Genomic DNA, 57,671 nt, shown 5'->3' with positions numbered 1-57,671 from the left:
CGGTTGCCTCACTGCGAGAATGCGCATCTGTGCCATACACTGGAGTAATGTGCCCGGATGATCACTATTTCAACTGAAATCAACCTTATTTCATGAGAAGTATTGCTGCTTAGGTGTTGTGAAAGATGTATCGATGTATTTGATATTGCGACTACATTAACCGTTCATATGCGGAGCACGCTTTACAACATTTGTGTGGTAACCCCATGAAGACACCTATACCCCACCTTCGTGCGATATAGCAGCGAGCGATGCCATGACGATGCGATACCCTTCGGAAAACAACATCTTGTTGCCAGCACGACATTATCAGTTATTCAAGAAGAACTGAATGTGCAGACTATCTCAATGGTAACTGGTGCAGCGCCCTTGGTTCATTCGATCTGGATGAAAGTGAAGTCCTCGCTAATAAGAGAACGATGTATGAAGAAGCTAGTGTCCGCTGTATCGAGTGAGCACTGACTACATTGTGACGATGACGCCTGAATTCACCGCGACTCAATGTGCTGTTACCCCGGTATCCCATCGCATGATTCAAAATCAAAGATTTATGTGTGATTCGAAAGACCAAGGCGCTGCATTGCGATTGGAGCAATGTGTGTTTTCAGCAGATTTTCAGTTGCTGTATCCGTGTGTGCATTGGTCGCTTGTAGTGTGATAGCAGAGGTCGCTGCGTGGCGTTTCTGCTGCGCAGCGTGGAGGTGAAGAGGTGTTGCACATCGGAGACGCTTTCCTTGCTTGGTCAGTGTGTTGTTATCGGTGTCCGTCATGTTGATTTATGTGACTCTGTAGCGCCTCATCACTGGTGGTCTGTCGCGGGTCATCCCGTTAAGCGCGCAGCTGGTGCTGGCTTGCCGTTCTTATCCAAATTGTAAATTGCACGTGTGTTCTTGGTCTTGGGGCTGTCCCTGGTGTCACTGTTCAATATTTCGACTGTGCTACTGAGTTTAATGTGAGGATTCGCTTGCTTAGGCGGATGCCTGATTGCGAACAGCAATTCCAGGCTGTCGTTTGTGACGTGTCAGGGTTGCACCACACTCCCCGGTCATGGAGATCCGGAGGTCCGCAGGGCCAGTCAGACAGATGTTTTCCAGAAGCTGGATAGCGCACTTTGTAATGTTGCGTGATAGTGCTGTATCCGCTCAGCCTCAGATGGTGTGGTGCCCTGTTCGCCCCAGCCGAGCAGGAGGCTGATGATATGGTTCAGCACAATGTGGCGAGCTAGGGCGATGCTCGCAGTAGCAATTGGTATGGTTGAGGCAGCCACCGGGCCTATTTCAAAATTCGGCGCTGCCGGGCGCACGTGGATAGGGGATTGCATCGCGGATGTTGCTCAGCCCGCATACGTAGACCACCAAACGTTCAAACCCCAGGCCGAAGCCAGCATGCGGCACCGAGCCGTAGCGGCGGAAATCGCGATACCACTGGTAATGTACTGGGTCAAGACCGAATTGCGCCATGCGCATATCGAGCATGTCCAAGCGTTCCTCCCGTTGGCTGCCGCCGATGATTTCGCCGATGCCCGGGGCCAGCACGTCCATGGCTGCGACAGTTTTACCGTCGTCGTTCAGTCGCATGTAAAACGCTTTGATGTGCTCGGGATAGTTCGTCACTACGACCGGGCGACCGATGTGTTCCTCAGTCAGCCAGCGTTCGTGCTCGGTTTGCAGGTCCAGGCCCCATTCAACTGGAAAATCAAACTTTTTGCCGGACTTTTCCAACAGCATGATGGCGTCTGCGTACTCAATCCGCTCGAACGGTGCGTTGATAAAAGCTTCCAGCTTGCTGATCGTGGTTTTCTCCACGCGTTCGGTGATGAACGCCAAGTCGTCGGCACGCTCTTCTAATACCGTTTTGAACAGAAACTTGAGGAACTGTTCGGCCACGTGTGCATCCTCAGCCAAATCGGCGAAGGCGATCTCTGGCTCAATCATCCAGAATTCTGCAAGATGACGGGGCGTGTGGCTATTCTCGGCGCGGAACGTCGGGCCGAAGGTGTAGACCTTGCTCAGCGCCAGTGCGTAGGCTTCGACGTTGAGCTGACCGGAGACGGTCAAGAAAGTTTCTTTGCCAAAGAAGTCATTTGAAAAGTCGATTTCACCGCTATCCGTGCGCGGCAGATTGACTAAGTCCAGTGTAGATACGCGGAACATTTGTCCGGCACCTTCCGCGTCGGAAGTGGTGATGATCGGTGTGGTAATCCAGCAGTACCCATTCTCGTGAAAAAAGCGGTGCACCGCTTGCGATAGGCAGTGGCGGATGCGGGTGACTGCACCAAACAGATTGGTGCGCGGACGCAGATGCGCCACCTCCCGCAAGAATTCCAGTGAATGTGGCTTGGGCTGGATCGGGTATGTTTCCGGATCTTCGACCCAACCGACGACCTCAATCCTCTGGGCCTGGATTTCGAACCGCTGACCCTGGCCAAGTGAGAGCACCATGGTGCCGATGACGATGATGGCGCAACCTGCAGTGAGTTTGCGTACTTCTGCTTCGTAATTGGCCAGGTGGGCTGGAATGATGACTTGGATTGCAGCGAAGCAGGAACCGTCGCTGACACTGACGAAACTGAGGCCAGCTTTGGAATCGCGCCGGGTACGCACCCAGCCACGGACTGTCACCTCACTGCCCACCGGAATTGTCCCAGAGAACATTTGCTCAACGCTGGCCACCGTCATGACACTCCACCTTAAAGTCGTAGTGAATCTTTATTTTTGAACGCGCGAGTGTATCGTGATGGCCTTGGTGCGGCGATGCGGTTGAATATGCGTTTTGGCTGAATGATCCGACCACCACGCCCTCAATATTTCGCAAGGTCTTCCGGGAAGTGCCGCCGCACTGCCGCTATACTGTGCAATTCACCTTAGAATGGCAGCAGAGTGTTTGGAGTGTCCTAATGACTGTCACCTTGACCCCCGTTGCTTTGAATCGTGTCCGTCGTTTTATCCAGCAGACTCCTGGTACGTTGGGACTGCGTTTCGGCGTCACCCGTACCGGCTGTTCCGGCTGGGGTCATTTTACTGACTTGGCGCGCGAACAGCGCGAAGGCGACAGTGTCTTCGAGCAGGACGGAGTACGGATCTTTGTTGATGCACACAGCTTGCCGTTGGTTGACGGTACCTGTATCGACTTCAGTAAACGCGGGTTGAGCGAAACATTTACCTTCGTTAATCCCAACGCCATCGTTGAATGTGGTTGTGGCGAGAGCTTCACCACGGAGATCGATAAGGCTTGATCGTTCTCTCACCGGGCCCGAATTGACCTATTTCTGCTGCGCCTGATCTGGATGTGAACCGATCAGTGTTGTATTGAGGAGCAATGCGCCTTCTTGCGGTGAGAGCAAGGAACCGCCATACTCGCGCGCCCTATGCCTGATTCCTGGCGGGGAGCCCTTGCTCCACCGGCGTTGCCGGGGAGCTGTCTGCCCTAATCAGGGCCACATCCGAAAGGTCACTAAAAAATGAGCCGTCATTACGAAATTGTGCTATTGGTCCATCCGGACCAGAGCGAACAGGTTCAGGCCATGCTCGAGCGCTATAAGTCGCTGATCGAGAACGGCCAAGGCAAGATTCATCGCTTGGAAGACTGGGGGCGCCGCCAGTTGGCCTATCCCATTCAGAACCTAGTCAAGGCGCACTATCTCATGATGAACATTGAGGTTGGTCAGCCTGTCTTGAATGAGCTGACCGATTTATTCCGTTTTAACGATGCGATTTTGCGTCACTTGGTGATTAAACGCAGTGGCCCGGATACCGAGCAGTCGCTGATCATGAAGAGCAAGGACGACAAAGGCGACAAGCCTGAGCGCCGCCGCCGTGACGACGATGAAAGTGGTGAGGTCGCCATATCCAATGACAATGATAACGATGGCGGCAACGCCGAAGCTGCTTAAGGAGCGCCCGTCATGTCCAAGTTCTTCCGCCGCCGCAAATTCTGCAAATTCACTGCCGAGGGCGTGAAAGAGATCGACTATAAAGATCTCAATACGTTGCGCCAGTATTTGACTGAAAATGGCAGAATCGTGCCAAGTCGTGTGACCGGTACAAAGTCGAAATACCAGCGTCAATTGACGACCGCAGTGAAACGTGCGCGTTTCCTTGCGTTGATTCCGTATACCGATAACCATGATATTTAGATGATGAGGGGTGTCTGAGCGTGGGACGCTGGTCCTCCCTGGCCGTGCTTCCGACGTGAAACACCCTGAAATATCGATATCTTTCCCGTCCTATTCGGACAGCATACGTTGCGTCGTTTCAGCTCCTGGCGCTAACGAATAACGGAACACGATGATGGAACTGATTTTGCTACAAAAAGTGGCCAACTTAGGTAGCTTGGGTGACAAAGTCACTGTCAAGTCAGGTTATGGCCGCAACTTCTTGATCCCACAAGGTAAGGCTGTCCCTGCGACGGAAGCCAATGTGGCTGCCTTTCAGGCGAAGCGTGCTGAGTATGAAGCCAAAGCCAAGTCTCAGCTGGATCAGGCTCAGGCGCGTGCCGCCAAGTTTGAGGGGGCCAGCGTGACTATTTCTGCCCATGCCTCTACCGAGGGCAAGTTGTATGGTTCGGTGGGGCCTCGCGACATCGCCGAAGCGTTCACTTCCGCGGGCTTACCGCTTGAAAAGAACGAGGTCATTCTTGGCGATGGTGCTTTCCGTTTGATCGGCGAGTACGAGGTGCTGCTACACCTGCACGCTGATGTTGAAAGTACTGTCAAGGTGATTGTTCAGGCTGGGACCTGATTAGGGTTGCCTCCATCGTGTCTGACGGGCGCTTCAAAGCGCCCGTCGCATTTTTCGTTGTTGTCCCCGTGTTCTATCTGCGGCGGCTATACTCCGCTCACTTTTATCGGTGTGGTGGTCGTGCAGCTGCGGCGCATGATCCCCTGGGAACCCATTTCCCCCGGAACTCCTTACGTTTGGGCGCTGTCAACCCGTTGCGCCTGGAACCTTCAGCCTATGCGCCTGTCCACGATCAAGCTGTCCGGTTTCAAATCGTTTGTCGATCCCACCACGCTTCATCTGCCTACCAACATGACTGGTATCGTTGGTCCGAATGGCTGCGGCAAGTCCAACATTATCGACGCCGTGCGTTGGGTGATGGGCGAAAGCTCGGCAAGCCGGTTGCGCGGAGATTCGCTGACCGACGTGATTTTTTCCGGGTCTTCGGCGCGTAAACCGGTAGCACAGGCCACAGTCGAGCTGATCTTCGACAACAGCGACCACACGATCAGTGGGGAATTCGCGGCGTTCAACGAAATTTCGGTCAAACGTACCGTCAGCCGTGATGGCTCCAGTGCCTACTCCCTTAACGGCACCAAGTGCCGCCGCCGCGATATTACCGACTTGTTCCTGGGGACTGGTTTGGGGCCGCGCAGCTACTCCATCATTGAGCAGGGCATGATCAGCCAGATCATTGAAGCGCGCCCTGAAGATCTGCGTATCTATCTTGAGGAAGCCGCAGGTATCTCCAAATACAAAGAACGGCGCAAAGAGACCGAGAGCCGGATCCGTCATACCCGAGAGAATCTGGATCGCCTTAACGATTTGCGTGAGGAGATCGGTAAGCAGCTCGAACACCTCAAGCGCCAGGCCCGTCAGGCTGAGCAGTATCAGGCACTGCAAGAAGAGCGACGTGGCAAAGATGCACAGTGGAAGGCATTGGAGTTTCGTGATTTGGACAGACGTCTGCATGTCTTGCGTCAGACATCACTCCAGGAGGAGACCCGGTTGCAGCAGTTGCTCGCTGAGCAACGCGAGGCTGAGATGCGGATCGAGACCTCGCGTGTGCGTCGAGAAGAGTCTGCGGAAGCGTTGGCGACTGCACAGGCCGATGTCTATCAAGTGGGTGCCACACTGGCCCGCATTGAACAACAGATTCAGCATCAGCGCGAGATGTCACAGCGTTTGCATAAAGCACGCGATGAAGCACAGCACCAACTCATCGAGCTGACGCGCCACATGGGGGACGATGTCGCCAGATTGGCCGTGTTACGTGAGGCGGTCGCAAGCAACGAGCCCCAGTTACAGGTGTTGCACGAGCAAAACGAATTCAAACAGGACGCCCTGCGCGAGGCTGAGACTGCACTGACAGATTGGCAGCAGCGTTGGGACATGCACAACCGGGATACCAGTGAGGCATCGCGTGCCGGTGAGGTCGAGCGCACCCGTGTCGATTATCTTGACCGTCAGGCCTTGGATGCTGAGCGGCGGCGTGAGGTACTGTTCGCGGAACGTGCTGGGCTCGATCTGGACGCATTGGCCGAAGCGTTTGAGCAGATCGAAGTGCATTACGAGACCCAGAAAGCAGCACTGGACGGGCTTAACGACCAAGTCGAACAGCGTAAACAGACAGTGGCTGAGGTACAGCACCAGCAGCGCACCGCTCAGACTGAACTAGCCGATGTTCGCAAACAAGCCCAAACTGCGCGAGGCCGCTTGTCTTCATTGGAGACACTACAACAGGCCGCGCTTGGCCAGGAACAGGGGGCGGCCATGACGTGGTTGCAGGCGCATGGATTGGATGCAGCCGCGCGCGTGGGAGAGCGTATTCGTGTCGAGAGCGGCTGGGAGAACGCCCTTGAAAGCGCCCTTGGTCCGTTGATCGAAGGCGTCCTTGTTGACGATCCGGGGACTTTGATTGAGGCATTGCACGCACTGCGTGAAGGTCACATCGCCTTGGTGGCTGACACGGATACAGCTATGCATGTCGCCCCGACATCGCTGGCGGCTAAAGTCAAGGGACCTATGGCGATCCGCCGTTTGCTCACGCATCTGCACGGTGCTGAGGATTTGGCGGCTGCGCGGGCCCTGCAAGCACACCTGGGTGAGGGCGATTGGGTGATCACCCGCAACGGTGAATGCTTGGGTAAAGGTTGGGTCCGGGTGTCGCGTTCGGGGGCGACTGAGCAAGGCGCATTGCTGCGGGAGCGCGAGATCCAAGCGCTGCGCGTGCAGATCGAGACGCTGCAAGAGCGCGAAGCCGAGTTAGAACATCGTCTGGCAGGTTTCCGCGACCACTTGTTGATGGCGGAGCAGCACCGCGAAGATGCACAGCGGCAACTGTACATTGCGCATCGTGGTGTCTCCGAATTGGCCGGTCAGCGACAGGCCCAACGCGGCAAACTGGAGGCGGCGCGAGGCCGTATCCAGCACATTGAAGCCGAAATCGCCCAATTGTTTGAGACGTTGGACGCCAGCTGTGACCAAGCGCGTGCTGCGCGCGCCAAACTTGATGACGCAGTGACCCGCATGTGTGATTTGGAGGGGCGGCGTCAGGCTCTGGATGCTGAGCGCCACCAGCTCAACGAGACCCGTGACCAGGCGCGTGAAGCGGCACGCAACGTGCGTGATGCGATGCATGCGTTGGCGTTGACCTTAGAGTCCCAACGTACCCAAATGGTGTCATTGAGCCAGACATTGGAGCGTATGGATAGCCAGCGAGGCCAGCTCGACGCACGCTTGGAGGAACTGATGACCCAACTCAGTGAAGGTGACTCGCCAGTAGAGGTGCTGGAGCAGCAACATCAGGCGGCCCTGAGCGAGCGGATACGCACCGAGCGCCTTTTGATCGAGGCACGCACCCGGCTTGATGGCATTGACACCGAATTGCGCCAGTTCGAGCAAACCCGCCAGCAACGCGATGAGCAGGCCCTGGCACAGCGCGAGCGTATGTCTCAATGTCGGCTCGATCAACAGGCGCTGGCATTCAGCGCTGAGCAGCGCCAGGCGGCGGTGGAGAAAGCCGGTTTCGTGTTACAGGACGTCGTCGATGGACTCCCTGAGGCAGCTAACCCGGCGGAGTGGGAGGTGGCGATAGACCAACTGGATATAAGCATACGCCGTTTGGAGCCGGTCAATCTGGCGGCGATTCACGAGTACAACGAGGCCGCGCAGCGCGTGGAGTACCTGGAAGCGCAGCATGCCGACCTGACGGTTGCACTGCAAACACTGGAGGAGGCCATCTCCAAAATCGACCGAGAAACCCGTGGCCGCTTTAAGGAGACTTTCGATCGTGTCAATGCCGGTTTGCAGGCACTGTATCCCCGTTTGTTCGGTGGTGGTCATGCTTATCTGGAGTTAACCAGTGAAGATCTGCTCGACACCGGTGTGGCGATCATGGCACGGCCCCCAGGCAAGCGCGTCTCCAACATTTCGTTACTGTCCGGCGGCGAAAAGGCGATGACAGCAGTCGCACTCGTGTTTGCCATCTTCCAGCTCAACCCGGCGCCGTTCTGCCTGCTCGATGAGGTGGATGCCCCCCTAGACGAAGCCAATGTGGGGCGCCTGGCCAGCATGGTGAAGGAGATGAGTGAGAAAGTGCAGTTCCTTTTCGTCAGTCACAACAAGGCGACGATGGAAGCTGCGCAGCAACTCTCCGGCGTTACGATGCGTGAACCCGGTGTGAGCCGCCTGGTCAGCGTCGACTTGGCCGAAGCTGCCCGTTTGGTGGACGGACGCTGACGTGCCATGCTTGTGCCGATAAGATGCTGGGTAAGCGCATCGCTGGAGGGATACTGAATGTCTGACATCACCCTGTTGCGCATTGGGATCGCGATTGTAGGAATGCTGTTCGTTGCGGCTATCTTCCTGTTCAGTAGGCCCAAGACATCGGCTCAGGGAGCTCGGATGAAACCAGAGGAGCCGCTACGCGAACGGCGTGAGCCAATGATATCTACCGAGGCGGACACCTCCTCGCCCGGAGGGCTGGATGAGGAAAATGTGCCGGTTCTGCAGGAGGAAATAAGTCCTGCGGCCACTAAACCTGGGGATGCTGAATTGGGTAAGCGGCCCAGCCAGGACTTTGACAAGATCATCCTGCTGTTCGTTGCGGCGAAGGCAGAGCAAGTGCTCCGCGGCGAGGACATTGTGGTGGCCGCGGAGAAAACCGGGATGATCTTCGGATACATGAATGTATTTCACCGTTTGGTTGAGGGCTATCCGGAGCGTGGGCCGATCTTCAGCATGGCGAGCATTCTGAAACCTGGCAGTTTCGATATGGCCCACATCCGCGAGATGCAGATCCCGGCGATTTCATTTTTCTTGACGTTGCCGGCACCAATGACCGCACTCGATGCCTGGGAGAAAATGCTGCCTACCGTGCAGCGTATGGCCGAGCTGCTCGATGGTGTGGTGTTGGATGAAAGCCGTAATGCACTGAGCCGCCAGCGCATTGCCCACATCCGTGACGAACTGCGTGCCTACGACCGCCAACATCAAGCGCCTCCATTGACCAAGGGTTCACGCTGGTAAACAAAGGTAAACAAAGCTCGACGTGGAGTCGTCGTCTTGTACGCATCCGCGATGCACTGTATGTCAGAGACCACCAGCACCAGGCACTTCATGATGACTCTCTCGCATGGGTGAACATGAGGAGGTCTGGTTGTCATACCGGCTATCGTGAGATGGACGGAGCGCAACGTATCCTCCCTATGTCTCATCAGCCGGATCACTCAGGCTTCTGTGTTGCTTGAATGCAGAGGCATTGCCTTGCTTGGTCAGATGATTGCCTTGGTTAAGTGATCAAGCGTGCAGTCATCAATCTGCCGTTCGGGGCAGCGGTTATCCGTTTTACCTCGCAGGCATCATCGGCGTTAACCCAACATGGGGTGTGTTGTGGATGCGGACGCAGCGACCATCGCCTCAAAGCTTGGACAGTCATGCACTTACTGCGCTACATCGGCCTGGCACTGCTCCAGGCGGGCGCGGCTCTTACCCCTGAAGGCGGTCGTATCGCACTGATTTTTTGAAGCTCCTCGTGCAATCTTTCTCGAATCACCGTTGGTCCGCTGTACTGCTGCATCGTGACCTTCAAGGCCTGATTGGCAAGCACGCTATCAAAGCGTTTCCTGGTGATTGACTCCTTGCACAGGGATCAAGGGGAATGACACCGTGGTGGGGGCGCAACACAGTGCTGAATGCATAGAGTGTTTTGGGCAGATCATCCCGGGAACGGTGGGTGCCTGAGTCCCCAATTCCTTTTTGTGTGCCCTGACTGCGTCGGAGTGCCTTCACGATCATGACCTTGACCGCTGTATCTTTCCATGTCTGAAAGTAGGCGCATCGCATCGAACAGGCCTTGGAACATCTCTCGCTGACCTGATCGGGCAAGCGTTTGAGGAGCAGGTGCCATGTGCCCAGCTCAGCAGGCAGGTTATCTCAGAGAAGGCCCTGTACATCCAATCTACAATCTTGTTTCGATAAAACGGTAGGTGGTATCGCGGTACTTGGTATCGCCCGCCTTGCCCAGACCATGCGGTTGTATTTAGGTCCATTGCCCTTGCTGTCAGTCTGCGTCAGAGACTGATGGCCTGATGCCGTCATAGCACCCCCTGCTTGAAGGCGATACTTGACCCATGCTCCCGGTAACGGGTTGAACGGATATAGAGTGCAGTGAGAGAGAAACCGTCCTTGCGAGTGACCATCCGGAGCGTTGCGGTCTTTGAGGTGCCGTAAAAGAACGCTGCTATACAATCATTGCCTGTTAAAAGGTTACTTAATTCCGCCGCGATGATCCCCCTGGATCCTGCCCAGCGTGCCGCCGAGTTGCGTCGTCGCCTTGACGAGGCCAGCTATCACTACCACGTACTCGATCAGCCTCGAATCCCGGACGTTGACTACGACCGGATGCTGCGTGAGCTGGATGCGCTCGAAGCAGCCTATCCAGAGGTGGCGACTCCTGATTCACCAACCCAACGTGTTGGTCACACTGTTGTCAGCGCGTTTGCCGAAGTGCGCCATGCCGTGCCGATGCTGTCCCTGGGCAATGCGTTCAACGATGAGGAAGTGACTGAGTTCGTGCGCCGTATTACCGGGCGTCTGGGGGGAACGGCGCCTGCGTTTTCGGCCGAGCCTAAGCTCGATGGCTTGGCGATCAGCCTGCGCTACGAGAACGGTGTGTTCATCCAGGGGGCCACCCGCGGCGATGGCACCACGGGCGAAGATGTCACGGCCAACCTGCGTACCGTGCGTGCTATCCCGTTGCGCTTGCAAGGTGACCGCTGGCCGCGTGTGTTGGAGGTGCGCGGTGAGGTGTATATGCCGCGTCCTGACTTCGATGCCTACAACATTCAGGCCCGTCTGCACGGGTGGAAGGTGCTGGCCAACCCGCGCAATGGTGCGGCAGGCTCGTTGCGGCAGCTCGATCCAAAAGTCACCGCGCAGCGCCCACTGAGCTTCTATGTCTATGGTGTGGGCGAAGTAGCTGACGCCACACCATTTAGCCGCCACTCGGAGATGTTGGCACACCTGCGTGCGTGGGGGTTTCCGGTCTCCTCACTGGTGGAGTTGGTGTACGGCAGTGAGGGGCTACTCGATTATTACCGCCGTATGGGCGCCATACGCGATACGTTGCCGTTTGATATCGATGGTGTGGTCTATAAGCTCGACGATTTGGCTGGTCAGCGCGACATGGGTTTTGTCGCGCGTGCCCCGCGTTGGGCGATTGCCCACAAATTCCCGGCCCAGGAACAAGCGACCACCGTCGAGGCGATCGAGATCCAGATCGGCCGCACGGGCGCGGCGACCCCCGTGGCACGACTGACGCCGGTACAGGTGGCTGGGGTCACCGTCACCAGCGCCACACTGCATAACGCAGACCAGATCGCGCGCTTGGATGTGCGCATCGGTGACACCGTGATGGTGCGCCGTGCCGGCGATGTGATTCCTGAGGTGGTTGGAGTCATGGCCGAGAACCGTCTTCCCGATGCTGCAGAGTGGCGCATGCCCGTGGCGTGTCCAGTATGTGGTTCGGAGATTGTCCGCGAGGCAGGCGCAGCGGTATGGCGTTGCTCCGGTGAACTGGCCTGCCCGGCACAACGCAAAGAGGCCATCCGCCATTTCGTCTCGCGCCGTGCGATGGATGTGGAAGGACTTGGTGGGAAGTTCATTGAGTTGCTGGTTGATGCCAACGTTGTACACGGCGTGGCCGACCTGTATCACCTGAACTTGGATCAACTGCTGCGGTTGCGTTTGGTGACGAGTGCCGAAACGCCGCACACGTTTTTGCGCGCAGCGCGCGAGCATGTGGCGGGCGTGCATTACCAGCAGTTGGAAGAGGTGCTGCGTGAGCTGGGCGTGGATTTGTCCGGTCACGACGCGGTGCCGCAGTACTGGCAGGTCGAGGTGTTGCGTGCCCAATGGCCGCACTTCGATTGGAACCGCAGCAAGATTGCGACGAAGTGGGCGGAGAATTTGATCGCGGCGATTGATCGGTCACGTGAGACCACCTTGGAGCGCTTTCTGTTTGCGCTTGGCATCGAGCATGTCGGCGAAAGCACAGCGAAGGCGCTGGCGCAGTGGTTCGGAGACCTGTCACTGATTCGTCAGTTGCCGTGGCCATTGTTCAAGTGCGTGCCGGATATCGGTGCCGAGGTGGCACGTGCGATCGGCCACTTTATGGACCAGCCTGCCAACCAGCAGGCGATCGACGACCTGTTGGCGCGTGGCGTGCGTATCACCGATATGCACCCGCCCTCCTCGAAGTTGCGCGATGCACTGACCCTGGCCAACGTGTTGCAGCACTTGGACATTCCCAAGATCACCCCACTACGCGCGGTTCAGTTGACCGCGATCGCACCCTCGCTGCCATTGTTGACCGAGACCAGTCTCGATGTGCTGGTTCAGGCGGGTGTGCCGCAGGCCGTTGCTCAATCGTTGACCGATTGGTTTCAGTGTCCTGGGAACGTGCCGTTGGTCGCGCGCGTACAACGCCTGTGTGACGCATTACTGGCGCGATTGCCAGTGGCGGATATTGCTCGGATTGGCCCGCTCGACGGCCAGAGCGTGGTACTGACGGGGACATTAGCGTCACTGACCCGCGAAGCCGCCCGTGCGCGGCTAGAGATGTTGGGAGCCAGGATGGCCAGCAGCGTGTCGCAGAAAACGAGCTTCGTCGTTGCTGGAGAAGGGGCCGGTTCCAAACTCGACAAAGCTCGGGCCTTACACGTGGAAATCTGGGATGAACTCCGTCTGCTCGCCTTTCTGGAGAAACATGGTGAGCACTAGAGCGACAGATATGAAAACGGCACTTTTGGAGTGGCGGGTGGCTGCGCCTGGGGATGAGCCCGTCCTGGTGGCAATGATGCGCCGTTTTTATGTTGAGGATGCGATTGCGTTTGACGCGGCCCGTCCTTTGGGTGCTTTGCGTACTCTCCTGGCCGATCCTGGATTAGGCGAGGTGCTGTTGTGGCTGGCTCCAGATGGCGAGGTCGTCGGCTATGCGGTGTTGACGCTGTGTTTCAGTGTCGAGGTGGGAGGGCACTATGTATGGCTTGACGGGCTCTACCTGGAACCGGCTGTCCGTGGGCATGGTTGGGGCCATCAAGCCCTCGCTCATGTGGAGGCACGGGTAAAGGCACTCGGTTTCGATCTGCTGCGGATGGAGGTGAGCCACCATAACAAGGGCGCCAAGCAGTTGTACCTGGAGTTCGGGTACTGCGATGACAAATGCGACCTGCTCAGCCGTCGTTTGAGCGAGAGATGTCGATGACGCCCATGGAAACCCTGCGGCTGCGCGCCCGGCTGAACGCAGCGATCCGACGCTTTTTTACAGACCGTGATGTATTGGAAGTGGAGACACCGCTCCTGTCAGCGGCCGGCAATACCGAGCCGAATATCGAGAGCTTTCATACCTGCTTTATTGGTCATCGTGATGCTGGGGCAGCGCAACGTTGGCTGCGTACCTCGCCGGAATATCCCTTGAAACGCCTGCTCGCTGCCGGTGTGGGCGATTGCTACGAACTGGGGCGGGTATTCCGCAATGGGGAGGCGGGCGGGCGTCATAATCCCGAGTTCACCATGCTGGAGTGGTATCGGGTGGGTTGGGATCACCGCCGCCTGGCTGAGGAAACCACCGCGTTGGTCCGTGAAGCGCTGGCTCTGGTGGAACGCAAGGCGGCGTTGCATGTCACCACGTATCGCCAGATGTTCCTTGACATGCTCGGAGTCGATCCGATGCTGGCGCCGGAGACAGTACTGCGCCACGCCCTGGACGCGGTGGAGATCGATCCGGATGGATTGGGCCGTGACGATTGGCTCGACCTGCTGATGACGCACCGTATCCAGCCGGCTTTCCCTGCTGACCGCATCACGGTGGTCCACGACTGGCCGGCCACACAGTGTGCGTTGGCGCGGATCCGTTCCAGCGATCCGCCGGTGGCCGAGCGTTTCGAGCTATACCTGGGCGTCTACGAGATCGCGAACGGTTACCACGAACTTAACGACGCCGCTGAGCAGCGCCGCCGGTTTCAACAGGATAATCGTGTCCGTGCCGTACGCGGGTTGCCACAGATCCCGCTTGACGAACATCTGTTGGATGTGTTGTCTCGGCTTCCGGATTGTGCTGGGGTAGCGGTTGGTGTGGACCGATTACTGATGGCCATGTGTGAAACCGCAAGTATTGCCGACGTGTTGGCGTTTGCGTTCATGTCTGCTTAGCTTGCGTTGCATGTCTGCTGGCGGGTTGATACCGTCCCCGGTGAGGCGTATGAGCGCCGGGCTGTGGAATCCTGATCTGCGCGGGTGCCGCTTGACTTGGACGTTTGTCCAAAATGCGAATTCTGATTGATTTCTTTATGGCCCCAATCGTTGGATTCCCATGTATCAGCAAGCAGATTTTTCCCCAGACCGTGCATGCTATCAAGAGGAGTCTCTTCCTATGTGCACTTGGAAGTGTTCCCTGGTTTGGAATGGCTGCTGATCGTGACGAGGCACTTCCTACAGTCGTGCGCTGCGAGTCGTATGATCAGAAATGGGTGCATTGCGCCATGTTAACGGATCATGGCGTGCAACTGGTGCGCCAGCTGTCCTGGAGCCGTTGTGCGCGCGGCAGCGGCTGGGATGTGGACCCTGAGGGCGTTTGGGTAGCGCAGGGTTGCCGGGCGGAGTTTGTGCCGTTGTCTGCTAATCGCCTGGTTCCGGTGCGGCGGGTACTACGCTGTGTCTCTGATGGCCCGGTGGTCAGTTGTCCGGTGACGCTGCATGGTGTACCCGTCCGGTTGCTGCGTCAGTTATCCCTGTTTCCCTGCAAGGAAAATCTTACCTGGGGTAGAAAGCATCATGAGATTTGGGTGTCCAGTGGCTGCAAGGGCGAGTTTGAACTTGGTGCTGAAGACGGATCTGGGTTCGTTGATATGCCGTGGCGATTGGTGTGTGAGTCCAAGAAGCATCAACGCATGACCTGCGGGACATCGGCCCACGAGGTGAGTTTATTCCGGCAGATCTCTGTCACACCTTGCGAACAAGATCGTAATTGGGGTTGGGATGCCGATCACATCTGGGTGGATGGGGGCTGCCGCGCCGAATTTCTGGTGCACTGAAGCGGTGATCGTGAATGCACCGTGCTGCTGCAAGACACCTACGGGCACGATCACCCACTCAGCATGCTGGTATCGGGCATAAGCGGCTTTCCCCTTCCACAGCAAGCACCGTGAATGCGTTTAGCGGTTGCGTACAATGCGTCAATGTACGTTCCGACCGCCATTGATGATGCGCCTTACGATCAGGTCCGCCCCATTCTTTGGACGGGCGAGGTCTTGAAATTACTTGACCAGCGCAAATTGCCGTTTGCGATCGAGTATGTGCAGTGCCACAGCAGTGCGGAGGTCACGCAGGCGATTCGCGCGCTGATCGTGCGTGGCGCACCGGCGATTGGCATTGTTGCAGGTTGGGGCGCGGTGCTGGCGGCGCGTGAGATCGAGGCGGCTGATGGCATTGAAGCACTCCGGAAGCTGGAACCAGCGTTCCAAAGTCTGCATGCGGCACGCCCAACGGCGGTCAACCTGGCCTGGGTGTTGGCGCGGATGCGCCGGACGTTAGCCGCCGCTCGTTCTGATTGGCGCGAGGTGCTGGCGTGTGAGGCGGCGGCCATTGCTGAGGAAGACCTCGCTGCTAACCGTCGCATGGGGGCGCTCGGTGCAGCACTGATTCCATCCGGCAGTGGTGTGCTGACCCATTGCAATACTGGCTCGTTGGCGACGGCAGGTTTCGGTACGGCCTTGGGTGTGATCCGCGCTGGCGTGGCTCAGGGACGCATCGCACGCGTGTTTGCCGGAGAGACCCGTCCGTGGTTGCAGGGCGCGCGTTTAACGGTGTGGGAACTGCAACAGGACGGGATCGACGCCACCTTGATTGCCGACTCGGCTGCCGCGTACCTGATGCAGTCTGGTCTGGTGCAATGGGTCGTTGTTGGCGCGGATCGGATCTGTGCCAATGGTGATACCGCCAACAAAATTGGGACTTATCAACTGGCCATCGCTGCACGCTACCACGGTGTGAAGTTCATGGTGGTTGCTTCGTCTGTGGCCGTGGACATGGAGACCGCCGCCGGAGAGGCGATCGAGATCGAACAACGTGATGCGGGGGAATTGCTTGGAGTGAGTGGTGTGCGCACCGTGGCCGAGGGCATTAACGCTTGGAATCCGGTGTTCGACGTCACACCGGGTGCCCTGATTGACGCGATTGTGACCGAGCGTGGCGTGATTCACTCCCCGGATACTGTACGGATGCGGACGGCCTTTCTGAGCTGAATTGACCTGCTGACATGTTGCCGGTATCCCCACCTCTCCACATTCCCACAAGTGTTTGTTTCTTTGGGATAAGCACCCGCCTCCACAGTGCCTTCATGATAGAATCTCCGGATTAAATCGAACCCTGGCGATACTAGTTTGGCAGCCCCAACAGCGGTTGCTTGCGAGCTTGTAGCGCCTCTTTACATGACGGGACCCGCATGGCAGACACCGCCAAGGAAATCATCAAGGTCAATCTGGAAGACGAGATGCGCAAGAGCTATCTCGATTATGCGATGAGCGTTATCGTGGGCCGTGCGCTTCCCGATGCCCGTGATGGTATGAAGCCCGTACATCGCCGTGTGCTGTACGCCATGAATGAACTCGGTGCCCACAGCAACAAGGCTTACTTCAAATCAGCACGTATCGTCGGTGATGTGATTGGTAAGTACCATCCTCATGGCGATCAGTCGGTGTACGACACGCTGGTACGCATGGCGCAGCTATTCTCGTTGCGTTATTTGCTGGTAGAGGGCCAGGGTAACTTTGGTTCGGTCGACGGCGATCCTCCTGCGGCGATGCGTTACACCGAGTCGCGCATGTCGCGGATCAGCCATGATCTGATGGCCGACATCGATAAGGAGACTGTCGACTTTCAGCTCAATTACGACGAAAAGGAATTGGAACCCACGGTCATGCCGACCCGGTTCCCGAATCTGTTGGTCAATGGATCGTCCGGCATTGCCGTGGGGATGGCCACCAACATCCCGCCGCATAACTTGGTCGAATCGATCAATGCTTGTATTGCGCTAATCGATACTCCTGAATTAGATGTCGATGGGTTGATGGAATACATCCCCGGCCCGGATTTCCCGACCGCGGGGATCATCAACGGCACGGCTGGTATTGTCGCCGGTTACCGTACTGGCCGTGGCCGCGTCCGCATGCGTGCCAAGGCCGACATTGAACTGACCGACCATGGCCGTGAAGCCATCGTCGTCACCGAGATTCCTTACCAGGTCAATAAAGCACGTTTGATCGAAAAGATCGCTGAGTTGGTGAAGGAAAAGAAGATCGATGGCATCAGCGAATTGCGTGACGAGTCCGACAAGGACGGCATGCGTATCTATATCGAAGTCAAGCGCGGGGAGTCGGCCGAGGTTGTACTGAACAACCTGTACCAGCAGACCCAGATGGAGTCGGTATTCGGTATCAATATGGTGGCATTGGTTGACGGCCGCCCACAGCTGCTGAATCTCAAGCAGATACTGGAAGCATTCATCCGTCACCGCCGCGAAGTTGTCACCCGCCGCACCATGTTCGAATTGCGCAAGGCCCGCGCCCGTGCGCACGTGCTGGAAGGGTTGACGGTGGCGCTGGCCAACATCGACGAGATGATTGAGCTGATCAAAACCTCGACGAACCCACAAGAGGCAAAAGAGCGCATGCTTGCCAAAGCTTGGGCGCCCGGTTTGGTAGGCACATTGCTGAGTGCGTCAGGTGTTGAAGCATCACAGCCCGAGGATCTGCCAAAAGGCGTGGGGCTGATCGGCGAGCGTTATCAACTGACCGAAGTCCAAGTACAGCAGATTTTGGAAATGCGCCTGCACCGCCTGACTGGGCTGGAACAGGACAAACTTGCCGAAGAGTACCAACAGTTGCTGGAGATCATTACCGGCCTGATCCGGATTTTGGAGAACCCGGATGTTCTGTTGCAGGTGATTCGCGACGAGCTCCTCAAGGTACGCGAAGAATATGGTGATGTGCGCCGCACCGAGATCCGCCACAGCGAGGAAGATCTGGATATCCTCGACCTGATTGCACCGGAGGACGTGGTGGTGACCCTCTCGCATGCCGGCTATGCCAAGCGTCAGCCCGTCTCGGCCTACCGCGCCCAGAAGCGGGGTGGTCGCGGCCGTGCGGCGGTGACGACTAAAGAAGAAGATTTCATCGACCATTTCTGGCTGGTCAACACCCACGACACCCTGTTGACCTTCACCAGCACCGGCAAGGTGTTTTGGCTTTCGGTGTACCAACTGCCAGAAGCTGGCTCGAACGCGCGTGGTCGCCCCATCGTTAACTGGATTCCATTGGAGCCGGGTGAAAAGGTGCAGGCGGTACTCCCAGTGCGCGAGTACGCCGAGGGCCGTTACGTGTTTTTTGCGACTCGCCAGGGCACGGTCAAGAAGACCCCGCTGAGTGAGTTTGCATTCCGTTTGGCACGCGGCAAGATGGCGATCAAGCTCAATGAGGGTGATGCCCTGATTGGTGTTGCGCTGACCGATGGCGATCGTGACGTGCTCCTCTTTGCCTCCAATGGCAAGACCGTGCGTTTCAGCGAGAACACAGTGCGTTCGATGGGCCGCACGGCCACGGGCGTGCGCGGTATCAAACTGACCGAAGGTGAAGAGGTGGTCAGCCTCATCGTTGCCGAACCAGCGAGTGGTTCCGATGTGATCGAAGACGTAGATGAGGGCGGTGAGGATGGCATGCAGACCTCGAGCGATGCTGAGGTTACAGAGAGCGATTCCGGTCACGCGGACAGCCTGTGTATCTTGACAGCCACTGAAAACGGCTATGGCAAATGCACTCCGTTGGTTCAGTACCCGCGTAAAGGCCGCGGAACCCAAGGGGTGATTGGTATCCAGACGACAGAGCGCAACGGCCGCTTGGTTGCGGCAGTGCTATTAGGTGTATCCGACGAAGTCCTGTTGATTTCTGATGGTGGCACGCTAGTGCGTACCCGCGGTTCGGAGATTTCGCGCGTCGGCCGCAATACCCAAGGTGTCACTCTGATTCGCTTGTCCAAGGGTGAGAAGCTTCAGGCCGTCGAACGCTTGGATGCGTCGTTGAGTATGCCGGACGACACAGATGAGGATGCCGTGACCGTTCACCCCGGTGGGCAGATAACACCGCCCGGATCTGAACACGAGGTCCATTGAAGTCCATGAGGACACCGGCATGTGCCGGTGTCCTGAGCCCCGCTACTCACGTTCTAGCGGGCTTACCAATGTAGTTTGTGTGCCGGACGTCGATTGTTGTCACAGCTCTATGCGATGCATGGATGTTACAGTCCTGGCGCTGCGTGCATGGTGCCTGCCCCTGCGTCCAGCGTCTGATATCACGATGCCAAGGACAATCGCTATGCCCTCCTGCAGGGACCTCTGGTCCGCACTGTTTATCGTCATCATGACGGCTTCGTTTGGCGTCATCCCCGCCTTTGCTGGCTATCGCACGCCCCCCGAGCACGTACTCAAGGTGCTGAAGGCGCCACTGACGCCAATCCCTGTCCCTGGCGTCGATCCGACCGGTCGCCGTCTGTTGCTGACGACTCAGCAGACCTATCCTTCGATCACCCGCGTTGCCCAGCCCTACTTGAAACTGGCCGGTGTGCGTGTGGAACCCCATAACCGCAGCCGTCACGACACCCCGGGCGGCTACGGGATTCCATCCTGCGCCGCTGCCTTCACCTTGGTGGAGATTGCCAGCGCTCGAGAGACTCAGGTCCATTTACCTGCTGGGGCCTGCCCTGGCATGGCATTGTGGTCGCCGGATGGCCAGCGCTTCGCCTTCCAGAATGTTGCGTCGGATTCAGTTGAACTGTGGATCGGTGATGCTGCGACCGGCCAAGTACGTCAAGTGCCCGATGTGCGTCTCAACCCGATCTTCGGTAATACCGTGCAATGGCTGGGCGGCAGTCGCCAGCTCCTTGTCAAGCTCGTGCCCGCGCATCAGGGATTGCCACCGGCCAACAATGCTGTCACCGCTGGTCCGGATGTTCAGGAGGCACTCGGCGGCACAGGCGAGAGCAGCACCTACGAGACGCGCGATACCCTCGCCAGTGCTTACGATGATGCCTTGTTCGCCTACTACGGCGCTTCGCAGCTGGCGGTAGTTGATGTCGCAGCGGGTGTGCTACGTCCGGTCGGTGTTCCGGCGTTGTACGACGATGTCAAAGCTGCCCCTGATGGGGTCCATGTGTTGACCGCAGCGATTCAGCCACCGTACTCCCATGCGGTCACTTACCAGCGCTTTGCCCGAGACATGGCCGTACTCGACCTTGTGAAAACGGCATCCACGCCTATCGCGCGTCTGCCATTGGCTGACCGTGTGCCGGTGCATGGCGTACCGGAGGGGCCACGCGACTTCGACTGGCGTGCTACTGATCCAGCCACATTGGTATGGGCTGAGGCCCTAGACCACGGTGACTGGAATGTCAGCGTGCCGCACCGCGATCGCCTGCTGATGTTGCAAGCGCCATTCACCACCAAACCAGTCGAGATCACGCGCACCGTACAGCGTTTCGATGGCTTCGCCTGGACCGCACAGCCGGATATAGCCTTTCTCAATGAAGAGGATGACAACCGTCACTGGCGCCACACCCGTATTGTCGACCTTGATCGGCAGGCACACCCCGGTCGCGTGCTGTGGGATCTTTCTAGCGATGAGCTCTATGGTGACCCCGGCGAGTTTGTCTACCGTGTATTGCCCAACGGCACCTACGTTGTACGCCAGGACGGCGCTGCCGTGTATCTGAGCGGACAGGGCGCTTCGCCACAGGGTGACCGGCCTTTCTTGGACCGCCTCGACCTCAACACACTGAAAACACAACGCCTGTTTCGCAGCAGCAGTGACGCCTACGAGCGGTTCCTCGGCTTTGTTGCCAAATCCGATAGGCTCCTGACCTGGCATCAATCCGTGAGCGACCCGCCTAACGCCTTCTTACGCACCCTTGGTGCGCAGGACGCAATGGCTGCGCCGGGTGAGGCGGCCTATGTGTCCAGCACTGCCCGCATCACCCGTGTCACCGACCCGACCCCGGAAGTGCGTCACATCAAGAAGCGCCTGGTGACCTACAAGCGTGCCGATGGCGTGGATCTTTCCTTCACCCTGTACACCCCGCCGGACTATAAAGAAGGCGAGCGCCTCCCGGCGATCCTGTACGCCTATCCCGCTGATTTCGCCAACAGCGCCCAGGCTGGCCAAGTCTCCGGCTCGCAGCAAACATTCACCCGCTTACCGTACTACCGGCTGCTGCTCCTGGCTGGCTACGCCATCATTGACGACGCCTCATTCCCCATCGTAGGTGACCCTCAAACGGCCTACGATACCTACCTTGAACAGCTCGAAGCCGATGCCAGGGCCGCAGTGGACAAGGCTGTGGCCTTGGGCGTGGTTGACCGTAATCGCATCGGTGTCACAGGTCACAGTCACGGCGCCCTGATGACAGCCAACCTGATAGCCCATACCGATCTGTTTCGCGCTGGTGTGGCGACCAGCGGTTCATACAACAAAACCTTCACCCCGTTTGGTTTCCAGAACGAACGCCGTGCCCTCTGGCAAGCCAAGGACGTCTACCTAAAGGTATCGCCGTTCTTCTATGCCGACAGGATCAAACGTCCGTTGCTACTGATACATGGCGAGGACGACGCGAATCCTGGCACCGAGCCATTCCAATCCCGCAAGTTCTACCAGGCCATCCGCGGCAACGGTGGTATCGCGCGATTGGTGATGCTGCCGCATGAGCCACATTGGTATGCCGCCTTGGAGTCAAACGAACAGCTGGTCTACGAGATGCTCAATTGGTTCGATACCTACGTGAAGCAGGCCCTGCCTGAAGCGAAGTCAACACCGGCGCCCGCATCGCATTGACGGACCCGCTATCAGTGTGGCGAGGTCTGGCTTCATCCAGACCGCAACGCATATCGAGCCCCTGCCGCGGTTCGAAGCAAACCTTGCAGCGTACCGATTCCGGTACGTTGCCGGTGATCGCATGGATGCAGCACTCCAGAATGCCGCTGGTGATGATTGACTTGGGCATCCACATCCTGAAGCGGTTACGTATTCATCGGTCTGCATTCTTTCCAACCTAGGGTATCCCCCAAGGCGGCATACAGGTGAACCCTGAGCCGGGTGGCATGGAGATCGATAAACCTGATAAAACACAAAGAGGCGGGCGTGTCATGCGGACATGTTCAGCTTAGCCAACACATGGCGAACGTGTTTTCAGTGTTTGGCTCACTTGATGGCCGACCTGACATATGCGGCTCCGAGCGCTGCGGTCCCTTGGACATCCTGCTGTGAGACCAACGTGGTGGCGTGCGCGCAAAGTCTACACATGCAGATCCGAGCACCATACTGCTTTCACTGCGTATGAGTGAGCACCACTACGGATACTGCCAAGTGCATCCCTAACGCCTTCCGGCACACGCGGAACAGCACCTTCATGGATGCCTGCTCACTGTTTGGAAGGAGATGAAATGGGCGTTGTTCACCGCAACCAAAAACAATCGTCCGTCCGCTGGCACCTCAGCGAGGCCTGCCTTGAGTGCTGGTGCAGTGAAGGCATTGGACCCTGTGGGCGAGAAAAGCTCCGCGGTCTGTCGTCAGACGGCGGCATTTTGTTCACGTGACCCGGGATATAGGGATTTTCCTACATAAGAATCAGTAGTTTTCCTAGGTTGTTGTTTCTACAAATCACATGGTGATCCTCCACTGAAATTATTTAAGATTGAAATTAATCACACTTAAGGTATGAAAGGACGCAGGAAATTTGGCGTACTGCCTTTCACAGCAAGGTAAGCGATGATTCAGAACACAAGAGTGTCTTATCCGGGCGGCGTTGGGATGCCAGCGGCGCGGTATGTTCGATGGTGTTTATTGCCCTTAGGGGCTGCCCTGCTGCTGCAGAGCGCATACGCGCAGGTGGCACCACCCGATCAGGAGTTATTGCGTCAGCAAGAACGCGAGCGCGCCCTGCGTGAACAGTTGGAGCGCCCCCCGGACACCCGCTTACAGGAGGCGTCAGGCCAGCCGCCCTCCTTGTTGCCGCGGGAAGAAACCCCCTGTTTCCCGATTCAGCGCATCCGGCTGGAAGGCGACAGCGCCGCGCGCTTTCAGTGGGCCTTAGCGGCTGCCAATCCACCCCATGACCCGGCGATCGGGCATTGCCTGGGCGCCACAGGCATCAACCTGGTCATCTCCCGTGTCCAGAACGCGATCATTGCACGTGGCTACGTCACCACACGCGTCCTGGCGGCACCACAAGACCTCAAAAGCGGGGAACTGCGGCTGACCATCATTCCTGGCACCCTCGGTCAGATTCGTTTTGCCCCCGGCACCACCAGCGATGCCACCCTTTGGAATGCCATTCCTGCCCGCCCGGGGGAGCTGCTCAACCTCCGCGACATTGAGCAGGGCTTGGAGAACTTCAAGCGCGTTCCCACCGTTGAAGCCGATATCCAAATCGTTCCGACCGAAGGAGAGCACGCTCGTCCCGGGCAAAGCGATCTGGTCGTGTCCTGGAGCCAGGCGCGCCCCGTGCGCTTCAATGTCAGCTTCGACGACTCAGGCAGCCAAAGCACCGGCAAGACCCAGGCGGGGGCGACCCTGTCCCTGGATCATGCCCTGGCCCAGAACGACCTCTTCTACGTCAACCTGAGCCGTGCCGCCTTCAACGGCAGCAGGCGTGGTACCCGCGGCATCACCCTGCATTACTCCATGCCTCTGGGCCACTGGCTGATCGGTGCCACCCACAGCGGCTACGACTACCACCAAAGCGTTGCCGGTAGCCAGCAAACCTATCTTTACCGGGGTGAAAGCCACAATACCGAGGTCAAACTATCGCGGCTGCTGGCCCGTACCGCGTACAGCAAAAGCGGCATGTATCTGCGCGCCTGGACCCGTGATTCAAAAAACTTCATCGACGATACCGAAGTGCTCGTACAACGCCGGCGTATGGCCGGATGGGAGATGGGCCTCACCTATCGCCGCTACATCAGTGCCGCCACACTGGATACCACACTAGGTGTCCGGCGCGGCACCGGCGCCTTTGGCGCCTTACCGGCACCGGAAGAACTGTTCGATGAAGGCACCTCGCGCCCCAAGATCTATGTTGCCGATGCACAGCTCAGCTTACCGTTCCAACTTGGTCGCCAGCGCTTGCGCTATGCCGGCAGCTGGCGTGCCCAATGGAACCGTACCCGCCTAGTCCCGCAGGATCGTTTCGCCATTGGCGGGCGCTACACCGTCCGTGGCTTCGATGGCGAAATGACGTTGATCGGCGAGCGTGGCTGGCTGCTGCGCAACGATGTAGGGCTCTCCCTGGGCGGTGGCCAAGAGGCTTATGTTGCCTTGGACTATGGTCACATTGGAGGCCCTTCGGCCCCGTTACAACCGGGCAACCACCTCGCCGGTACCGCCTTGGGATTGCGTGGCGGCTACAACACCCTCTTTTGGGATGTCTTCGTAGGCGCACCACTCAACCGTCCACGCGGTTTCTCAAATGCCTACACCGTGACCGGATTCAACCTGAACTGGTCGTTCTAACCACTTAAATCAATGGAGATACCATGAACAAGGACCTGTACCGGCTGATCTACAACCGCGCCCTGCGCCTATGGCAAGTGGCTTCAGAACTGGCTGTTCCACGCGGTAGCACCGCGGGCACCTCACCGCAGCTAGCGCGCCGACAGACCGCGCAAGTGCGTGCGGTGTCCTTTGGATTATGGTTGAGCCTGGGTTGGGTTGGGGTGTGCAGCCTGGCTGGCGCCCAAGTGGTGGCCGATCCCCAGGCCCCCGGGACGCAGCGCCCCACGATTTTGGAAGCGTCCCCTGGTGTTGCCCTGATCAATATTCAAACCCCCAGCCAGGCGGGAGTATCGCGCAACACCTACCAACAGCTAGACGTGGGCGCCTCTGGCGCGATTCTCAACAACGCCCGCACCCAAACCCAAACACACCTGGGCGGCTGGGTACCGGGCAACCCCTGGCTGGCGACCGGCACCGCCCGGGTGATTCTTAACGAAGTAAACAGCGCCCAACCCAGCCAATTGCATGGCATGGTGGAAGTGGCTGGCGCCCGCGCCCAAGTGATCATTGCCAACCCTTCTGGGATCACCTGCAGCGGCTGCGGGGTGCTCAACGCCAGCCGTTTCACCCTGAGCACGGGAGCTCCCGAGTTTGATGCTGGCGGCGCCTTAGAGAGCTACCGCGTTCAAGGCGGTGCTATTCGCCTGGACGGCGCTGGCCTGGACAGCCGCACGGCTGACTACACCGCCCTGATCACCCGCTCCATACAGCTCAACGCTGGCCTATGGGCCCAGCAACTGCAGGGGAGCATTGGCGCTGCCTCCGTGCCGGCTGACGGTAGCGCGGCTGTCTCCCTGCCTGGCGCGGCGGCGCCTCCGGCCTTTGCCCTGGATGTATCGGCCCTGGGCGGGATGTACGCCGGCAAGATCACCCTGATAGGCACCGAACACGGCTTAGGCGTCCGTCATGCTGGCGCCATGACGGCCCAGTCCGGTGAACTGGTGGTCACGGTGGATGGCCGTCTAGACAACAGCGGTCGCCTGCAAGCGGCCACAGACACGCACCTGAACGCGACACAGGGGGTTGGCAACAGCGGCCTGATCAGTGCTGCCCAGACCCTGCACCTGCACACTCAGGCCGACATTGACAACCGCAGCGGCACCCTCAACGCCGCTCGACTGGACCTGAGCGGCGCCACCCTGGACAACCGCGGCGGTCGCCTGGAACAAACCGGCGCCCAACCCCTATCCATCCAAGCCCAGCAGTTCGACAACCAAGCCCAAGGCCGCCTGGGAGCTGTGGAGGGGCCGTCTATCGGGCAGCCTCCCTCCACGGACCTGCCCACCGGCCCCAGCGCCCCTCCCGTCGCCGTTGAGCCTCCTGGCAGCCCCCCCCCCTTCTGTTGCCATTGAACCTCCTGGCAACGACACCTCCCCCCTGCCTGCGTCCCCCCCTGCCATCTCCCTGCTGGCCGACGGTCGCCTGACCCTAGAGAGTGACATTGACAACCGCGGCGGCCTCATCACGGCTGGCGGCGCCATCAACGCCACCCTGAGCGGCCTGGACAACCGCCACGGCCACGCCGCCCTGAACCAACTGACCCTGCAAGGCCAAGGGTTGGATAACCGTCACGGCATCCTGCACCTTGCAGCAGAGGCCCTCATTCACAGCCAAGTGGTCAACAACGCCGCTGGGCAACTCCAAGCCAGCGGCGCCCTGGCCCTGAACACCCAACAGTTCAGCAACCGTGGCGGCCAATTCCTCCACACCGGCCCCCAGGCGGCCCACCTGCGCATTGATGGCCTACTGGACAACCAACACGGCGTGCTGGCCAGCGCGGCTAACGCTCTGACCCTGCAGACCGGGCAACTTACTAATGACGCCGGCCAACTTCAGGCCAGCGGCGCCCTGGACCTACAGACCCACCAGCTCAACAACCGTGGCGGCCAACTCCTCCACACCGGCCCCCAGGCGGCCCACCTGCGCATTGGTGGCCTGCTAGACAACACCACTGGCACCCTATCCAGCACCGGCAGCGCCCTCACCCTCAACGCCACCACCCTGGATAACAGCGGCGGCACCGTACAGCACAGCGGGCAGGGGTCCCTGCAGATCGACGCCGCCACCCTTTTCGGCCCCGGCGGCACCCTGAGCAGCCAAGGCGCCCTGAGCATCACCGGCACCCAGACCGACCTGAGCCAAGGCACCACCTGGGCCCAGCACGTGAGCATCCGTACCGGCGTCCTCAGCACCGCCGGCGGCCAACTTACCGCCCAGTCAGACCAAGCCCTCCAACTGGAGGCCCGCACCCGCCTGGACAACCGTGGCGGCAGCATCGCCACCAACGGCGTGCTGGACCTACACACCGCCACCCTGGATAACCGCGGCGGCACCCTGCACAGCACCGGCCCCGGCGCCAGCCGCCTGGAGGCCACCCAAGCCCTAGACAACCGCGGCGGCCATCTATTGCTCACTGGCCCGGCCACCCTGACCACCGGCACCTGGGACAACACCCAAGGCCAGCTGCTGCTCAGCGGCCCTGGCACCCTGCACGCCAGCACCCTGGACAACCGCGGCGGCGTCCTGCACACCGCCACCGGTCTGCTGGACCTGCACGTTACTGGCACCCTCAACAACCAAGACAACGGCACCCTGTCCAGCGGCCAAGACCTGCGCCTGAGCGCGGCCACCGTGTTCAACCAACACGGCACCCTGGACGCGGCCGGCGCAGCGCAGCTGCACCTGAGCGGCCTGCTGGACAACAGCGCCGGCCTGCTGCAGAGTCGCGAAGCCCTCTGGCTCAGCAGCGCCGGCCTGACCAACCGCGCCGGCACCCTGAGCGGCGCCCAAGTGACCCTGTACACCCAAAACCAACCCTTGGACAACCGCGGTGGCCGCCTGGGCAGCACCAGCGGCACCGTGACCCTGCACAGCGGCGTCCTAGACAACCGTGCCGGCCTGGTGCAAGCGGCCACTGCCCTGCGCATCGACACCGGCCCGCACCTTCTGGACAACAGCGCCGGCGGCGCCCTACTGGCTGGCGGCGCCCTCGACCTGCGCAGCGCCACCCTAAACAACCACGGCGGCCAAGTATTCTCCCAAGCCGCCACCCAGCTGCACAGCACCCACATTGACAACACCGCTGGCGGCCAACTTGGCGGCGCCAACGGTCTCCAGATCGACGCCCACACCCTGAGCAACACCGGCGGACGCCTGCACAGCGGCGCGGATGCGCGCCTGCACCTAGACAACCGCCTGGACAACCACGACGGCCTGATCAGCGCCGCCGGGGCCCTGGCGATCACCACCACCACCCTGGACAACCGAACGACCCCTGCGGCCCCGGACCCTGGCTCCCGCCCCCGTGACACCGCCGCCCCGGCCACCGGCCTGCACGCCACCCACCTGCAGATCGACAGCACCACCCTGGACAACCGCGATGGCCACCTCAGCGCTGCCCAAGACATCGCCCTGACCCTACGCGGCGCCCTGCAGAACACCGCCGGACGCCTCACTGCCGGCGGCACCCTACAGCTGAGTGCCGCCCAACTGACCAACCAAGCCGGCACCCTGCTGAGTGGCGGCGCCCAAAGCCTGCACCTGAGCGCCTTCAGCGGCGCCGGCCTGCTGCATGCTGGCACCGCCCTGACCCTGGCCCTGCAAGAAGGTCTGGACAACGGCGGCACCCTCAGCGCCGCCGGCCTGCTCACCGTGCGTACCGCCGGGGCCCTGCACAACCGCGGCCTTATCCAGGCGGCGGACCTGACCCTGCAGGCCCAGCGCATCGATAACGTGGCCACCGGGCAGATGGCTGCCAGCGGCCAAGCCCAGCTCAGCGCCGCGGACACCTTCAGCAACGCCGGCCTGCTGCACACCGGTGACCTGACCCTGCAGGCCCGCACCATTGACAACGCTGCCACCGGGCAGATGACTGCCAGCGGCCAGGCCCAACTGACCGCCACCGCGACCCTGAGCAACCGCGGCCTGATTGATGCGGCCACCACCCACCTCCAGGCCGCCACCCTCGACAACATTGGCACCGCGCGCCTCTACGGCGACCACCTCGCCCTCCAGGCCCAGACCCTCACCAACCGCGATGAATCCACCGCCGGCCAGACCCACGCCGCCACCATTGCCGCCCGCGAACGCCTGGACATTGGCGCGGCCACCGTGCGTAACAGCGGCGCCGCCCTGATCTACAGCGCCGGCGATGCCGCCATTGGCGGCACCTTGGATAGCGATCGCCACGCCACCGGCAGCGCCACCCTGCTGGACAACCGCAGCGCCACCATTGACGTGGACGGCGCCTTGGACATCACCACCACCACCCTCAACAACATCCGCGACAACGTCCACCTCACCCAGGCGCCCGGCGTGAGCACCACCGTACGCATGTCCCAACCGGCCTGGCGCGACAACCAACGCAACAATGACGCGGACTTCACTCTCACCAGCAACTACGACGCCCACGAGATCTACTACCTCAACCCCAACGACATCCTCCAAGACGAACCCTATACCACCCCGGACGGCTACATCATCCACCGCGCCGTGGTGCGCCTGACCCCGCAGACCAGCACCTACCTGTATGCCCGCGGCGGCCTGTATGCCGCCCGCGGCCAACGCCAACGCCAACGCCAGCGCCTGGACCTGAGCGCCCGTGAAGGCACCGTTGTGCTGTACTACACCAGCCGCCAAGACCAACAACCCAACCCCGACCAAGTCCAAAGCGCCGCCCGGCAGGGCAGCGCCTGGGCCGGCCTGGACACCCCCCAAAAAAACGAACGCCAACAAGACGTCCACATCACCTACCAAGACGAAGTCCTGACCTACGACCCGGCCTACGGCACCTGCCGTACCGACTGCGTCCGGCTGATCACCTGGCGTGACTACACCGACCCGGACCACACCCTGACCCACATGCGCCGCGGCCCCACGGATGTCAAAACCAACGAACAGTACCGCCACGCCACCAAGACCACCGTCGACGACATCCTGCAACCGGGCGCTGGCGCCGCGGCGCTGATCCAATCTGGCGGCGCCATGTTCGTCCAGGTCGACCGCCTGGCCAACCACTACGCCGACATCCTTGCCGGTGGCGACCAGACCATCGTTGGCCTGCCGCCACACCCGCCCAAGGACCCCGAAAAAGCCCCGGAGTACAGCAAAGCCAGCCTCATCGACAACCTCACCGCTGAACTGTCGCGCACCACGCAGTTCAACAACATCAGCTACACCTACGCCGGCGCCGCCGAGACCTGGACCATGCCGTCCCAGCGCTACACCATCGGCCAAATTGGCGGGCGCATCACCAGCGGCGGCCACCAATACATCGCCGCCGTGGATGTCAACAACCGCCTGCAATCCCTGCATACCACCACCCACGTCGAACACCCACCCCTGGGCGACCTGCACACCAGCCCCCCGATGCCGCTGATGCCCGAGCTCACCCCGGCTCCGACCACGGACCAGTCTGCCGAGGAGCCCGCCTTATCCGTGGAGAGCCAGCTCCCGCTGACCATCCCCGACACCACCCTGCAGGACCTGGCGGACGCCCGCCTACCGACCCTGCACACCGACAACGCCCCGATCAGCGTGGCTGCCCCGTCCTGGGCCACCGCGACCACCGTTCCTGGCCCCCTGATCCTGCCCAACAACCGCCTGTTTACCGTCCATCCCGACGCCGCCAGCCTCATCGTCACCGACCCACACTTTAGCGGCGGCAGCGACCGGACCACCGCCGACCGACAACTTCAGGCCCTGAACGACCCCCTGGCCAGCATGCACAAACGCCTTGGCGACGGCTTTTACGAACAACGCCTGATCCGCGAACAAATCGCCCAACTCACCGGGCGGCGCTTGCTGGACGGCTACGCCAACGACGACCAACAATACCGCGCCCTGCTGGACGCCGGCGTCACCGTTGCCCAGCACTACGGCCTACGCCCCGGCATCGCCCTGAGCGCTGACCAAATGGCCCAACTCACCAGCGACATCGTCTGGCTGGTGGAACAACCCGTCACCCTGCCCAACGGCACCAGCACCACCGCCCTGGTGCCCCGTGTCTACCTACGCCCGCGCCGCGGGGACCTGAAGACCGACGGCGCCCTCATGGCCGGTGCCCGCCTCACCATGGACCTATCGGGCACCCTCACCAACACCGGCACCCTCACCGGGCGCGACCGCCTCACGATTGACGCGGACAACATCCACCAAGAAGGCGGCCAGATGGACGCCGACCACGTCAAAGTGCATACCAAAGACACCCTCACCGACATTGGCGGCACATTCAGCGCCCGCAGTTCACTGGATGTCACCGCCGCTGGCGGCCTGATAGCCCGCAGCACCACACGCGGCTACAGCACCACAGGCCAACGTCACTTCAGCCGCACCGAAATCGACCGCCCATCGACCTTTCGCGTCACCGGCCCCGGCGGCACCCTGCACGTGACTTCCGACAAAGACATGACCCTGCAAGGCGTCACTTTCAGCAACACCGGCCCGGGCGGCACCAGCACCGTCACCGCGGCCGGCAAACTCAACATGGCCACCGTGGCCGTGGGCGAAACCAACAGCGCCACCCTAGGACCGGGCAACAGCATCCACAGCACCCGCGACAGCGAAGTAGGCACCCGTATTACTGGCACTGGCAACGTCACCATCAAAGGCGAGGGTGGCGTCATCGGGCGTGCCGTGACCCTGGACAGCCGCCAAGGCAAGCTGAACATCAGTTCTGCTGACGGCACCGTGGCCCTGGTGGCCGGCCAAGAACGGCGCAGCGGCCAAGAAGAACGCACCAGCCGGCGCAGCGGCCTATGGGGCTCCAGCCGTAGCCACAGCACCGCCAGCAGCCAAGACACCATTGCCCTGGGCAGCGTCCTGGGCGGCACCAAGGTCACCGTCACAGGCGACAAGGTTTACAGCGTTGGCACCGACTTTATAGCCGATGGCAACCCCCACATTGAAGGCACCCACGGCGTGGGCATGTTCGGCGCCCAAAACACCCACAGCTCCAGCTACAGCACCACCCAGCGCCGCAGCGGCGTGTTCGGTTCTGGCGCCGGCTTCACCGTGGGCTCCCAAAAAGCCAGCCAACAAGGCAGCCACCACGCCACCTACTTGACCGGCAACACCGTGGCCGCCCTCAATGGCAACATCCTCATCCACTCCAGCAAAGGCGCCGTCCAGGCCCCTGGCATCGACCTGATTGCCGCCGGCAACATCAACGTCAGCGGCGTCAACGTCACCATGGACCCGGTGTACGACACCGCCAGCGCTCAACAGCAGCAGGCCAGCAAACACAGCGGCTTTAGCGTTGGCTTCAGCAGCGCCCTGGGCACCTTCGCCCAGGCCGTGCCCGCCGACATTAGAAACGCCCGCCATGCCCCGACGGGACAACTCAGCACGCTGTACGGCGTACGCGCCCTCAACAGCGCCTTCAGTGCCGGTGATCGTGCCCTGGACGAAATCAAGACCCTGCGCGAAGGCGGCATACCCCACACCTTCGGCGGCGGCGTCTCTTTCGGCAGCACCACCAGCCAAAGCCAGACCAGCATGACCGCCACCACGGCCCGCGGTGCCCAACTACGCGCCGGCGGCAAAGTCTCCGTCACCGCCTTTGGCATCCACAATGAAAAAGGCGAGCGCCAAGAGGGCACCGGGCAACTCAGCGCCGTTGGTGCCCAGATCAGCAGCGGTAGCCTGGCCTTCAATGCGGCTGGTGACCTCATTCTGCACAGCGCCCAGAGCACCCAAGAGCACACCTCCAGCCAACGCTACAGCAGCAGCAGCGTGGGTGCCCAATGGAACGTGGGCTCCTCCAGCCCCAGTCTCAACGCCGGCGGCGCCCGGGGCAGAGGCCAGTCCAGTCAGCAGTCTGTCACCCAGGTGGACACCGCCATCCGGGTCAGTGGCAATGCCACCCTCAACGCCGGTGGCAACGCGCAACTGCGTGGCGCCCATGTCTTAGCCGATAGCATCAACGGCACCATTGGCGGCAACCTAGACATCGAAAGCCGCCAGGACACCCTGCGTGCCAGCTCCCAACAGCGCCAAAACAGCGCCGGCGCCACCTTGGTCATGAGCGGGCTTGGCAGCAACGCCACCTTCAGCCATGCCAATCAACACGCCACCCAGGACTACGCCAGCGTGCGTGACCAAAGCGGCCTATTTGCCGGCGCCGGCGGCTACACCATCCACGTGGGCGGCCATACCCAACTGGACGGCGGCGCCATCGTCAGCAGCGCCCCTCAGGCATTGCAAAAGCTCTCCACCCAGAGCATGGGCCACAGCACCGTGGACAACCACCACAATGCCGGTGCGAGTGCCTCCGGCTTCACCCTGAGCAGCGACCTGGTCAGCGGCCTCTCCCAGGGCAACAGCCAGCTTCCGATCTACAGCCTCGGCAGAACCCTGATTGGTCAACACATGGGCAGCGCTGATCGTCAGGTCAACGACCGCAGCACTACCGAAGCGGTGGTGAGCGCGGCTAACATCGTGCTGCGCGGCGGCGATCCCGCCCCCCTGGCGACCCTGCGCCGTGACCCGGATGGGGCCCACACCCCTCTGGCGGCCACCGACCTGGGCACCTTGCAGGCTGACGTACAGCACCGCAGCCAGGCCGGCGCCTTACTGGCCGACAGCGGCCGCATCCTGATTGACCAAGGCCTCAGCAACATCCTCAGCCCGACCCTTGAGAAGGTGTTCTGCGTCAGCCAACCCTGCACCAACGACCATGCAGCCAACAACACATTGGTGGAAGAACGCACCGCCGCCCTGCGGCAAGCCCATCCGGGCTGGTCGGACAAACGCCTCCGCGAGCAGGCCGTCAACGACCTGACAGACACCATCCACGACGCCAACCGCACCTTGGACGCGACCAAAGTCGCCGAGTTCATCGCCGGCACCCGCGGCCCCAACGATGACCTGCTCACCGACCAAAGCCGCTGGGCCCTGGCCGGCGGCGTAGCCAATATCCAAGCGATCCCGGTGACCTTGGATGCGCTGCGCGCCCTGGCGGACGAAGAGAAGAAAAACAGCACCGTGTTCGGCAACGGCATCAGCAACTTGTTGCGCCGCGCTGCGGAACTAGGCTTGCAGATGACGCCGACAAATAAAGACAGAACAAAAATTGCGGAAACAGGCGAAACCTACGTTAACACCACCTACGTGGTGCATACCCAGCCCACCCATACTGTGGGGGAACTGATCGTGGCCGGCCTGGAGAAGCTGATGGAGGTCAGCAATGGGCGCGTGGTCAGCCCGGCCTCACGGCTCCAGGCCCAGGTGGCGGAGACGTTGATGTATAACAGCGCAACCCATAAGTACACCAACCCGGTAAATTTTGTGGGTCATAGCCGCGGCACCATGACCGAAACCGGGGCGCTCAATGTGCTCGCAGCACTTGGGTTAGGGGATACGAAATTAGAGGTGTTCGTCAACAACCCTGCCGCGGAAAAGGATCGTCTCTCCGGAGTCGCGGCCAAGGTGACGGATATCAAACCCGGCTTCTGGTCACCGTCCAATGACTTTGTCGCCCATATTATTGGTGGCTATCCGGGGACCGCGGGTTTGCAGGAATTAAAGTCGATCTTTGAGACCAACTACTCGGTGCACAGCAGCGGCGGCACCGCCGCCCTGGGCAGCCATCCGGACAACGTCAATCCTGAAGGGGTGTTCAGCTATGCCGGCCTGGATATCGATGAGATGAACCGTAAGCGTCACGATCAGACCATGGTAGCGTTGCAGCAATGGCAGGCCACCCGGCGCCCAGAGGATCCCGTCGCCACCCAGCTGGCCCAGTTGCAACGCCTCCTGGATCAATCGGCCTACTGGCAACAGCAGCTCGACAGCACCCCAGGTATGCTGACGTCACCCGCTGCCCCGGCCGCCCCCACTGCAAGTACCTCCCGCCAACAACAACTGCAGCAGTTGCGCCAGCGGCTCATCCCACCGGAATAACCCCCATGCACCGATGCACCCACGTAGGTGTACTGCTCCTCACCAGCCAGCTGCTGCTGCTGGCGTGCAACAGCCCCGGCCCCGTCATCGATCCCCGCACCGGCAAACCGATGATGGCCGGCCCCTGGGAGAACCGCGACCTGAGCCTGGAATATTTTAAGGTGGATTTTTTAGGCCAATACACGGTCAAACACGCCTTTATCAATGGCATCAATATCAAACGCTGTTACCCCGGCTCGCCGCCTGACAATGTCCAGGTGGTGATGGAGCGGCTGAGTAATGGAAAAGATGTCCCGGCGATTATTTTGACTAGTAAAGGGCTTCCACCGCGTCCTCTCGATATGTATGCAGAGGTCATCGGCTACCCGTATTACAGAAACACCCCCCAGCCCGATGGCACGGTGAAAAAGCAAGTCGCCGGGGTGGAGTTCAATGCGTTGTGCGAGGCGCAGTTTGCGGGGGGCAACTACATCGGTTTTGGCATCCGTAGCGCCGCCAGCGAAAGTATTCAGACAAAGGTTCAGAGGGTGACGGATTTGATCAATGAGTCCTATCAGGGTCGCCCGTCCAATCGCGCTTTTTTGGAGGCCCCGCGGACCGAAACCTGCTGGGGTAACGCCTGGACCTGGTACCGGGCACGTATCCCAACGCCGGTGGGTGATGGCGTGGAAACCTGGATGACTCCCATCGGCGACAGCGGCTACTACATCACCGTCAACTTCAACTTTATTGAAGCCGCGCGGCAACAGAACACCGAGGATTACCAACGCGCCCGCAAGCTGATGGACGGCATCTTGCAATCGGTGGTCATCCAAAAACAGTGAGCGCGGTAATGTCCATGCACCGCCGCATCAAGCTAGGTGTCCTGATACTTGCCAGCAGCGTACTGCTGGCATGCAGCGGACCCGGCCCCGTCATCGATTCCCACACCGGCAAACCGATGATGGCCGGCCCCTGGGAGAACCGCGACCTGAGCCTGGAATCCTTCAAGGTGGATTTTTTAGGCCAATACACGGTCAAGCATGCCTTTATCAATGGCATCAATATCTTCCGCTGTTACCCCGGCTCCCCACCTGACAATGTGCAGGTGGTGATGAAGTCATATCGAGATGGCTCCAGTAACCCGGGGATTGTGGTCAACAGAGGAGATCGTCCACCGATAGTCGCTGGAATATATGCCCATGTCATCGGCTACCCGTATTACAGAAGCACCCCCCACCCCGATGGCACGGTGAAAAAGGAAGTCGCCGGGGTGGAGTTCAATGCGTTATGCGAGGCACAGTTTGCGGGGGGCAACTACATCGGTTTTGGCATCCGCAGCGCCGCCAGCGAAAGTATCCAGACGCATATTCAAAGAACGGTTGCCTGGGTCAGCGCTCCTGATCGTGCTTACAAGTCCAATCGTTTTTTAGAGCCCCCACGTACCGAAACCCGCTGGGGTAACGCCTGGACCTGGTACCGGGCACGTATCCCAACGCCGGTGGGTGATGGCGTAGAAACCTGGATGACCCCGATTGGCGGCAGCGGCTACTACATCACCGTCAACTTCAACTTTATCGAAGCCGCCCGGCAACAGAACACCGAGGATTACCAACGCGCCCGCAAGCTGATGGATGGCATCTTGCAATCGGTGGTCATCCAAAAACAGTGAGCGTCGGTGTGATGCCTTAGGCCGGGCGATGACAGTGATATGGACAAAAGCGACGTGCTATTCGCCTCTTTTCTGGGCATCGCAGCGGGGAGTGCCGTACCACGTGCCGTTACACCACCGAGGGGCATGTCACTTCAGGTGTACTGAAGTGGAAAATCAACGCCGCAACATGGTTGGCTATCCCGAGTGGAGGGAAGTCGAAAGTGCTGGCATCAACGGTACGATGGGAGCACTTATGGGGGCGCTGCCCGAGGTGTCGAGCAGCGCAGGGTGCCGCTGGCGATCGCGAAGACCGAGCGGCAGGTGGGCTTCATGTGGGTTGTGCAGGGGACTGCACAGCCGGAAGCCTTCTTGGGTAGGTCAGACGTTGACTTTGTTTGTCGTGTTAACCGCCCTGGGAAGGGGCGGGTGTCGCTTTGGGTTGCTTGGGTTGTGGTTGGTTGTCACAGCCTTTGGTTGAGTGAGCCATCATGAGTTGTGTCCGACGTTCTTTGGCTGTTTTGATGGCTTCATTCCGTTCGAGAACGTTACCGATGCCGAAATCTCCCAGGAAGCTGGCCACTGACATGCCGCTGAACTTTGCTTGTTGTGCGACTTGTTGTTCGAAAGCGTCAATCTTTGCCAACTCCAAGGCGATCTGGTTGCAATTGTAGTGACTCGTTTCGTAGCTGGTCAGCGGTTGTAGTCTTCCATATCGTTTTGTGGCGCAGCCGGTGAGGATCGTTAAGGTTCCAGCGGCTAGCAGCGGGATGATATAAGCGTTTTTCATTGTGTATTCCTTGGATTGATTAGCTTTTTTCGGCGTCGTGCCGTGCTTTTTGTGTGTTTTATTACGCAGGTATTCTGTGTCGTTTGGCAACGTTGTTATCGATCGTTGTAAATAGCGGAGCGCTGTCACGAATTTTCATAACATACAGTAAATCTCAAAGAAATGTGCGTGTGATCACGGGAATGCGCGCGCGCTCATGGGCTGCGCTATGTGCATGTGTAGTCACGGTGGTTTTCTGCAGTGTTCCAAGTGTTCGCTCGAGTTGCACTTCGCCTTCTCACTGGAAGATGGGTCTTGGGGCGGTAGCGATGTGGTGGCCACACAGGTGGAGTTTTTCCACTCATGTTCCTTCGTTTGCAGGTGCTCATTGCTTCACCCTTGGGTTTGTGAGGTTCTGGATGCGATACGGGAAACGTTATTGCCGCGTTCAATGGCAACATGCGTATCCATTCCAGCTACGGCAACGTGGATGCGGGGGGCGATCTGACTTCTTGCCGGTAGCCAGTTGAGCGGTTGTGTCAGCCACTCACTTCAGTGCAATGATGGCGATGGATGGTTGTATTGCAGGGTGTTTTTGCTGTGTTTTATTTCACAGCCAATGGACGCGTTTAAAGAGTCTGTACAGCAGGAGGCAGGACACGGTGACGCCGACGACAAGGAGTGTATAGGCGTAAGGTTTGTCGAGTTCGGGCATGTGGGTGAAGTTCATGCCGTACCAGCTGGTGACCAGGGTTGGTGCGGCGAGGAGGGCGGCCCAGGCGCCTAGGCGTTTGACCGTTTCTCCCTGGGCGAGGGTCACCATTGACAGATTGACGCTCAGTGCGGTGCCCAGCATTTCGCGTAATGTGTCGATGGCGTCGTTAATCCGGACGGCATGGTCGAGGACATCGCGCATATAGATGCTGACGTCTTGGGGCAGTAGTGTTTCGGGGTTGCGGGTTAGGTGTGCGAGTACGTCTTGGAGTGGCGCAACCACGAGACGCATTTTATTGATTTCGCGTTTGAGTTCGTAGAGCCGGATGACTGTTTGGCGCTGGTAATTTTCAGAGAAAATATCTTGTTCTAGTTGTTCCAATGTTTCACGGCATTCGTCCATGATCGGTAGATAGTTGTCGACGATGAAATCAAGCACGCCGTATAGGCAGAAGGCAGGGCCGCATCCGAGCAGCATGGGATCGCGTTCCATACGTGCGCGCACTGGTGCGTACGATAACGAGGCGCCGTGGCGCACGATGATGAGGAAACGTGTGCCGAGGAAGGCGTGTGTCTCGCCGTAGCAGATGCGTTCGCCGATCAGTTGTGCGGTGTTGACGACGATAAATAATGAATTGCCGTAGTTTTCAACTTTAGGGCGCTGATGTGCTTTCAAGGCGTCTTCGATGGCCAGGTCGTGGAGGCCGAATTCTTCTTGGAGTTTGCGTAATACGGTTGGGTCGGGCTCGTAGAGTCCGACCCAGATGAAGCTGTTTTCGCGATGCAATTCTTCACTGATACGGTCCAGGTGGATGTTATGGCGATGGTGTCGTGCGTCGTAGTACGCGCAGGTGACTACACACGCTGGATTCTCGGAATAAGGGCGATGTGGAGCCTGGGTGAGGGTCATTTTTGCTGTTGGGTTGGGGTGGTGATACGCCGGTGCAGTGTCCAGGCCAGGGCGAGATGGATCGGAAGTAACAGTCCGATCCATGAGAGATTGCGTTGCGTATAGGCGGGTAGCCAGTATGCAAGCAGGGCGGTGACGCTGGAGGCGGTGTTGATCCATAGGATGAGATCGAACCAGCGGCCGGGTGTTCTGCCGCGTAACCAAGCGATGCTACCTGCGATCAGGGGCAGGCATAGTGGGTTGAGTAGCAGGAGGTTGCGGTTGGCCCAAGTGGCTTGATGCGTGCTGAAACCCCATAGATAGAGCAGTATCAGTCCGCCGAGTGCACACATCAGCCAGAAGGGCAGTGTCAGTAGGGTGAGTAGGCGTGGATGCCGTGTTCCTAAGAGGAGTATCAGCGTGGCGATGCTGCAGCCGATGGCACACCATATCCAGAGGTGGTGTGGGTGTTCTGCGGATGTGGAGGTGATGCGGCTCGGCAGGATGACTTGGGTTTCTTGTACTAGGGGACGTCCGGCGCTGTTGTATACCTGGGGCAGGTGCTCAGCCAAGCGCATTGGGATGAAGGATTCTTCCCATAGTGACAGTGGTTGATCGGTGTATGGACCCATCACCAGGTCCAAGGCGAGCCACATCCACGGTGTTGGTGAGGCCAGGTGGATCACTTCGCTGCGGTAGGTGTTACCGCGTGAGGGTCGTCTTGTTAGCTGTGGTTTTAGTGTGCTGCCCATTGCCTGGTTCAGGCTGTCGCGTACCATCGTGGCGCAGTTGGCACCGATGAGGTCGTAGTGGTAGCCCGCATACTCTGGTTGGCTGCGAATTGCTAATGCTTGTGCGAGTGCTGTGGCTTGTTCAGGTAGCAGGTCCAGCCATTGAATACTAACGCTGCGTCCGGCGTCGCGATATTGCTCTAGGTCTTCTTCTAAAGGAAGTGAGATAAGGTAATACAGCATTTCGCCGCGGATGAGGCGACTGAAAAAATCGGTTGTTTCGGGGTTGAAGTAACCGAAGTTGTATGAGATCGACAGGCCGCTGGTTGGATCGGCGACGATGATGGCATCGTGGCCGAAGTGTTCGAAGAACACTTCGCCGGGCTGCATTGTGGCGATGCCGATGCGTAGGGGATGGGCGGCGGCGCTCGTCGTCAGCAGTAGCCAGGTACAGAGCAGTCGGAATAGGGTATAGAACGGGTGGCGTGCTAGGTGTCGAGGCAGTGCGGTCAAGCGGTGTCCTGTGTGTTGCGCGGTAATACAGTCACGTGGAGCATGTGGATGCGGCGTGCATCGGCTTTGGCGATGCGGAATGTGAACCGGTCTAGCGTCAGTGCGTCGCCGGTTTCGGGGAGGTGCCCGATGGCTTCAGTGACCAGACCGCCGATGGTGTCGTAGTCGTCGTCTGGAAATTCAGCGCTGAAGCGTTCGTTGAAGTCTTCGATGGGGGTCAGGGCATCGACGACGTAACAGCCGTCGGCCTGTACGGCGATCATGTTGGTTTGGTCTTCGGTGTCGTCGTGTTCGTCGTCGATGTCGCCGACGATTTGCTCCAGTACGTCTTCAATGGTGACCAGACCAGCGACGCCGCCATACTCGTCGACGACAATAGCCATGTGGTTGTGTGAGAGTCGGAATTCTTTGAGTAGGACGTTGAGTTTTTTCGACTCGGGGATCAATACCACGGGGCGCAGCAGTTCGCGCACGTTGGTTGGGGTGTTGTTGGCGGTCACACCGCGCAGCAGATCTTTGGCCAGCAAGATGCCGAGTACCTCGTCCTTGTTTTCGCCGTGGACAGGGAAGCGTGAGTGGCCGGATTCAACCATTTGTTTTGTGATGGTTAGTAGGTCTGATTCGGCAGGCAGCGATACCATCTGCGAGCGCGGTACCATCACGTCGCCGACGGTGAGATTGGCGACTGCGATGGCCCCTTCCATCATGCGCAAGGTGTCTGCGGCGATGAGCCCGTGGTGCTCGGCGCTACGCAGCATGACTAACAGGTCGTCACGGGTGTGTGGGTCTCCGGAGAACGCGGCGCTTAGGCGTTCGAGCCAACTACGGCGTTTCTCTTGGGATTCAGTAATGGTTTGATGATTGTCGTCTTCTGACATCAAGGAAGGTGTGAGGGCGGTACCCGGTGTGCTGGGCGTTGTTGCAAGTTTAGCAGGCTGGGTAAGGGGCACGTGTGTTGGGCCAGCCATGCCAGACGCTAAGGTTCGTCGAGGCTGTAAGTGCAGCCGACCAAGGTTTTACCTGGGTGTGAGGTCACGTTGGAAACGTTGAGCACGATTGATTCGATGGCGGGTTGGCCGGTCTTTGGGTTGGTGGTGTCGGTACTGGCCAGCTCGCGCCCGAATATGGTTTTTCCGGGGGTGTCGATTGCAGTGTCCAGTTGCAGGGTACGTGCCAGTGGGCGCGGGTCGGGTAGGTCGAGGATGGCGATGATGCTGCCGCCCGAGAGGGCGATCCGCATGGTCTTGTGGCCAAAGACGTGAATGGGTGTATGCAGTGCGTATTCGGTCATGAAGGGGTTGGTTGCCGGCAGTAGTTGCCAACCTAGTGTGATGGCTTGGGGTGGGTCTTCCAGCAGTGGGACCAACTGGGCGTAGTTGGCGGCATGTTGGCGGCATTCGATCAGTGCGGCCAGGTCAGGAGGGGGTGGTTCGGCAGCCACGGAGGTCAGTGTCGGCAGTGCCGTAAGCAGAGCGGCCAGACATCCGCGCATCAGTCTTCTCCAAGGTATGGGTCGTTGATGCCGAGATTGGCCAGGATTTCGCGCTCAAGCTGTTCCATGGCTTCGGCTTCCTGTTGGTCTTCGTGGTTCCAGCCGAGCAGATGCAGGGTGCCGTGTATGGTGAGATGGGCGTAGTGTGCAGACAGTGGCTTCGCTTGTTCTGCGGCTTCGCGTGCGACCACTGGGGCACAGATCACCACGTCGCCAAGTAGGGGTATTTTCAGACCTTTAGGTAGGTCGGGGAGCTGGGCTGGGAAACTGAGGACATTGGTCGCGTAATCTTTGCCGCGATAGTGGTAGTTGAGTACGCGGCCTTCTTTTTCGTCAACGATGCGAATGGCCAGGTCAGCTTTGCGGATGCGTCCTTGCAGTGCGGCAGCGACCCATTTGCGGAAACTCACCGCGGCAGGCAGTTTGGCGCGGGGTAGGCCATAGCTGATGCCGACATTGAGGCACACAGGGCCGCGGGTCATGGAGGCGATTCCGTGTCGTAAGGCAGGAGACGGTGCAGCACGATGGGGTTGGATGCAGCGGAAACAGGGGTCATGTGGGTTTGGTTGTGTTGCTGCGTGTCTGGTGTTTGTCGTAGGCACTGACGATACGTGCGACCAGGGGGTGACGGACGACATCGTGTGATGTGAAGAAGGTGAAACTGATACTCTCGATCTCGTGCAGTACTTCGATCGCATCGTCCAGGCCGGACTTGACGTGTTTGGGCAGGTCGATTTGGGTCAGGTCGCCAGTGACTACGGCAGTTGAGCCAAAACCGAGGCGGGTCAGAAACATTTTCATCTGTTCGATGGTGGTGTTTTGCGCTTCATCCAGGATCACAAATGCGTTGTTGAGTGTACGCCCTCGCATGTAAGCCAATGGTGCGATTTCGATGATGTTTTTCTCTAACAGTTTGACGACTTTCTCCACACCCAGCATTTCGTACAGTGCGTCATACAGTGGGCGCAGGTAGGGGTCGATTTTCTGATTCAGGTCGCCGGGCAAAAAACCGAGTTTCTCACCCGCTTCAACGGCTGGTCGTACCAGGATTAAGCGCTGTACACGCGATTCGTTCAGTGCCTCGACCGCACTGGCCACGGCCAGGAAGGTTTTTCCGGTACCGGCGGGGCCGATGCCAAAGTTGATGTCGTGGGTGGCGATTTTGTGGAGGTATTTGGTTTGGTTGGCGCCGTGCCCACGCACTGTGCCGCGCTTGACCCTGATTGCGACGTCTTGTGGTGTGTAGGCTTGTTCGGCGAGCTGTGCCATATGGGCTTCACTCAGACGCAGTTGGATCGTGTGGTTGTTGAAGGTGGTGCCGGTGGCTTCGGCGTACAATGCGCGCAGTAACGTTTCGGTGGCGACGACAGCTGTTTCTGGGCCGGTGATATGGAATATGTTGCCGCGATTGGCGATTTCCACACCCAAACGCCGTTCGATTTGATGGAGGTGTTCGTTGAAGGAGCCAGCGAGGTCTGCCAGCCGTTCGACGTTGACTGGTTCAAGAGTGAAGTGACGTTGTGCAGGTGTGTTCATGAGAGGACGCCGAGACGATTGTGGTGTCGGCAGGCGAAGATGAAGGGGCCTGTGTGGGCGTACCCAGGGCTAGGATTAAGGTTGATTGCGTATTCAAGGGGTAGCTCCGTTGAGCATGTTTCCCGCTTGATGCATGGAGTCGCTGATGGATGATGTTGTGTGAGATTTTCTTCACTTGGGGTGAGGGTGTGTTGGTGAAGTTTCGCCATGACCGTTTTTTCTCCACAGATGATGTGGATTGCTTTTTGAAAAAGCTGTGAGTAACCACTGCGATGTGTTGCTGTGTAAGGATCTTTTACACATTGATGAAAAAATCGCCAGAACGTAGGTGGGTGGTGATGTTTTAGTTGTCGCTGGTATACACGCGTCCGCGCAATGAGTTGGTCAGTGCTTCGGTGATCAGTACGTCGATAAATTGTCCGATGAGGCGTGGGTGGCCAGGGAAATTGACGGAACGCATATTTTCGGTTTTCCCAGTCAGTTCGTTCGGATTCTTTTTTGACGGGCCCTCCACTAGCACGGATTGCACAGTGCCCACCATGTGCTTTGAAATGTTGGCGGCATAGGCATTGATGTGTTTTTGGAGGTGTTCCAGACGTGAGCGTTTGATTTCATCGGGGGTGCTGTCCTCAAGGGTGGAGGCGGGTGTACCGGGGCGGCGCGAGTAGATAAAAGAGAAGCTCTGGTCGAAACCGATGTCCTCAATGAGTTTCATAGTTTTCTCGAAGTCGGCGTCACTTTCTCCGGGGAAGCCTACGATGAAATCCGAGCTGATCGAAATGTCCGGGCGGACGGCGCGCAGTTTGCGGATTTTGGATTTGAATTCCAGGGCGGTGTAGCCCCGTTTCATGGCTGAGAGAATACGGTCGCTGCCGGATTGAACCGGCAGATGCAGGTGGTTGGCGAGTTGTGGCACGTCGCGGTAGGCCTCCACGAGCGAGTCCGAGAATTCCAGGGGGTGCGAGGTGGTGAAGCGGATACGTCCGATGCCTTCGAACTGTGCGATGGCACGGATGAGGAGACCGAGGTCGGCATAGGGGGGCTCACCCGGACGATCGTTCCCATGGGGGGCACGATCCATCGGTCCGCGATAGGCGTTGACGTTCTGACCGAGCAGGTTGATTTCGCGCACGCCTTGTGCAGCTAAGTGTGCTATTTCGATCAGCACGTCTTCGAACGGGCGGCTGACTTCCTCGCCGCGGGTGTAAGGCACCACACAGAATGAGCAGTACTTCGAGCACCCTTCCATAATTGAGACGAATGCGCTCGGACCTTCGGCGCGCGGTGTGGGCAAGCGGTCGAATTTTTCGATTTCTGGGAAGCTGATGTCTACCTGCGGTCGGTTCTGTTCGCGTCGGGCGCGGATCATGTCTGGCAGGCGATGCAACGTTTGCGGGCCAAAGACCAAGTCGACGTAAGGGGCGCGTTTGATGATCGCTTCGCCTTCTTGTGAGGCGACGCAACCGCCGACGCCGATGATCACGTCACGGCCACTGGTTTTCAGGGCTCTCCAGCGTCCGAGTTGGCTGAATACTTTCTCCTGGGCCTTCTCGCGGATCGAGCAGGTGTTGACCAGGATAATGTCGGCTTCCTCGGGATTGTCTGTCAGTTCCAGTGCTTCGGTGGCGATGAGTACGTCGGCCATCTTGGCCGAGTCGTATTCGTTCATTTGGCAACCGTGGGTCTTGATAAATAGTTTGCCGCGCGCCGGTGGATGGTGGTGCGCATGGTCGCCCGTGGGTTCGGTGAGGGCATGGTGTTGGTTTGGGTTGGGCAATGGCAGCAGGGCGGCGGCGGCGTCTTTGCTGGGTGTGGCCATGTCTGATGTCCCGGTCATGGTGCTTAATCCAGTCGGGTGTGTGGGTAAGGTTGGATAGTTTAGCGGGTTGTTGCAGGTGCTTCAGGGGCGAAGGATACGGGAGGGGGGTGATGTGGGATCGCTGGCTGTGCGGTTGTCATCGGTCATGCTTGGCAATGATGGATAAAGTTTGGGAGACTGGATGCTATGAAGAGGGTCTTCCGCATTGTCGGGTTGTTGCTGGCCATGATAGCGGTGCCTGCTTGGGGGGCGGCACTCTACAAGTGTTTCAACGTTGACGGTATCCCTAGTTATGTCAGCAAGCGCGTTCCTGGTGCTAAGTGCACTGTCGTGGTCAGCAACGTGCGTCGTGCTCCATCTGTGGTTCTGCCCGCGCGCCCTGCGGTTGTGCCTCTCGTGGTGCCGATGTCCGAGTCTGCCCAAGACGCTGCAGTGTCATCGCCTCCGGTGGCTGGTGCTTCAGCCACGCCGGCGTTGGCGCGTTCCACCGTGGCGGTGGGGGGGGCGAAGCGTTTGGTCAGCGGTCAGGTTTACTCCTACATCGAGGATGGTGTGCGTCATTACACCAGTAAACCTCCGACGCAAGTGGCCAATGTGTATGGATTGCGCACGATTTCTTATAGCTTCATCGAAACTTGCTATGCGTGTGCGGCTAATCCTGGGGTCAATTTCGGATCGGTGCGTCTCAATACTTCGTCTTACCAGGGTGAAATCGCTTCCGCTGCACGCCAATTTGGGGTCGAAGAAGCGTTGGTGCGTGCGATCATTCATGCTGAATCCTCGTATAACCCCCTTTCGCTGAGTAGTGCTGGTGCACAGGGGCTGATGCAACTGATGCCAGCCACGGCGCAGCGTTTCGGGGTGACCGATGCTTATGATCCGATACAAAACATCCGTGGTGGTGTGCAGTACTTGGCTTGGTTGCTGAAGCGCTTTAACGGCAATCTGACACTGGCGGCGGCTGGCTATAATGCCGGGGAGGGTGCGGTTGACCGTTATGGCGGTGTGCCGCCGTACAGTGAGACGCAGCGTTACGTTGAACGCGTCAATGTGCTTCTTGGACGCTATCGCGTGGCGTTGCGGAGTACTCAATGAAGGTATGTGGTTTCGCGTTGCGGTGCGTACGCGTGTTGTTCATCACTCCAGTGCTTTTTGGTATGCCTCAGTGATCTTCGTGGGTTGTATCTCCAGTGGTGCATGCGTAGGTCTAAGATATTTGGGGACGATTCGGGGAGTGCGACATGGTGAAGTGATGAGGGCCATGCGTCTAGCAACGTGAAGCGGCGACGTTTTCTGACGACGACGTTGATCGGTGCAGGGTTTCTCTCGGTTCATTTTTTCAAGTCTTTGAATTCCAGTGCTAAGACCAAATTGGCGGGTGTGCCAGTGGTTGTTGATATCAGTGGGTTGCCAGAAGGCCAGCGCTTGATTTTGGAGTGGCGTGGTCAGCCGGTCTGGGTGGTCAGGCGTCCCAAGGCAATGCTCGATGCTTTGTCCGGCTTGAGGGGGCGGTTGAAGGATCCTACGTCTGAGGTAAAGAGTCAGTAGCCTGGTGATGTGCTTCGCACTCCTGATGTGCGTTCGATCAGGCCCGAGATTTCGGTTTTGGTGGGTGTCTGTACGCACGTAGGGTGTTTCCCAGAGATGGTGGCTGAGATTTGCCCGCAGCCGTTCGATCCACAATGGAAGGGGGGGGGCTATTTCTGTCCTTGCCACAAGTCGCGTTTTGATATGTCTGGATGTGTTTTTAGTGGCATGCCAGCTCAGAAGACTTTGCTGGTGCCGCTGCATCGTTATCGCGATGAGTGCACGTTCGTGATCGGTCTAGATCCAGAAAACGTGAACGGAACACGGGGTGCTGGAGCCATGCACAGCATCATTGCTTGTGGTGCTCGGGGGCTGTTGGACTGGATCGAGATGCGTGCTCCGGGATCATTGTTGTTTTATCGTAAACACGTCACCGAAGTACTACTTACCTAAAAATTTCAACATTTGGTATTGCTGCGGATCGCTGTTACTGGTGGTCCTGGTGAATCAGATCGTCGCTGGCATCTTTTGGGTGATGCATGACAAACCCAGTGCTGCTGAGGTGTTCCAGTCGATCGAAATGAGGATCATGTGGGACATCGAATGGGGGCTGGTTGATCTGTGATATGCCCCGTATGGGGGCTTCGTTGTTTTTCATCGTGGCATACCTGCATATGTTCCGTGGACTGATATACGGCAGTGGCAAGAAGCCCCCTGACTGAGGCTGGGTCCTGGGTATGTTGATTGACCTGGTACTGATGGTCGAGGCATTCATGGGGTGCGTGTTGCCGTGGGGCAGGTGTCGTTTTGTGGGGCGCGCAGGCGATCATGTCGCTGTTCGGTGTGATCTCGGCGATCGGTCGTGGTTTGGCCGAGTGGATCATGGGCGATGATTTGCGGTCAGATGTTACGTTCAACCCTTCGTCTTTAGCATTGCACGTGATTGAGGTACTGCTGCTGCTGTTGGTGGTGCTGCATCTCGGTGCGTTGCGCGAGGTTGGTGGCAACCATCCGGATGGTATCGACATCGAACCGGCTGCTAATGGCAATTGTTGGACCACTCTTAAGCCAGCTGACAGTATCCCGTTCCATCCGTATGACATGGTGAAGGACCTGGTTGGTGTTTGCATCTTGTTGTTGGCAGCTTTCGTGATTTTCTTTGCTTCGGAGTGTGGCGGTTTGTTCCTGGAGTACGGCAACTTTGTTGAAGCTAATCGCTTGGTCACTCCTGAGGACATCAAGCTGGTCTGGTACTACGCCGTGTACTACGCGATGTTGCGTTTGGTACGCAGTAAATATCCGTGGGCGTGTTAGTGATGTTTTTTGCGATCGCTTTTGTTTCTGGTGCCCTGGTTGGACCGCGCCAGGGTGTGCTCGATTGGTGATCATGGCTGGATGGCACGGATGGGATGCGGCGTGCTTGTGGTGTGTTTTGTGTGGCTGGCGGTGATTGGGGCGGCCAGGTACGGTTGTTTTGGAAATCTTATGTAAGGTGTGTGCTGATTTTTTTGTATTTCACCTTCTTCATCACTATGCCATTGTGGACGGTATTGGATGCTAAGAAGCCGGTGCCGGAACGATTGACTTTCTATGGCTGATATGAGGACGTTACGGTGCTGGTCGTGTTGGATGCTGTGTTTGCTGTTGCCGTTTGTAGTGATGCCGGCTACGCAAGTGGCTGGTGGTGTCCCGTTGGAGTGCCGGTACTGACGTTAGCCACCGTATTTCGTGACAGCGCAGCGCGTAGTTGGACATGAATTACGGCGTGGACTGCCATTCGTTGCAGTATCTGCGTTATTCACGTATCGCTGCCGATGTGGTTCGGAGTGAAGTGCAAGTGATGCGTCATCTCAACTTCAACCTTGCCAAGATCAGCGATACGATCATGACAGCGATGCGGGTTGACGCTGCCGCGCAGTGGTTTGGTAAGATGCCGCCGGATCTGGGTTTGACGGCCCGTGTACGTGGAAGTGATTGGATCTACGCTTATTCTGAGGTTTTTCTACGTAGACTCGACTTGCTCGCTGGGTTGGAACAATCGGTTGTTTGTCGACGTTTCTGTGCCCAATCCATTGTGGCAGCTGCAGGGCGTGCAACGGGCAGAATATGTAGGGGCATCGCAGGCTAATGCTGATCGGTCAGCCCGGTCATTAGAATGCTACAGAGTTCGACCAGACTGTGCGTGATATTGTCAATTTCCTGCAAAATATGCCGCCGAGCCTGCGGTGTTACAACGGCACTCTTTGAGAGTGTGTGTAATGTTTTTTCTGGCCTTGTTGACTTTCTTGGCCTGTCTACTCAAGAAGGCCTATTGAGAGGACGTGCGTTGAGGGACGTGATATCAGTGGCCTGTATCTGCTATTGGCTTTTATGATGGCTGATTGCAAACTCGCTGATATTGTGGAGACCTTCGGCATTGGGCCGGTGGTTGTTGATGCGGCCGGCGGATTCCGGTCGTTGGAGAGCCTTGAATGGCGATGAGTGTGCGTATGCGAAATACCTTAACCCTGTTTTCCGCGACCAATGATGTGTTGTGTCATCGAGTGCGCTTGGTTCTTGCGGCCAAGGGAGTGACTTATGACATGGTATCTGTAGATCCGCAGAATCCTCCCGAGGATCTGATTGACCTTAATCCCTATCATTCTGTACCGACACTGGTTGAGCGTGAGTTGGTGCTGTACGCTGCTTCCGTGGTGAGCGAATACGTCGATGAGCGTTACCCCCATCCGCCGCTCATGCCGATGGATCCGCTGTCGCGTGCGCGGCTCCGTCTGGCTATGTTGCGTATCGAACATGATTGGGTTCCTCAGGTACAGGCCATCCAACTTGGCAACAAGATTCAAGCCGAGGCTGGGCGTAAGCGGCTCAAGGAATTGCTGACTGCCTCGGTACCGTTATTCAAGGCTAGCAAGTTCTTTCTAAATGGGGAGATGAGCTTGGCCGATTGCGCGATGGCACCGATTATTTGGCGCTTACAGGCGCTGGACGTGCCGTTGCCAAAGGATGGTAAGGTGATCGAGGATTACGGTAACCGTATTTTCCGCAATCCAGGGTTCCTCCGCAGTCTCACCGAGCAGGAAAAGAAATTACGTGACTTGGCTGTTTGATAGCCTTGCATTGCGTTCGGGCATACACTGTTATTTATGAGTGAATTTCCACGAATGACCAGTCATCGGCCCTATCTATTGCGAGCGTTGGTGGAATGGATCAACGACAATGGGATGACGCCACATATCCTGGTCGATGCTTGCGTCCAGGGGGTGCAAGTGCCGGCAAGTGCCGTCAAGGATGGTCGGGTGGTCTTGAACATTGCTGGACGTGCAGTGATGCATTTGCATATCGGCGATGAGAGTGTCAGCTTTAATGCGCGTTTCGCTGGAGTCAGCTATCCGGTGCAGGTGCCAATGCCAGCGGTATTAGCGGTGTACGCGCGTGAAACGGGGCAGGGTATGGCATTGCCGGAGGATATCATCTCGGGTGAGCCACCAGACGACGTGCCCCCGCCTACCACGCCTAATGGCGGGAAAGATCCCCCATCTGTTTCAGGGAAGCGATCGCACTTGCGTGTAGTCAAGTAGTCACTGGTGGGGTCTGTTGCTTCATCCTGGGGACGGCTGGATATCTATGGCTGATGCATGCCATTTGTAGGTGCTTTAGGTCAGTATTACCAAGTTGATTGTGGGACATTGGAAGGTGAAGAGGTTTATCTGTGGAGTATTAGCCTGCTGTTGGGTTGGTCGTTGTTGTCGTCTTGTATATCCAAGCAAAAGTGGCGTTCCAAGCCGAGCTTGTCGTAAGGCACGCAGAATAGTTCTATGGGTACGTTGATTCAGCCATCGCCATCGCTGACCACCTGGTAGGACATTGCGGCCGATTTGCTTAATGCGTTCGGTGCGGGCATTCAATCGATTTTAGGAGTCTGTGCAAATTTGACTTGCTCACGGGAGTTGTTTTAACCAGGTTGTCATGTTCTGCAATCCACGAGAATGGATGTGAAGAATATTGATCATTTCTATCGAGCTGGTCATCGGGTTAACCGCCAATGAGTTGGGGCTTGTACGGCGGTATTAAAGTTTGTCCGGTGGCGTGTTTGGCCTGGTTGATTTTTAAATGCATGAAGGCTAAGCACAGCATGTCATGTATAGAGGTCGGAGATTTGAATTTGCAGGCTGTGATGTGTTGTGCATGCTCAAATGCGACTGTGCGCAGGTGCAGTGATTGAGGTCAAGTCTCGTCCCCGTGAATACCAACGGTTGTCTGCCTGGAGTACATCGCTAACACCTTGTATTGTGTAGCTTAAGCTCTTTAAAGCGTTCGCACTTGGGATGTCGTGTTGTCGTCCCAATGCGCAGCTTCAGTGAAGCTGCACAACATGAGCGTTTCCACGAGGTGAAAGCATGAGCGATTGCTATTCAGTGATGTCTCTAAGCGATGCAGTCATCTGCAAGTTCATCTGTTGCTATAACTCTGAAGGCACGTTGCGAGGATGACGCTTGTTGGATGAGCGGTGAGGGTGTGTTTAAGCTTGGTAACCGCTCAAAATGCAATCAGAATAAAAATTCCAATGTTTAATCCAAGCAGACCATCGGTTGTCAGGGCTGGCATTTCTCAAGATCCCATGAGAGGCTTTGAGCCTTGATCGATCTTTACATGGCTCTGCTTGCTAAGTCATCTGAGTGCCTTTGCAATGATCGCATACGCATCAAGTATGCCGCTGGAGGTGATGTGTTCTTGATTTGCTATGAGAGGGCAGCACGCAATGGATGCCTGTTCGGAGTGCGTGTCAGTGGCTGTTGTACTGATGCGCGTCACTGGCCTCGTTGATGGTGTAGGCGGCCCATCGATGTGTACCGATGGTGGGTGACAATAAGTGGCCAGGGTTGGCAGTAGGATGGTAAGGATGCAGAGCAGTTTCACGGCAGACATCCGTTGGTGCGAGGAAGATATTTTATGCCGTTACCCGTGACCATCTGGTGGATGTTTTCCATGAGCGAATGGAGAATACGATGATCCAATCCCGTTGGCGTTTGGATGGCCGCACGGCTTTGATCACTGGTGCGAGTACGGGTATCGGTTTGGCGGTTGCTCGTGAGTTGTTGGGATTGGGTGCCGATGTGCTGTTGGTAGCGCGCGACGCTGATTTGTTGGCGCGAGTACGCGACGAACTGGCAGACGAGTTCCCTGAGCGTGAGCTACATGGGTTGTCTGCTGACGTTGCCGACGATGAGGACCGCCGCGCGATTCTGGACTGGGTCGAAGACCGCAGCAATGGCTTGCATGTGTTGATCAACAATGCCGGCGGCAATGTTATGCGTGCAGCGCTTGACTATACAGAAGACGAGTGGCGTGAAATTTTTGAGATTAATTTGTTCTCTGCGTTTGAGTTGTGTCGTTACACGCAGCCGTTGTTGGCGCGTCATGCCAGTACAGCGATTGTCAATGTTGGTAGTGTGTCTGGCTTGACTCATGTGCGTACCGGGGTGCCGTATGGAATGAGCAAGGCGGCGTTGCACCAGATGACCCGTAATTTGGCTGTCGAATGGGCTGAGGATGGCATCCGTGTCAATGCAGTGGCACCTTGGTATATCCGTACTCGTCGCACGTCGGCGCCGCTCTCCGAGCTGTACTATTACGAGCAGGTCATTGAGCGTACGCCGATGCGCCGCATTGGAGAACCTGAGGAAGTGGCTGCGGCAGTGGCATTCCTTTGTCTGCCAGCGTCGAGTTATGTGACCGGCGAATGCATCGCGGTGGATGGCGGTTTTATGCGCTATGGTTTCTGAGCGAGGTTGATAGGTTCGCCTTTAAAACAATCTAAGATGTGTATTGAATGTGTGAATCACGAAAAGAGTGCAGATATATTCAGATTGCAAGGTGAATCGGGGCATGTATGGGGTCATCATCGCTTGAGACGTGATCTTTGGTATGTGTACGAGTCCGACAGTGAATGTTTTTTCCTTAAATTCGTTATTGGAGCGTTCTTCTTGTCGCTGGTGCTTTTCATCTGACCTGTTTCTAAAGATAAAAAGCATCATTTGCTAACACGATTGCAAGCCATCCGCAATCGGAGCCAATCAGATAACGGTGATAAACATGGCAGCGAGTGTCTCGCATCTGGAGCAGATGCGTTGATAGCTCTTGAGTCTCCGGAACAGGCACTCGATCTTAATTGCGGCGCTTGTACCTCTTGCGGTCGTATGCCCAAGGAACGATGCGTGTGTGCAGCGTCGGTCCGAGCTGTTTAATGTGCATCTGTACGATGGTGGCTATCGTATTTGCCTTCAGTCCCATGGAGGTCCTGGAGTGGCGTCTGGAGATCTTTTACTGATTAGATAGGCCGAGACACAGTCCTAAATAATAAAGCCACCGTCGTTCTGGAGTTTAAACCAGCATCTTCGTATGACGTCATAAAGGGAGCAGTGCTGATTACCTGCTGGTGCAAGGGGCCGGAAGCCGAAAGGGAGTAGGCGAAGTGCGATGGTCGGCTGTTGCGGTTACTGTGAAGTGCCTAAACACTCAGGCATCTGTAACAGTGGGCGTGGTCCTTGTGTTTCAGGAGTCGATCATGTCTTCACCTAACCCTGTGCTGTTGTTGCGGTGCGTTGCATTCTTCGTAGCTCGATCAGGTGTTGCCGATTGCCTAACGTAAGTTGGGTGATCCATTGAAGATGACCTTGCACGGTTTCTTGGATATCGATTGCAAAGCAATGCTGTCAGTACTTTGCACATCACTGGTTGCACGTGTTGGCGGTTGCAGTTGTTCAAGTGATGCAGGTGACGTGATGTCAGGGGAAGCATTCCGCAGTGACTTCAATCCTGGTGTCGTCATAGTCAGCAGCTCACCGATATCTGCAAGCACCTTTTGGTGGTGATCCATACTGGTACCCGGAGGTGTGACCCGGCGGTGGGTCGTGATTTGGTCGATATGGTTTCCCGTAAGCATGATCCGGCCAAGCGCAGTACTGGCTAGTGTGAAGGGGGGAGGTAATGCGCTGCGCTCAGGTGTAGATCGCAATGCTACGACAGTCGGACGTTTCCGAGGGGCGGTTGATTCGGTGATCGTGGGCACGTGCCAATCAGTGACGACTCAAGGTGATTGCCAACAGGCAGTTCCATCTTGACGGCATTCTCGGCAAACCCGTTGTGGTGGTCTGCCATTGGGTCGGTAGGCCTAAGGGTAAGTCGAGTGTTCTCTGCAGATGACCAAAATTCAGGCATGGTTCGCCGATGCGGGTTGCTCATGGGCTAATGCTTACACGGTTTCCCTTCGCGTCTGTAAGGTAGGAGGCCGGAACTGCTCTCCAAAGGTGATGTCCTCCGGTGGACTGTTGTCATGAAAGTGACCGAGGGTCGCTGTCATGCCCGGCTTATGCGTGTGTAGATCGTGTGCCAGTCGCTGAGCGCTTGGGCAGGTCACGTCATTGGCAGCGGTATTCAAAAGATACAGGATAGTGTCGCGTACCTGCATATTCGTCGGACTGACGTTGCCGCGTTGCTTCGGCAGAGTGACTAAAAAAAGCAGTGGTCAACTTGCATGAATTGGGTAGCTGGGATCTCCATACGTTCAGTCCCGCAGCGAAATTGCCTCAGTGACATAAGTGTTAACAGACTCCGGGTTCTCGTCACTGCCTTTGAAACGGCTGGATTTTGTTACCCATTGGGGTGAAGTCACAGCGGAGCATCGCTCCTGACAAGGGTGACAACATGTACTTTAGCGTGGCGTTGCAGGTGTTGTGCAGGGTGTCTGGTTGGTACAGGCGCAACAAGGAGGTTTGCGATCCACGATCGACAGTCATGGAGTCAGGCACGCCAGTAACAGCCTCAATATTCACAGTGTTGGGAGACGACCATCCCTGGGATGTGCTGTGCAGTGATGATGCACTGCGCTGACTTCGACAGGCGATGTTAATATTGAGAACCATTCTTGTCATTAAGAGCGTTTTGTGACGTTGTTGGATATGGTGTTGCACCGCACCGTGGTCGTGGAAGCGGTGGAGGATCGTCAGCCTAACGATGTGATTGCACGACGCTTGCGCGAACTGGGTTTCGTTGCCGGCGAAGAGATCACGGTGCTGGCGACTGGCCCGTTGGGGCGTGAGCCGCTCCTGGTGCAGGTTGGTTACACCCGTTTTGCTTTACGGCGGGCTGAGGCGCAGCGCATCCGAGTGGTACCGATGGAGACGGTCGTATGAATAAGCAGGTGCGGTTGGCTCTGGTGGGTAATCCCAACAGCGGCAAGACAGCGTTGTTCAATCAGTTGACGGGTAGCCGACAGAAAGTGGCTAACTATCCTGGTGTCACGGTTGAGCGTAAGGAAGGGCATTTCCATGCACCGTCTGGGCGTGAGTGCGTGGTTCTTGATCTGCCGGGAGCTTATAGTCTTCAGCCTGCCAGTCTGGACGAGGCGATTACCCGCGATTTCTGCCGTGGCTTCTATCCTGGTGAGGCTCCGCCGGATGTGCTGGTCTGTGTGATCGATGCGACCAACCTGCGGCTGCATTTGCGTTTTGTACTGGAGTTGCTTGAGTTGGGGCGGCCAGTCGTGGTGGCGCTGAACATGGTTGATGCTGCACAGCGGCGTGGCATTCGCATCGATCGCGAGATGCTGGAGCAGATGTTAGGGGTGCCAGTGGTGGAAACGGTGGCGGTACGCCGTCATGGCGCGCGCGCGCTGATCGAGCAACTCGACACGGTGGTGACAACGTTGCCTGCACCCACACCCACGTCACCTGCCGGTGACCAGTATCACGCGCAAGTACGGCACATCCTGGAAGCGGCGGTAAGGATGCCCAGTCGGACATCGCGCGTGGACGATGCGTTGGATCGCTGGTTGTTGCACCCGGTGTTCGGCTTGATGGTGCTGACCGTGGTGATGTTCTTGATTTTTCAGGCGGTATACGCCTGGGCTGCACCGCTGGTGCATCTGATTGAAGTGGGCACCTCGGCGTTGGGTCATGGGATTGGGGATGTGTTGCCGAACGGCCCGCTACGCAGTTTAGTGGTAGATGGGATCATTGCTGGTCTTGGCGCGGTGGTGATGTTTCTGCCGCAGATCTTGATCCTGTTTGCTTTCATCCTGGCGCTTGAGGAGTCTGGCTACCTGCCGCGTGCGGCGTTCCTCCTCGATCGGCCGATGGTGTTGGCTGGTCTTTCCGGGCGTTCGTTCATTCCACTGTTGTCTAGTTTTGCCTGCGCGGTGCCGGGCATCATGTCAACGCGCAGTATTCAGGACCCACGTGATCGCCTTGCTACCATGCTTGTGGCGCCGTTGATGACCTGCTCGGCGCGGTTGCCGGTGTACACGTTGCTGATCGGTGCGTTTGTGCCGCCTAAATCCCTGTGGGGCCCGATCAATCAACAGGGGTTGGTGCTATTTGGGTTGTACATGGCGGGCATCCTCAGCGCGCTTACTGTGTCTTGGACGATAAAAAAGTGGCGTCGCAACAAAAGCGAGCATCCATTGCTGTTGGAGCTGCCATCTTACCGATTGCCTCATCCGCGTGATTTGGTGCTGGGTTTGTGGGAGCGAGCGGCCATTTTTCTTAAGCGAGTCGGTGGCATCATCTTGGCGTTGACCATCCTGCTGTGGTTTTTGCTGTCGTTTCCGGAGGCACCGTCCGGGGTGACTGATTCAGCGATCCATTACAGCTTTGCTGGAAGAATTGGCCATGTGCTGGCAGTGTTTTTTGCCCCATTAGGCTTTAACTGGCAAATTTGCATTGCGTTGATTCCAGGATTGGCGGCTCGCGAGGTGGCAGTCTCCTCGCTGGCAACGGTCTATGCATTGTCAGTGTCCAATGACGATATGGCTGTGCGGGCATTGTCGCCGCTGATTCAAGACGGCTGGTCATTGGCTACGGCGCTGTCGCTGCTGGTCTGGTACATCTATGCACCGATGTGTATTTCCACCTTGGCTACGATTAAGCGTGAGACCAATTCTTGGAAGCACATGGCGATGACGGCAGGGTATCTATTTGGTTTGGCTTACCTGGCGGCGTTGGCAACTTACCAAGTTGCATTGCTACTGGGGGCGAGCTAACCCATGAGCGTGTCATTGCTACTGCAATATGTGGTGATTGCGTTGGTGGTGGTTGTCAGTGTGCTTGTGGTGGTGCGCAAGTATCTGCCCGGTACCTGGAGTCGAGTCTGTACTGTACTGGCGTGGCATTTGACCCGATCAGGTCGACCTCTCTGGATACAGCGTTTCGGGCATCGCTTGGTGCCAGAGATGCGTCGTGTCGGCGCTTGTCATCGTTGTGGCAATTGCACCTCAGATTCCCGTCGGTGTTAAGAGAGGCAGAAAAACTCTTTGAACAATAATAGGTCGATGCATTGATACCGTTTGGTGCAATGTTGGTCATAGGCAAGGGATGTTCTGTTATCTGTGGTTGGGATCTTCGTGATTTTTTTAGTGGTTCTTGGAGATGCGGGTAAAAACGGTTTTCCATATGTCCTGATTGATTTGGCGGCAGTGTCCGGTGGTGTATTTTCTGTTGCTGACATGACTGGATCACAGTGTTGTTTGTTTCAACATCTCAGTCATCAGGTGATGTCCGCTCCAGAGTGTTTCAGTGTATTGAACATGAGGAGTGCAATGCTGAAGGTGGCGTTGTGATGTTGCACGTGCTGCGTGGCAGAGTGTGCGTACGTGAGCCGGGAGGGTGTGTGGTGTGGACGTGATGCGTGAACAGTATCTTGGTCTGGAGTGCTTTGACGCTGTCGTCGCGTTCCAGTCGGTGCATTACTCGGATCAGGTGTTCAGCGAGGCGGAAGTGTCTCTGGCTGGGGCACACAGAAGTTCACCATCAGATCGAAGGAGTGTGTTTTGCCCCTTTGGAGAAGTGTCTTCAGGATCAAGATGAAAGATACACTGCTGACGGGAGAGAGGATTCCTGTCTGCGGTCATACTGTCCAGATGTGTTTGAACTGCTGTGAATATGTGGGGCCTCTCGAGCATCCCAATGTTCCAGACAGGTTCCGCAAGTATCGTGTGTCACCCAGATGCGGAGCCGGTCCATTGTATGTTCGGAGGGACTTGCATAAGGGCGGCTGAGTGATCCCTGTGCAAGTCCAGAATGGTCGAAATGTCATCTGTGGCCCCCTACGTCCAAGTATCCGAACTTAAGGGGCATCCGTGGGAATCAGGGCCAAGCATCAAATCCGGATGCTTTAATTTATAGAGAGAATGCGAGTTGATAACACTTTATAGAGATGGAGCAAGTGTTTTAACCGCACAATGACGATGAGGTTTTTAATGAAAATGAAGTTGCTTCGTAAAAT

General features: G+C 57.9%; 38 protein-coding genes and 4 pseudogenes. 32 read left to right on the top strand and 10 right to left on the bottom strand.

What is annotated here, in order from left to right:
- Positions 1-1,277: 1,277 nt before the first annotated feature.
- A complete protein-coding gene (gene asnS / locus PLS229_RS10070; RefSeq protein ID WP_038271678.1) occupies positions 1,278-2,678 on the bottom strand; it encodes an asparagine--tRNA ligase in 1,401 nt (466 codons plus the stop codon).
- 218 nt (positions 2,679-2,896) lie between these two features.
- Here asnS and PLS229_RS10065 point away from each other — a divergent pair, with 218 nt between their 5' ends.
- The 19 genes and pseudogenes from PLS229_RS10065 to PLS229_RS09975 all read left to right on the top strand — a co-directional run bounded on the left by PLS229_RS10065 (position 2,897) and on the right by PLS229_RS09975 (position 36,422).
- Complete coding sequence (locus tag PLS229_RS10065) at positions 2,897-3,235, top strand: HesB/IscA family protein (RefSeq protein WP_038271677.1); 339 nt, start codon at positions 2,897-2,899, stop codon at positions 3,233-3,235.
- Between the two features lie 225 nt (positions 3,236-3,460).
- Positions 3,461-3,892, top strand: a complete 432-nt coding sequence (gene rpsF / locus PLS229_RS10060; RefSeq protein WP_038271676.1) for a 30S ribosomal protein S6 — start codon at positions 3,461-3,463, stop codon at positions 3,890-3,892.
- Positions 3,893-3,904: 12 nt separating this feature from the next.
- Positions 3,905-4,135: a 30S ribosomal protein S18 gene (rpsR, locus tag PLS229_RS10055; RefSeq protein ID WP_038271673.1), complete on the top strand. Its 231-nt coding sequence runs from the start codon at positions 3,905-3,907 to the stop codon at positions 4,133-4,135.
- A 154-nt stretch (positions 4,136-4,289) separates the two neighbouring features.
- Positions 4,290-4,739 carry a 50S ribosomal protein L9 gene (gene rplI, locus PLS229_RS10050; RefSeq protein ID WP_038271671.1) on the top strand — a complete coding sequence of 150 codons (450 nt, stop codon included), beginning with the start codon at positions 4,290-4,292 and terminating at the stop codon, positions 4,737-4,739.
- Between the two features lie 216 nt (positions 4,740-4,955).
- A complete protein-coding gene (gene smc / locus PLS229_RS10045) occupies positions 4,956-8,459 on the top strand; it encodes a chromosome segregation protein SMC (RefSeq protein WP_114867185.1) in 3,504 nt (1,167 codons plus the stop codon).
- 57 nt (positions 8,460-8,516) lie between these two features.
- Positions 8,517-9,248, top strand: a complete 732-nt coding sequence (gene zipA / locus PLS229_RS10040; RefSeq protein ID WP_038272747.1) for a cell division protein ZipA — start codon at positions 8,517-8,519, stop codon at positions 9,246-9,248.
- A gap of 266 nt (positions 9,249-9,514) precedes the next feature.
- Positions 9,515-9,745, top strand: coding sequence for a hypothetical protein (locus PLS229_RS10035; protein WP_038272749.1), 231 nt, complete (start codon positions 9,515-9,517; stop codon positions 9,743-9,745).
- A 760-nt stretch (positions 9,746-10,505) separates the two neighbouring features.
- The gene (gene ligA / locus PLS229_RS10030; protein ID WP_038272750.1) at positions 10,506-13,001 is read left to right on the top strand and encodes an NAD-dependent DNA ligase LigA; all 2,496 of its coding nucleotides are present in this window, start codon (positions 10,506-10,508) and stop codon (positions 12,999-13,001) included.
- 10 nt (positions 13,002-13,011) lie between these two features.
- Entirely contained in the window at positions 13,012-13,485 is a 474-nt protein-coding gene (locus tag PLS229_RS10025; protein WP_038272751.1) for a GNAT family N-acetyltransferase, read from the top strand.
- On the top strand, positions 13,482-14,432 hold the full coding sequence (gene epmA / locus PLS229_RS10020) for an EF-P lysine aminoacylase EpmA (protein ID WP_114867184.1): 951 nt from the start codon (positions 13,482-13,484) through the stop codon (positions 14,430-14,432). Before PLS229_RS10025 ends, epmA begins: the two co-directional genes overlap by 4 nt.
- Before the next feature lie 251 nt (positions 14,433-14,683).
- The gene (locus PLS229_RS10015; RefSeq protein WP_236632872.1) at positions 14,684-15,313 is read left to right on the top strand and encodes a DUF3011 domain-containing protein; all 630 of its coding nucleotides are present in this window, start codon (positions 14,684-14,686) and stop codon (positions 15,311-15,313) included.
- 144 nt (positions 15,314-15,457) lie between these two features.
- Positions 15,458-16,522: an S-methyl-5-thioribose-1-phosphate isomerase gene (gene mtnA, locus PLS229_RS10010; RefSeq protein WP_038272761.1), complete on the top strand. Its 1,065-nt coding sequence runs from the start codon at positions 15,458-15,460 to the stop codon at positions 16,520-16,522.
- Positions 16,523-16,722: 200 nt separating this feature from the next.
- Positions 16,723-19,443 (top strand): DNA gyrase subunit A, encoded by a 2,721-nt coding sequence (gene gyrA, locus PLS229_RS10005; RefSeq protein ID WP_038272755.1) that lies wholly within the window; start codon positions 16,723-16,725, stop codon positions 19,441-19,443.
- A gap of 247 nt (positions 19,444-19,690) precedes the next feature.
- Positions 19,691-22,153: a S9 family peptidase gene (locus PLS229_RS10000; protein ID WP_051482380.1), complete on the top strand. Its 2,463-nt coding sequence runs from the start codon at positions 19,691-19,693 to the stop codon at positions 22,151-22,153.
- Between the two features lie 83 nt (positions 22,154-22,236).
- Entirely contained in the window at positions 22,237-22,374 is a 138-nt protein-coding gene (locus PLS229_RS11990; RefSeq protein ID WP_205395218.1) for a hypothetical protein, read from the top strand.
- Positions 22,375-23,086: 712 nt separating this feature from the next.
- Positions 23,087-24,829, top strand: a complete 1,743-nt coding sequence (locus PLS229_RS09995; RefSeq protein WP_038272757.1) for a ShlB/FhaC/HecB family hemolysin secretion/activation protein — start codon at positions 23,087-23,089, stop codon at positions 24,827-24,829.
- A gap of 23 nt (positions 24,830-24,852) precedes the next feature.
- Positions 24,853-34,771 (top strand): annotated as a pseudogene (locus PLS229_RS09985) (two-partner secretion domain-containing protein).
- A 5-nt stretch (positions 34,772-34,776) separates the two neighbouring features.
- Positions 34,777-35,595: a DUF769 domain-containing protein gene (locus tag PLS229_RS09980; RefSeq protein ID WP_038270464.1), complete on the top strand. Its 819-nt coding sequence runs from the start codon at positions 34,777-34,779 to the stop codon at positions 35,593-35,595.
- Between the two features lie 8 nt (positions 35,596-35,603).
- Positions 35,604-36,422 (top strand): DUF769 domain-containing protein, encoded by an 819-nt coding sequence (locus PLS229_RS09975; RefSeq protein ID WP_038270465.1) that lies wholly within the window; start codon positions 35,604-35,606, stop codon positions 36,420-36,422.
- A 385-nt stretch (positions 36,423-36,807) separates the two neighbouring features.
- On the opposite strand, the gene PLS229_RS09970 is transcribed toward PLS229_RS09975, so the two are convergent.
- The 8 genes from PLS229_RS09970 to miaB all read right to left on the bottom strand — a co-directional run bounded on the left by PLS229_RS09970 (position 36,808) and on the right by miaB (position 44,882).
- The gene (locus PLS229_RS09970; RefSeq protein WP_230428245.1) at positions 36,808-37,320 is read right to left on the bottom strand and encodes a hypothetical protein; all 513 of its coding nucleotides are present in this window, start codon (positions 37,318-37,320) and stop codon (positions 36,808-36,810) included.
- A 460-nt stretch (positions 37,321-37,780) separates the two neighbouring features.
- Positions 37,781-38,794, bottom strand: coding sequence for a magnesium and cobalt transport protein CorA (locus PLS229_RS09965; RefSeq protein WP_038270467.1), 1,014 nt, complete (start codon positions 38,792-38,794; stop codon positions 37,781-37,783).
- The gene (locus PLS229_RS09960; protein ID WP_425511069.1) at positions 38,791-40,017 is read right to left on the bottom strand and encodes a lipoprotein N-acyltransferase Lnb domain-containing protein; all 1,227 of its coding nucleotides are present in this window, start codon (positions 40,015-40,017) and stop codon (positions 38,791-38,793) included. Before PLS229_RS09960 ends, PLS229_RS09965 begins: the two co-directional genes overlap by 4 nt.
- Entirely contained in the window at positions 40,014-40,895 is an 882-nt protein-coding gene (locus PLS229_RS09955; protein WP_038270469.1) for a CorC family transporter, read from the bottom strand. The genes PLS229_RS09960 and PLS229_RS09955 overlap by 4 nt, the downstream gene beginning before the upstream one ends.
- A 98-nt stretch (positions 40,896-40,993) precedes the next feature.
- Positions 40,994-41,509: a hypothetical protein gene (locus PLS229_RS09950; protein ID WP_038270470.1), complete on the bottom strand. Its 516-nt coding sequence runs from the start codon at positions 41,507-41,509 to the stop codon at positions 40,994-40,996.
- Positions 41,509-41,991, bottom strand: coding sequence for an rRNA maturation RNase YbeY (gene ybeY, locus PLS229_RS09945; protein ID WP_038270471.1), 483 nt, complete (start codon positions 41,989-41,991; stop codon positions 41,509-41,511). The genes PLS229_RS09950 and ybeY overlap by 1 nt, the downstream gene beginning before the upstream one ends.
- Positions 41,992-42,061: 70 nt before the next feature.
- A complete protein-coding gene (locus tag PLS229_RS09940; protein WP_038270472.1) occupies positions 42,062-43,045 on the bottom strand; it encodes a PhoH family protein in 984 nt (327 codons plus the stop codon).
- A gap of 343 nt (positions 43,046-43,388) precedes the next feature.
- On the bottom strand, positions 43,389-44,882 hold the full coding sequence (gene miaB, locus PLS229_RS09935; protein WP_038270473.1) for a tRNA (N6-isopentenyl adenosine(37)-C2)-methylthiotransferase MiaB: 1,494 nt from the start codon (positions 44,880-44,882) through the stop codon (positions 43,389-43,391).
- 168 nt (positions 44,883-45,050) lie between these two features.
- On the opposite strand from miaB, the gene PLS229_RS09930 reads away from it, so the two are divergent.
- From PLS229_RS09930 to PLS229_RS09900, 10 genes and pseudogenes are all read left to right on the top strand, one after another.
- Positions 45,051-45,959 (top strand): lytic transglycosylase domain-containing protein, encoded by a 909-nt coding sequence (locus tag PLS229_RS09930; protein WP_038270474.1) that lies wholly within the window; start codon positions 45,051-45,053, stop codon positions 45,957-45,959.
- Between the two features lie 180 nt (positions 45,960-46,139).
- Positions 46,140-46,733: pseudogene (petA, locus tag PLS229_RS09925) on the top strand (ubiquinol-cytochrome c reductase iron-sulfur subunit); the annotation flags it as partial.
- The gene (locus tag PLS229_RS12805; protein ID WP_425511068.1) at positions 46,720-47,016 is read left to right on the top strand and encodes a hypothetical protein; all 297 of its coding nucleotides are present in this window, start codon (positions 46,720-46,722) and stop codon (positions 47,014-47,016) included. The pseudogene petA and the gene PLS229_RS12805, both read left to right, overlap by 14 nt.
- A 1-nt stretch (position 47,017) precedes the next feature.
- A complete protein-coding gene (locus tag PLS229_RS12800) occupies positions 47,018-47,113 on the top strand; it encodes a hypothetical protein (RefSeq protein WP_425511067.1) in 96 nt (31 codons plus the stop codon).
- A 106-nt stretch (positions 47,114-47,219) separates the two neighbouring features.
- Positions 47,220-47,882: pseudogene (locus tag PLS229_RS12795) on the top strand (cytochrome b N-terminal domain-containing protein).
- Positions 47,801-47,989, top strand: coding sequence for a hypothetical protein (locus tag PLS229_RS12790; RefSeq protein ID WP_425511095.1), 189 nt, complete (start codon positions 47,801-47,803; stop codon positions 47,987-47,989). The pseudogene PLS229_RS12795 and the gene PLS229_RS12790 overlap by 82 nt, the downstream one beginning before the upstream one ends.
- Positions 47,982-48,706: pseudogene (locus PLS229_RS09915) on the top strand (cytochrome c1). Before PLS229_RS12790 ends, PLS229_RS09915 begins: the two are co-directional and overlap by 8 nt.
- A 156-nt stretch (positions 48,707-48,862) precedes the next feature.
- Positions 48,863-49,498 (top strand): glutathione S-transferase N-terminal domain-containing protein, encoded by a 636-nt coding sequence (locus PLS229_RS09910; protein ID WP_038270475.1) that lies wholly within the window; start codon positions 48,863-48,865, stop codon positions 49,496-49,498.
- A 36-nt stretch (positions 49,499-49,534) separates the two neighbouring features.
- On the top strand, positions 49,535-49,969 hold the full coding sequence (locus PLS229_RS09905) for a ClpXP protease specificity-enhancing factor (protein WP_038270476.1): 435 nt from the start codon (positions 49,535-49,537) through the stop codon (positions 49,967-49,969).
- 1,428 nt (positions 49,970-51,397) lie between these two features.
- Entirely contained in the window at positions 51,398-52,174 is a 777-nt protein-coding gene (locus tag PLS229_RS09900) for an SDR family oxidoreductase (protein WP_038270571.1), read from the top strand.
- A gap of 1,839 nt (positions 52,175-54,013) precedes the next feature.
- Here PLS229_RS09900 and PLS229_RS11985 read toward each other — a convergent pair.
- Positions 54,014-54,187, bottom strand: coding sequence for a hypothetical protein (locus PLS229_RS11985; protein WP_160165130.1), 174 nt, complete (start codon positions 54,185-54,187; stop codon positions 54,014-54,016).
- A 147-nt stretch (positions 54,188-54,334) separates the two neighbouring features.
- On the opposite strand from PLS229_RS11985, the gene PLS229_RS09895 reads away from it, so the two are divergent.
- Genes PLS229_RS09895 through PLS229_RS09885 form a run of 3 tightly spaced genes read left to right on the top strand, consistent with a single transcriptional unit; the run spans position 54,335 to position 56,682 of the window.
- Positions 54,335-54,583, top strand: a complete 249-nt coding sequence (locus PLS229_RS09895; RefSeq protein ID WP_038270479.1) for a FeoA family protein — start codon at positions 54,335-54,337, stop codon at positions 54,581-54,583.
- A complete protein-coding gene (gene feoB, locus PLS229_RS09890; RefSeq protein ID WP_038270480.1) occupies positions 54,580-56,430 on the top strand; it encodes a ferrous iron transport protein B in 1,851 nt (616 codons plus the stop codon). The genes PLS229_RS09895 and feoB overlap by 4 nt, the downstream gene beginning before the upstream one ends.
- Positions 56,431-56,433: 3 nt before the next feature.
- Complete coding sequence (locus tag PLS229_RS09885) at positions 56,434-56,682, top strand: DUF6587 family protein (RefSeq protein WP_038270481.1); 249 nt, start codon at positions 56,434-56,436, stop codon at positions 56,680-56,682.
- Positions 56,683-57,671: the final 989 nt, after the last annotated feature.

Origin of the sequence: Xylella taiwanensis (assembly GCF_013177435.1) — a bacterium.
Lineage (GTDB): Bacteria > Pseudomonadota > Gammaproteobacteria > Xanthomonadales > Xanthomonadaceae > Xylella > Xylella taiwanensis.
Note: the sequence above shows the minus strand (reverse complement) of the source record. Positions and strands in the feature narration are given on the sequence as shown.

Coding starts and splice junctions, on each gene's coding strand:
- PLS229_RS09955 (WP_038270469.1), bottom strand. CDS start 40,895: ATGTCAGAAGACGACAATCATCAAACCATTACTGAATCCCAAGAGAAA.
- ybeY (WP_038270471.1), bottom strand. CDS start 41,991: ATGACCCGCGGCCCTGTGTGCCTCAATGTCGGCATCAGCTATGGCCTA.
- rpsR (WP_038271673.1), top strand. CDS start 3,905: ATGTCCAAGTTCTTCCGCCGCCGCAAATTCTGCAAATTCACTGCCGAG.
- PLS229_RS09885 (WP_038270481.1), top strand. CDS start 56,434: ATGAGCGTGTCATTGCTACTGCAATATGTGGTGATTGCGTTGGTGGTG.
- PLS229_RS09910 (WP_038270475.1), top strand. CDS start 48,863: ATGGCGATGAGTGTGCGTATGCGAAATACCTTAACCCTGTTTTCCGCG.
- gyrA (WP_038272755.1), top strand. CDS start 16,723: ATGGCAGACACCGCCAAGGAAATCATCAAGGTCAATCTGGAAGACGAG.
- PLS229_RS11985 (WP_160165130.1), bottom strand. CDS start 54,187: ATGACTGTCGATCGTGGATCGCAAACCTCCTTGTTGCGCCTGTACCAA.
- PLS229_RS09950 (WP_038270470.1), bottom strand. CDS start 41,509: ATGCGCGGATGTCTGGCCGCTCTGCTTACGGCACTGCCGACACTGACC.
- miaB (WP_038270473.1), bottom strand. CDS start 44,882: ATGACCGGGACATCAGACATGGCCACACCCAGCAAAGACGCCGCCGCC.
- asnS (WP_038271678.1), bottom strand. CDS start 2,678: ATGACGGTGGCCAGCGTTGAGCAAATGTTCTCTGGGACAATTCCGGTG.
- PLS229_RS10000 (WP_051482380.1), top strand. CDS start 19,691: ATGACGGCTTCGTTTGGCGTCATCCCCGCCTTTGCTGGCTATCGCACG.
- ligA (WP_038272750.1), top strand. CDS start 10,506: ATGATCCCCCTGGATCCTGCCCAGCGTGCCGCCGAGTTGCGTCGTCGC.
- PLS229_RS12800 (WP_425511067.1), top strand. CDS start 47,018: ATGCCCCGTATGGGGGCTTCGTTGTTTTTCATCGTGGCATACCTGCAT.
- PLS229_RS09980 (WP_038270464.1), top strand. CDS start 34,777: ATGCACCGATGCACCCACGTAGGTGTACTGCTCCTCACCAGCCAGCTG.
- PLS229_RS09995 (WP_038272757.1), top strand. CDS start 23,087: ATGATTCAGAACACAAGAGTGTCTTATCCGGGCGGCGTTGGGATGCCA.
- PLS229_RS10065 (WP_038271677.1), top strand. CDS start 2,897: ATGACTGTCACCTTGACCCCCGTTGCTTTGAATCGTGTCCGTCGTTTT.
- PLS229_RS09905 (WP_038270476.1), top strand. CDS start 49,535: ATGAGTGAATTTCCACGAATGACCAGTCATCGGCCCTATCTATTGCGA.
- PLS229_RS10015 (WP_236632872.1), top strand. CDS start 14,684: ATGGCTGCTGATCGTGACGAGGCACTTCCTACAGTCGTGCGCTGCGAG.
- PLS229_RS09965 (WP_038270467.1), bottom strand. CDS start 38,794: ATGACCCTCACCCAGGCTCCACATCGCCCTTATTCCGAGAATCCAGCG.
- zipA (WP_038272747.1), top strand. CDS start 8,517: ATGTCTGACATCACCCTGTTGCGCATTGGGATCGCGATTGTAGGAATG.
- PLS229_RS10025 (WP_038272751.1), top strand. CDS start 13,012: ATGAAAACGGCACTTTTGGAGTGGCGGGTGGCTGCGCCTGGGGATGAG.
- smc (WP_114867185.1), top strand. CDS start 4,956: ATGCGCCTGTCCACGATCAAGCTGTCCGGTTTCAAATCGTTTGTCGAT.
- PLS229_RS09900 (WP_038270571.1), top strand. CDS start 51,398: ATGATCCAATCCCGTTGGCGTTTGGATGGCCGCACGGCTTTGATCACT.
- rplI (WP_038271671.1), top strand. CDS start 4,290: ATGGAACTGATTTTGCTACAAAAAGTGGCCAACTTAGGTAGCTTGGGT.
- epmA (WP_114867184.1), top strand. CDS start 13,482: ATGACGCCCATGGAAACCCTGCGGCTGCGCGCCCGGCTGAACGCAGCG.
- mtnA (WP_038272761.1), top strand. CDS start 15,458: ATGTACGTTCCGACCGCCATTGATGATGCGCCTTACGATCAGGTCCGC.
- PLS229_RS09940 (WP_038270472.1), bottom strand. CDS start 43,045: ATGAACACACCTGCACAACGTCACTTCACTCTTGAACCAGTCAACGTC.
- PLS229_RS12790 (WP_425511095.1), top strand. CDS start 47,801: ATGCGGCGTGCTTGTGGTGTGTTTTGTGTGGCTGGCGGTGATTGGGGC.
- feoB (WP_038270480.1), top strand. CDS start 54,580: ATGAATAAGCAGGTGCGGTTGGCTCTGGTGGGTAATCCCAACAGCGGC.
- PLS229_RS09975 (WP_038270465.1), top strand. CDS start 35,604: ATGTCCATGCACCGCCGCATCAAGCTAGGTGTCCTGATACTTGCCAGC.
- rpsF (WP_038271676.1), top strand. CDS start 3,461: ATGAGCCGTCATTACGAAATTGTGCTATTGGTCCATCCGGACCAGAGC.
- PLS229_RS09930 (WP_038270474.1), top strand. CDS start 45,051: ATGAAGAGGGTCTTCCGCATTGTCGGGTTGTTGCTGGCCATGATAGCG.